Annotated in this window: 47 protein-coding genes (1 of these 47 running past the window's edge); 24 read left to right on the plus strand and 23 right to left on the minus strand. The window is 57.4% G+C overall.

The features are described 5' to 3' along the window. On the minus strand, positions 1-3,664 hold a 3,664-nt coding region (locus tag WNZ14_RS00005), incomplete at its 3' end, for a VCBS domain-containing protein (protein WP_342866567.1). 606 nt (positions 3,665-4,270) lie between these two features. Here WNZ14_RS00005 and WNZ14_RS00010 point away from each other — a divergent pair. From WNZ14_RS00010 to WNZ14_RS00045, 8 genes are all read left to right on the plus strand, one after another. Continuing rightward, entirely contained in the window at positions 4,271-5,146 is an 876-nt protein-coding gene (locus tag WNZ14_RS00010) for a transglutaminase-like cysteine peptidase (protein ID WP_342866568.1), read from the plus strand. 339 nt (positions 5,147-5,485) lie between these two features. Beyond that, on the plus strand, positions 5,486-7,969 hold the full coding sequence (locus tag WNZ14_RS00015; protein WP_342866569.1) for a glycogen/starch/alpha-glucan phosphorylase: 2,484 nt from the start codon (positions 5,486-5,488) through the stop codon (positions 7,967-7,969). After that, positions 7,966-10,173: a 1,4-alpha-glucan branching protein GlgB gene (gene glgB / locus WNZ14_RS00020; protein WP_342866570.1), complete on the plus strand. Its 2,208-nt coding sequence runs from the start codon at positions 7,966-7,968 to the stop codon at positions 10,171-10,173. The genes WNZ14_RS00015 and glgB overlap by 4 nt, the downstream gene beginning before the upstream one ends. Before the next feature lie 34 nt (positions 10,174-10,207). After that, complete coding sequence (glgC, locus tag WNZ14_RS00025; protein WP_342866571.1) at positions 10,208-11,479, plus strand: glucose-1-phosphate adenylyltransferase; 1,272 nt, start codon at positions 10,208-10,210, stop codon at positions 11,477-11,479. Further along, the gene (gene glgA, locus WNZ14_RS00030) at positions 11,476-12,927 is read left to right on the plus strand and encodes a glycogen synthase GlgA (protein ID WP_342866572.1); all 1,452 of its coding nucleotides are present in this window, start codon (positions 11,476-11,478) and stop codon (positions 12,925-12,927) included. Before glgC ends, glgA begins: the two co-directional genes overlap by 4 nt. Next, positions 12,924-14,552 (plus strand): alpha-D-glucose phosphate-specific phosphoglucomutase, encoded by a 1,629-nt coding sequence (locus tag WNZ14_RS00035; protein WP_342866573.1) that lies wholly within the window; start codon positions 12,924-12,926, stop codon positions 14,550-14,552. The genes glgA and WNZ14_RS00035 overlap by 4 nt, the downstream gene beginning before the upstream one ends. Beyond that, positions 14,552-16,531 (plus strand): glycogen debranching protein GlgX, encoded by a 1,980-nt coding sequence (gene glgX, locus WNZ14_RS00040; protein ID WP_342866574.1) that lies wholly within the window; start codon positions 14,552-14,554, stop codon positions 16,529-16,531. The genes WNZ14_RS00035 and glgX overlap by 1 nt, the downstream gene beginning before the upstream one ends. A gap of 113 nt (positions 16,532-16,644) precedes the next feature. Continuing rightward, positions 16,645-17,127, plus strand: coding sequence for a MaoC family dehydratase (locus WNZ14_RS00045; protein WP_342866575.1), 483 nt, complete (start codon positions 16,645-16,647; stop codon positions 17,125-17,127). 62 nt (positions 17,128-17,189) lie between these two features. Here WNZ14_RS00045 and WNZ14_RS00050 read toward each other — a convergent pair whose 3' ends face one another. From WNZ14_RS00050 to WNZ14_RS00070, 5 genes are read right to left on the minus strand one after another with little or no spacing between them, the layout of a single operon-like run. Continuing rightward, the gene (locus tag WNZ14_RS00050; RefSeq protein WP_342866576.1) at positions 17,190-17,744 is read right to left on the minus strand and encodes a sarcosine oxidase subunit gamma; all 555 of its coding nucleotides are present in this window, start codon (positions 17,742-17,744) and stop codon (positions 17,190-17,192) included. Next, a complete protein-coding gene (locus WNZ14_RS00055; protein WP_342866577.1) occupies positions 17,737-20,733 on the minus strand; it encodes a sarcosine oxidase subunit alpha in 2,997 nt (998 codons plus the stop codon). Before WNZ14_RS00055 ends, WNZ14_RS00050 begins: the two co-directional genes overlap by 8 nt. Next, positions 20,730-21,053, minus strand: coding sequence for a sarcosine oxidase subunit delta (locus WNZ14_RS00060; protein WP_342866578.1), 324 nt, complete (start codon positions 21,051-21,053; stop codon positions 20,730-20,732). Before WNZ14_RS00060 ends, WNZ14_RS00055 begins: the two co-directional genes overlap by 4 nt. 14 nt (positions 21,054-21,067) lie before the next feature. Next, complete coding sequence (locus tag WNZ14_RS00065) at positions 21,068-21,424, minus strand: cupin domain-containing protein (RefSeq protein WP_342866579.1); 357 nt, start codon at positions 21,422-21,424, stop codon at positions 21,068-21,070. A gap of 11 nt (positions 21,425-21,435) precedes the next feature. Then, a complete protein-coding gene (locus tag WNZ14_RS00070; RefSeq protein ID WP_342866580.1) occupies positions 21,436-22,689 on the minus strand; it encodes a sarcosine oxidase subunit beta in 1,254 nt (417 codons plus the stop codon). Between the two features lie 283 nt (positions 22,690-22,972). Here WNZ14_RS00070 and rpsU point away from each other — a divergent pair, with 283 nt between their 5' ends. The 3 genes from rpsU (at position 22,973) to WNZ14_RS00085 (ending at position 24,950) form a co-directional block, all read left to right on the plus strand. Beyond that, positions 22,973-23,257, plus strand: a complete 285-nt coding sequence (rpsU, locus tag WNZ14_RS00075) for a 30S ribosomal protein S21 (protein WP_342866581.1) — start codon at positions 22,973-22,975, stop codon at positions 23,255-23,257. A 184-nt stretch (positions 23,258-23,441) separates the two neighbouring features. Continuing rightward, on the plus strand, positions 23,442-24,233 hold the full coding sequence (locus tag WNZ14_RS00080; RefSeq protein WP_342866582.1) for a tetratricopeptide repeat protein: 792 nt from the start codon (positions 23,442-23,444) through the stop codon (positions 24,231-24,233). 216 nt (positions 24,234-24,449) lie between these two features. After that, a complete protein-coding gene (locus WNZ14_RS00085) occupies positions 24,450-24,950 on the plus strand; it encodes a DUF992 domain-containing protein (protein WP_342866583.1) in 501 nt (166 codons plus the stop codon). A gap of 70 nt (positions 24,951-25,020) precedes the next feature. On the opposite strand, the gene WNZ14_RS00090 is transcribed toward WNZ14_RS00085, so the two are convergent. From WNZ14_RS00090 to WNZ14_RS00125, 8 genes are all read right to left on the minus strand, one after another. Continuing rightward, positions 25,021-26,418: an NAD(P)(+) transhydrogenase (Re/Si-specific) subunit beta gene (locus WNZ14_RS00090; protein ID WP_342866584.1), complete on the minus strand. Its 1,398-nt coding sequence runs from the start codon at positions 26,416-26,418 to the stop codon at positions 25,021-25,023. Positions 26,419-26,428: 10 nt separating this feature from the next. Further along, positions 26,429-26,848, minus strand: a complete 420-nt coding sequence (locus WNZ14_RS00095) for an NAD(P) transhydrogenase subunit alpha (RefSeq protein WP_342866585.1) — start codon at positions 26,846-26,848, stop codon at positions 26,429-26,431. Then, entirely contained in the window at positions 26,848-27,999 is a 1,152-nt protein-coding gene (locus tag WNZ14_RS00100; RefSeq protein WP_342866586.1) for a Re/Si-specific NAD(P)(+) transhydrogenase subunit alpha, read from the minus strand. Before WNZ14_RS00100 ends, WNZ14_RS00095 begins: the two co-directional genes overlap by 1 nt. An 81-nt stretch (positions 28,000-28,080) precedes the next feature. After that, positions 28,081-28,305 carry an aa3-type cytochrome c oxidase subunit IV gene (locus tag WNZ14_RS00105; RefSeq protein WP_342866587.1) on the minus strand — a complete coding sequence of 75 codons (225 nt, stop codon included), beginning with the start codon at positions 28,303-28,305 and terminating at the stop codon, positions 28,081-28,083. Between the two features lie 169 nt (positions 28,306-28,474). Further along, positions 28,475-29,212 (minus strand): acetyltransferase, encoded by a 738-nt coding sequence (locus WNZ14_RS00110; RefSeq protein WP_342866588.1) that lies wholly within the window; start codon positions 29,210-29,212, stop codon positions 28,475-28,477. Between the two features lie 244 nt (positions 29,213-29,456). After that, entirely contained in the window at positions 29,457-31,784 is a 2,328-nt protein-coding gene (locus WNZ14_RS00115) for an EAL domain-containing protein (protein ID WP_342866589.1), read from the minus strand. Between the two features lie 155 nt (positions 31,785-31,939). Beyond that, positions 31,940-35,422 (minus strand): indolepyruvate ferredoxin oxidoreductase family protein, encoded by a 3,483-nt coding sequence (locus WNZ14_RS00120; RefSeq protein WP_342866590.1) that lies wholly within the window; start codon positions 35,420-35,422, stop codon positions 31,940-31,942. A gap of 219 nt (positions 35,423-35,641) precedes the next feature. Next, on the minus strand, positions 35,642-36,406 hold the full coding sequence (locus WNZ14_RS00125) for an SDR family oxidoreductase (protein ID WP_342866591.1): 765 nt from the start codon (positions 36,404-36,406) through the stop codon (positions 35,642-35,644). Positions 36,407-36,637: 231 nt separating this feature from the next. On the opposite strand from WNZ14_RS00125, the gene WNZ14_RS00130 reads away from it, so the two are divergent. Next, positions 36,638-37,222, plus strand: a complete 585-nt coding sequence (locus tag WNZ14_RS00130; protein WP_342866592.1) for a TRAP transporter small permease subunit — start codon at positions 36,638-36,640, stop codon at positions 37,220-37,222. Then, a complete protein-coding gene (locus WNZ14_RS00135; protein WP_342866593.1) occupies positions 37,215-39,041 on the plus strand; it encodes a TRAP transporter large permease subunit in 1,827 nt (608 codons plus the stop codon). Before WNZ14_RS00130 ends, WNZ14_RS00135 begins: the two co-directional genes overlap by 8 nt. Before the next feature lie 360 nt (positions 39,042-39,401). Here the strand turns inward: WNZ14_RS00135 and WNZ14_RS00140 are convergent, their stop codons facing one another. Next, on the minus strand, positions 39,402-40,511 hold the full coding sequence (locus WNZ14_RS00140) for a TRAP transporter substrate-binding protein (protein WP_342866594.1): 1,110 nt from the start codon (positions 40,509-40,511) through the stop codon (positions 39,402-39,404). A gap of 297 nt (positions 40,512-40,808) precedes the next feature. Between WNZ14_RS00140 and WNZ14_RS00145 the strand changes: the two genes are divergently transcribed. Next, positions 40,809-41,573, plus strand: coding sequence for a gamma-glutamyl-gamma-aminobutyrate hydrolase family protein (locus WNZ14_RS00145; RefSeq protein WP_342866595.1), 765 nt, complete (start codon positions 40,809-40,811; stop codon positions 41,571-41,573). 110 nt (positions 41,574-41,683) lie between these two features. Here the strand turns inward: WNZ14_RS00145 and WNZ14_RS00150 are convergent, their stop codons facing one another. The 3 genes from WNZ14_RS00150 to WNZ14_RS00160 form a co-directional block, all read right to left on the minus strand. Continuing rightward, on the minus strand, positions 41,684-42,658 hold the full coding sequence (locus tag WNZ14_RS00150) for a 2-hydroxyacid dehydrogenase (protein ID WP_342866596.1): 975 nt from the start codon (positions 42,656-42,658) through the stop codon (positions 41,684-41,686). Further along, complete coding sequence (locus WNZ14_RS00155) at positions 42,655-43,683, minus strand: LacI family DNA-binding transcriptional regulator (protein ID WP_342866597.1); 1,029 nt, start codon at positions 43,681-43,683, stop codon at positions 42,655-42,657. Before WNZ14_RS00155 ends, WNZ14_RS00150 begins: the two co-directional genes overlap by 4 nt. 79 nt (positions 43,684-43,762) lie before the next feature. After that, positions 43,763-44,341, minus strand: a complete 579-nt coding sequence (locus WNZ14_RS00160; protein ID WP_342868467.1) for a MarR family transcriptional regulator — start codon at positions 44,339-44,341, stop codon at positions 43,763-43,765. A gap of 73 nt (positions 44,342-44,414) precedes the next feature. On the opposite strand from WNZ14_RS00160, the gene WNZ14_RS00165 reads away from it, so the two are divergent. The 4 genes from WNZ14_RS00165 to WNZ14_RS00180 all read left to right on the plus strand — a co-directional run bounded on the left by WNZ14_RS00165 (position 44,415) and on the right by WNZ14_RS00180 (position 48,300). Then, entirely contained in the window at positions 44,415-45,158 is a 744-nt protein-coding gene (locus tag WNZ14_RS00165; RefSeq protein WP_342866598.1) for a creatininase family protein, read from the plus strand. Positions 45,159-45,166: 8 nt separating this feature from the next. Continuing rightward, complete coding sequence (locus WNZ14_RS00170) at positions 45,167-46,132, plus strand: FAD-dependent oxidoreductase (protein ID WP_342866599.1); 966 nt, start codon at positions 45,167-45,169, stop codon at positions 46,130-46,132. A gap of 64 nt (positions 46,133-46,196) precedes the next feature. Then, entirely contained in the window at positions 46,197-47,297 is a 1,101-nt protein-coding gene (locus WNZ14_RS00175) for a GTP-binding protein (RefSeq protein WP_342866600.1), read from the plus strand. Positions 47,298-47,310: 13 nt separating this feature from the next. Further along, positions 47,311-48,300 carry a WD40 repeat domain-containing protein gene (locus WNZ14_RS00180; protein ID WP_342866601.1) on the plus strand — a complete coding sequence of 330 codons (990 nt, stop codon included), beginning with the start codon at positions 47,311-47,313 and terminating at the stop codon, positions 48,298-48,300. A 12-nt stretch (positions 48,301-48,312) separates the two neighbouring features. Here WNZ14_RS00180 and WNZ14_RS00185 read toward each other — a convergent pair whose 3' ends face one another. Beyond that, positions 48,313-48,759, minus strand: coding sequence for a glyoxalase superfamily protein (locus WNZ14_RS00185; RefSeq protein WP_342866602.1), 447 nt, complete (start codon positions 48,757-48,759; stop codon positions 48,313-48,315). Positions 48,760-49,043: 284 nt separating this feature from the next. Between WNZ14_RS00185 and WNZ14_RS00190 the strand changes: the two genes are divergently transcribed. Continuing rightward, positions 49,044-49,487, plus strand: coding sequence for a sugar dehydrogenase complex small subunit (locus WNZ14_RS00190; protein WP_342866603.1), 444 nt, complete (start codon positions 49,044-49,046; stop codon positions 49,485-49,487). A gap of 61 nt (positions 49,488-49,548) precedes the next feature. Continuing rightward, positions 49,549-51,165, plus strand: a complete 1,617-nt coding sequence (locus WNZ14_RS00195; protein WP_342866604.1) for a GMC family oxidoreductase — start codon at positions 49,549-49,551, stop codon at positions 51,163-51,165. 10 nt (positions 51,166-51,175) lie between these two features. On the opposite strand, the gene WNZ14_RS00200 is transcribed toward WNZ14_RS00195, so the two are convergent. Beyond that, positions 51,176-51,742 carry an N-acetyltransferase gene (locus tag WNZ14_RS00200; RefSeq protein WP_342868468.1) on the minus strand — a complete coding sequence of 189 codons (567 nt, stop codon included), beginning with the start codon at positions 51,740-51,742 and terminating at the stop codon, positions 51,176-51,178. A gap of 566 nt (positions 51,743-52,308) precedes the next feature. Here WNZ14_RS00200 and WNZ14_RS00205 point away from each other — a divergent pair. From WNZ14_RS00205 to WNZ14_RS00215, 3 genes are all read left to right on the plus strand, one after another. Then, positions 52,309-53,202 (plus strand): LysR family transcriptional regulator, encoded by an 894-nt coding sequence (locus WNZ14_RS00205; protein WP_342866605.1) that lies wholly within the window; start codon positions 52,309-52,311, stop codon positions 53,200-53,202. A 93-nt stretch (positions 53,203-53,295) separates the two neighbouring features. After that, complete coding sequence (locus WNZ14_RS00210; RefSeq protein ID WP_342866606.1) at positions 53,296-53,955, plus strand: DUF1007 family protein; 660 nt, start codon at positions 53,296-53,298, stop codon at positions 53,953-53,955. Continuing rightward, positions 53,952-54,995 carry a nickel/cobalt transporter gene (locus WNZ14_RS00215; RefSeq protein ID WP_342866607.1) on the plus strand — a complete coding sequence of 348 codons (1,044 nt, stop codon included), beginning with the start codon at positions 53,952-53,954 and terminating at the stop codon, positions 54,993-54,995. The genes WNZ14_RS00210 and WNZ14_RS00215 overlap by 4 nt, the downstream gene beginning before the upstream one ends. Positions 54,996-55,000: 5 nt before the next feature. Here the strand turns inward: WNZ14_RS00215 and WNZ14_RS00220 are convergent, their stop codons facing one another. The 3 genes from WNZ14_RS00220 to WNZ14_RS00230 all read right to left on the minus strand — a co-directional run bounded on the left by WNZ14_RS00220 (position 55,001) and on the right by WNZ14_RS00230 (position 56,470). Next, entirely contained in the window at positions 55,001-55,225 is a 225-nt protein-coding gene (locus tag WNZ14_RS00220) for a hypothetical protein (protein WP_342866608.1), read from the minus strand. A 118-nt stretch (positions 55,226-55,343) separates the two neighbouring features. After that, positions 55,344-55,793, minus strand: a complete 450-nt coding sequence (locus tag WNZ14_RS00225; RefSeq protein ID WP_342866609.1) for a GNAT family N-acetyltransferase — start codon at positions 55,791-55,793, stop codon at positions 55,344-55,346. Next, on the minus strand, positions 55,793-56,470 hold the full coding sequence (locus tag WNZ14_RS00230; protein WP_342866610.1) for a GNAT family protein: 678 nt from the start codon (positions 56,468-56,470) through the stop codon (positions 55,793-55,795). Before WNZ14_RS00230 ends, WNZ14_RS00225 begins: the two co-directional genes overlap by 1 nt. A gap of 82 nt (positions 56,471-56,552) precedes the next feature. Between WNZ14_RS00230 and WNZ14_RS00235 the strand changes: the two genes are divergently transcribed. Further along, positions 56,553-57,671 carry the 5' portion of a pyridoxal phosphate-dependent aminotransferase gene (locus tag WNZ14_RS00235; RefSeq protein ID WP_342866611.1) on the plus strand. The gene runs 60 nt beyond the window's last position, so the window shows 1,119 of its 1,179 coding nt (coding positions 1-1,119); its start codon is at positions 56,553-56,555; its stop codon lies off the right edge, out of view.

Consider the following 57,671-nt stretch of genomic DNA (forward strand, 5'->3'; position numbering starts at 1 on the left):
CGGCGGTGCCGTCCGCGCCGAACACCTGCGCCTTGACCGCGGTTTCACTTGTATCCCCAGCGGCGCCGCCGACGCCCTGGCTCCTATCCTGCCACGTCACCACGAAGCCGCCATTCGACAACGCCGTGATCCGCGGGGCGGTCTGATAGTTCTCGGTGGCGGTGTTGACCAGAAGTTCCGTACCGACGGCGGTGCCGTCCGCGCCGAACACCTGCGCCTTGACCGCGGTTTCACTTGTATCCCCAGCGGCGCCGCCGACGCCCGCGCTGTGATCCTGCCACGTCACCACGAAGCCGCCCTTCGACAGCGCCGTGATCTGTTGGTCGAACTGATTGTCCGCGGTGGCAGTGTTGACCAGAAGCTCCATGCCGACGGCGGTGCCGTCCGCGCCGAACATCTGCGCCTTGACCGCGTAGGAGCTGGTATCGCCGGTGGCGCCGCCGATACCCTGGCTGTCATCATGCCACGTCACCACGAAGCCACCATTCGACAGCGCCGTGATCTGAACTTCACTCTGAAAGCTCTCGGTGGCGGTGTTGACGAGGATTTCCGTGCCCGTTGGCGTTCCGTCCGCGCCGAACACCTGCGCCTTTACCGCGGTTCCACTTGTATCCCCAGCGGCGCCGCCGACACCCTCGCTGTAATCCCGCCAGGTCACCACGAAGCCGCCATTCGACAGCGCCGTGATCCGCTGGGAGGACTGAACACTCGCGGTGGCGGTGTTGACCAGAATTTCACCGCCGGCAGGAGCCAGCGCGATGACCGCCTCCGGAGCATCGTTGACCGGCGTGACATCGACATCAATCGTGCCGGTCACCGCCGCCGTCGTTCCGTCGCTGACCGAATAGGCGATCTCCGCCGGGCCTGTATAGTCCGCAGTCGGCGCAAAGCTCATACCCGCCAGTGCCGCGTTGATGTCGGCCACCGAGCCGGTGAAAATCATTGTCGCGTCAGCCGTGCCGTCACCGGCACTGAAGCTCAGCCCGGCAAGGCCGGAAAGGCTGAGTTCACCATGGCCCGCCGTCAGCGTGACGGTGAGCGTGTCGCTGTCCACATCGGCCACGCTGACACCATTGATGATCAGGCTGGTGTCTTCATCGGTCGATGGCACGGCGGCAGGCGTCGAGATTTCAGGCGCGTCGTCGGTGCCGACGACCGTGATCGTGATGTCCTGCTCAACGGTCCCGGGATTGCCGTCGGAAAGGCTCACTGTGTAGGTCAACTCGAGTGTCTGACCATCGCCCAGGTAATCAAATGCATGCGAGTCTGCAGCAAACGTCCAGTTGACCGTGCCGGTGTTGGACAGGCTATTGATCACACTGTCAGAATTGCTCCCAAACATCGCCAGGAGTGCGGCGTTGTCAGGCATGCCCGCAATGGGACCAGTCCCCGATGTTGCAACCGTCACTCCGGTGATTGAAACGATATCGCTGGTGTCCACATCCGACACGTCAAACGAACCTGCCGTGGACAATGCGGCATCGGCTTCATCCAGAGTTTCCGACACATCCGTCACAGCCGAGATGACAGGCTTGTCGTTTGTGCCATAGATGTAGACCCAAATGTCACCCGATTCGGCGGTGCCGCCGTTGCCGTCATCAACCGTAATCCTGAAAGTCATTTGCAGGACGTCATTTTCTCCGAGAAAGTCGATCGCCGCATTGCTGACGTCATAGCTCCAGTCAACCTGACCGGCACCATCGCCGAAGCTTGAATCGGCTACACCGTCAACCAGATCGGTCAGTTTGAAGGCGTCAAGAACCGCTGCTTTCTTCTCAGCCGTCAGCACATAGCCATTGGCCAGCGTCGCAGTGGTCAGCTCACGTGTCGTCACAGAAGCCGTTGGTGCATCCGTCAGGTCCACATCAGTGAACAGCGTCCTGGAGGACAGAACCCCCGGCTCCGCATCAGCGCCAGAGGCGGCATCAAGGGACTCCACCAAAAAACCGAGAACCTTTACCTGATGAACCAACGGTGCGTCATTGGTACCGTTGACGGTGATGGTCACATCCTGCGCGGCGGTTCCGCCATGGCCGTCATCGACAGTCACCGTGAATGTCAGCACCAACTCGTCATTCTCGCCCAGAAAATCGATCGCCGCGTTGGTCGCGTCGTAGGTCCAGGCGATCTCGCCTTTGCCGTCGCCAAAACTCGAATTGGATACGCCATTTGCAGCATCAAGGCTGAAGGCATCGAGAAGTATTGCCTGCTGGGCGGCTGTCAACACGTAGCCATTGGCAAGCGTCGCCGTCGTCACCTCGCTTCCGGTTACCGCCGCCGTCGGCTGGTCCGACAGCTCGACGTCGTCAAACGTGATTGTGCCTTTGACGTCAATCGGATCAGCATCAGCGTCATGGACCAGATCAGGCTGCTCGTTCACGATGCCGTCCTGTGCACCGGAGGTGATCACCGGCTTGTCATTGGTGCCGGTTATGACGACCACCAGCTGACGGATAGCTGAGGATGCGTCAGATAAGGCGCTGTCGTCCTGTACGGTGACATCATATGTAATTGTCAGCGTCTCGCCTGCGGCCAGAAAGTCGACCGCATTATCTGCGATCGTATAGGTCCAGTCGGCGGTATCGGCAGTCTGATTGACCGCACCGATTGCAAGAGTGCCCGGATCAAAGCTCAGGTCAGCGCCACTCGACCATTCAGCCGAGACAAAGGCCTGACTGGTTGTGTGGGTGTCGGTCAGGTCGACATCAGACAGTACAATCTGCCCGGTCGCGGTCAGCGCGGCTCCAGAACCAGTCACGTCGCTCTGCTCGGCAATCGCGTCGGCAAGAACAGAAGCACCCTCGATCACAGGCTGGTCATTGGTACCTGTCACCGTCACTGTGACCGCCTGGGTCACCGCGAAGATGCCGTCATTCAGACGGACATCGAAGGACAGGGTGATGACTTCGCCAGCGGCGAGGAAATCCACCGCAGCATTGCCAACCAGATAGGTCCAGTCGATCGCTCCGCCGGCAGCCGAGGTCGATTCGACCGTGATGCCACCAGGCGTGTTCAGGCTGAATCCGGCCAGCAGCGCATCGAGCTGCGCCGCAGTCAGCGTGCCGCCGTTGTCGAGCACCTTAGACACCACCGTACGGGCCGTCACTTCGGCGTCACGGGTTTCGCCGAAATCCGGATCGAAGAAAGTGATCGAGCCAGTGGCCAAAACCGGATCGGCATCCACGCCGCCAGGATTGTCAACGGATTCGACAATCTCGCCGGCGGACACGCCGCCGCTCACTACCGAGGCGACGTTCCCGGGATCGTTGATCTCAGGAACCGCACCAGCTCCATTTCCAGCGCCTGGATCATCACCAAGAAGCCCCAGCGCTTGAAGTCTGTCACCGGCAATCGAAGCCCCGCTTGAATCCTCGAACTCACCACCCGAGCCTGTCGGCGCCTGTGGCGACACCGAAAGCGTATTGCCCGGACCCGCAGCAACATTGAAGCCATTGGAATCTAGCGCTGCGACCAGAACGTCCTGCGGCACTTCTATATCGCCTATGATGAAGGTCGGAACACTCAGCGCCCCACCGATGATTCGGATTTGCGACCCGTCCGGCTGGATCAGCAAAAGATCGTCACCATCAAGCTGTATCTCTTCGATGCTGGCATCGGCTGCCAATGTCACCCGGTTCTCGGCATTGGGAACAATAACGCTCATGCCCGGCGCCGCCCCTGAGGAAGAGGTATCGGATATCGGGGAAGTCGCAGAGTCTGACCCCGTATCCGCCTGAGCTATCAGAACCGCATCCATGCCGGTGTCAGTGCCTACATTGCCGGTTGTGGTTTCCGAGGAAATAGCATTGCCAATTTTCAACATAAAAGTGTTCCTGCTTAAAATTACCCCCTTTTAAACTGTTAACACTTTATTGACAAATACTTAAAAATACTTAGGCATATCACGGTATGTCAAAGACGCGTATTTATAGAATTGGTTAATTTCACAACATATATAATCATGCCTCTAATGGTTTATGCATCACTAATACACCTTTCGACTGTGTTTTGACGCGCACATCGAAGTTTGGTCAAATCAGCAATTTGAATCAAATTTTATCAAAATATCCATGTATCCGTTAGTTTTGTTTATTTTGAGGATGTTATATTTGATTGAGTAGGCTTCCCGCAGCTAATTGGGGAAGCAAATAAAATGCAAAAAATAGTAATAAAGAAATTTGCTATTTCAAATACTGCCTTGGCGATCTCATTATTATGCGCAAACGCAGCTCGGGCAAACGTCTACGAAAAGCCTGTAACAAAACCCCAAGTGGTAACCGAAGTCCGTGAAGCTGCGCCGCTCAAACGCCGGCAAGCCCAGATCGTGAACCCGACCTGGTTGACCCCGGCACGCGCTTCCACAACCCTGCGCCTGAGCCTGAGCGGCCTGCCTCCGCTTGCCCTCGCGGCCTTGAACAGCACCCCGCAGGGCCTGCAAGATGACCAGCCGGCAGCTCAGGACCGGATCACCACCGCCTCCATCCCCGCAGCTGCTGCTCCCGCCGGCGCCGAGCTCAGCAAGACAATCCGGCAGGATCTGCCGCTCTTCGGCGCCCACAGGATCCGCTTCGGCAAGATCAAGAGCGGCGTGCGCATCTCTGCCCTGATCCGCAAGGCAGCAAGCTCCGGCTCGTCCGCCATCTGCATCAACCAGTGCGCCGACCTCGCCGACAGTCTCAACCTCAAGGGATTGGACATCAGCGCGCAGCTCCGCCATGTCTCGGCGTCCGTCAACAAGATGGTGGCCTACAAGACGGATGAGCAGAACCATGGCCGCCTCGACTACTGGTCAACACCCAACGAAACACTGGGCCGCAGCAGCGGCGATTGCGAAGATTACGCCATCCTGAAAATGGCCCTGCTGTCGCGCCTCGGTGTTCCGATGACAGCCATGGAAATCGTCGTCCTCAAGGACACAAGCCGCCGCCTGTTCCATGCCGTCCTGTCCGTCGCACTCAAGGGCGAAAGCGTGATTCTGGACAACATGACCGACGCCGTTGAAAGCGACACCGCAAAGCGAAGCTACGCCCCGCTGTTCTCGATATCGGGCAAGGCAAACTACATCTTCGGCTACAAGGGTGGAAAATCCAACCTCCTCGCTTCCGCCGGAAGCATCTCCTCAATCGCCCCGGGCGCAGGCTTCTGAAACGGCGGAACAGCCAGTCAATTGGGAAAGGCACGGACGCAATAAGTCGGCATCTCAAAGAATCTGTTCCGGCAAATGCGAAGACTTCAAGCCAGATTCTGGCTGAGTGTGCCTGTTGAGGTCTGGGTACGCCGCGGCCTGCCTGTTTTAACGCCAAAGCGATCCCGGAATAGGCAGTCGCACCAACCCATTTGGCGCGCTTTTCGACGGATAATCGTCGATCTAATGGATTTAAACGCTGGATATTCGATCCGAAATCATCCATTGCTTGAAGAGCCAAGTTTCCTCATGATGCCCTTCCGGGCGGGGAACCGCCCGGCACGCACCGACCCAAGATGAATGGGATATTCGATGATAACCAAGTCCGCGATTGCCGACCTGCCTTCCCCAAAACCACGCAGCGGCGACCCAGCCACGCTGGCGGCCAACATCATCGAACGGTTGACCTATTCAATCGGCAAGGATGCCAAGGTCGCCAAGCCGCATGACTGGATGACAGCCACCATTCTGGTGATCCGCGATCGCGTCATCGACCGCTGGATGGAATCCACCCGCAAGACATATGAAGAGGGCGGCAAGCGTGTTTATTATCTGTCGCTGGAATTTCTCATCGGTCGACTAACCCGTGACGCCGTCTCCAATCTAGGCCTGCTGGAGGAAGTCCAGGAAGCTCTGAAATCCCTCGGCGTGGATTTTGACGCCGTTGCAGCTCTCGAGCCTGATGCAGCTCTCGGCAATGGCGGCCTCGGCCGGCTGGCCGCCTGCTTCATGGAATCGATGGCAACGGTGGACATTCCTGCCTATGGTTATGGAATACGTTATGTCCACGGCCTGTTTCGGCAGCAGATGCGCGACGGCTGGCAGGTCGAATTGCCGGAAACCTGGCTCTCCCGCGGCAACCCTTGGGAGTTTCCACGCCACGAATGCGCTTATGAAATCGGATTTGGTGGATCGGTCGACACCATCGGTAACGGCGTGGACGAAACCCAGCGCTGTGTCTGGAAACCCCAGGAGCGCATGATCGCGGTCGCTTATGACACGCCGGTTGTCGGCTGGCGCGCCAACCGGGTCAACACTCTCAGGCTCTGGACCGCCAAGCCGATCGATCCGATTCTGCTCGACGCCTTCAACGCCGGCGACCACATCGGTGCGCTGCGCGAAAGCAACAAGGCCGAAGCCCTTGCCCGCGTGCTTTATCCTGCCGACCAGACTGAGGCAGGTCAGGAACTGCGCCTGCGTCAGGAATATTTCTTCTCGTCAGCCTCGTTGCAGGACATCCTGCGCCGCCATCTGCAGCAATATGGCGATCTGCGCACATTGCCCGACAAGGTCGCCATTCAGCTTAATGATACTCATCCGGCAGTATCGGTCGCCGAATTGATGCGTTTGTTGATTGACGTTCACCGCATGGATTTCGACCCTGCCTGGGAGATCACCCGCAAGACCTTCAGCTACACCAACCACACGCTTCTGCCCGAAGCGCTGGAAAGCTGGCCGGTCCCGTTGTTCGAACGGCTCCTGCCACGTCACATGCAACTGGTTTATGCCATCAATGCCAAGGTGTTGCGCCATGCCCGCAAGGAGCGCGGTTACGACGAGGAGAAGGTTCGCTCGGTCTCGCTGATTGACGAGGGTGGAGACCGGCGCGTGCGAATGGGCAACCTCGCCTTTATCGGCTCGCACTCCATCAACGGGGTCTCCGCACTGCACACCGAATTGATGAAGCAGACCGTGTTCTCCGATTTGCACGGCCTCTACCCCGAACGCATAAACAACAAGACCAACGGCATCACACCTCGCCGATGGCTGATGCAGTGCAATCCAGGCCTGTTCGGGCTGATCCGGGAAGCAATCGGCGACGATTTCATGGATGATGCGGAAGCTCTTTCAGCTCTCGGCGCCTTCGCTGGCGACGCGGAATTCCGCGCCCGGTTTGCAGCTGTGAAACGAGAAAACAAAATCAGGCTTTCCAATCTGGTCGCCCGTCGCATGGGGATCAAGGTCGACCCCTCCGCCCTGTTCGACATCCAGATCAAGCGGATCCACGAATACAAGCGGCAATTGCTCAACATCGTCGAGGCGGTGGCGCTTTATGACCAGATCCGCTCTCACCCAGAGCTTGACTGGACACCTCGGGTCAAGTTTTTCGCCGGCAAGGCGGCGCCGAGCTATCACAACGCAAAACTGATCATCAAGCTGGCCAATGATGTGGCCCGGGTGATCAACAATGATCCGACAGTTCGGGGTCTGCTGAAAATTGCCTTCATCCCGAACTACAACGTGTCGCTGGCCGAAGTGATGGTGCCGGCAGCTGATCTGTCCGAGCAGATCTCGACAGCCGGCATGGAAGCCTCGGGCACAGGAAACATGAAGTTCGCGCTCAATGGCGCCCTGACCATCGGCACGCTTGATGGAGCCAATGTCGAAATGCAGGAATGCATTGGCGAAGACAACATCATCATCTTCGGAATGACGGCCGCCGAGGTTTCCGACAGCCGGGCAGCTGGCCACAATCCCCGGGCCATCATCGAGGCGTCACGGGAACTGTCGCAGGCGTTGACCGCCATTTCGTCGGGTGTCTTCAGCCCCGACGACCGCACGCGTTTCAGCGACCTTATCGCCGGCCTTTATGATCATGACTGGTTCATGGTCACAGCAGATTTCGATGCTTATGCCAAGGCTCAGCGTCGAGTTGACAGTTTGTGGGTTGACGAAGAGGCCTGGTATAGCCGTACTATCCTCAACACCGCGCGTGTGGGCTGGTTCTCTTCGGACCGCACCATACGCCAGTACGCAAAGGAAATATGGAAAGCCGGCCCATGACCCAAAAGGGATCCGTGCCTGACGCAGACAAAGAGGTGCCTCACCTTTCGGCTGACGAAGCAGAAGCGCTTGCTTCCGGTACGCATGGAAACCCTTTTTCTGTTCTTGGCGTTCAGGAATTCGAGGGTGGATTTCTAGCACGCGCTTTTGTCCCGGACGCAGATGACGTCATGGCGGTCACTCTGGACGGCAAATCAGCGGGTTGGCTCAAACAAGGCGCGGTCGGCGGTCTTTTCGAAGGACACATAGACATCCTGTCGCGCCAGCCGCTGCGTTACGCGGCGATGAACTCATCAGGCGCCTGGGATATTGACGATCCCTATTCCTATGGCCCGGTGCTTGGCCCCATGGATGATTATTTCATCGCCGAAGGCTCTCACTTCCGGCTCTTCGACAAGATGGGGGCCCATCCGATCCATCACGAAGGCATGGACGGCGTGCATTTTGCAGTCTGGGCGCCCAATGCGCGCCGGGTTTCGGTCGTTGGCGACTTCAACGACTGGGATGGGCGCCGCCATGTCATGCGCCTTCGTTCCGATATCGGCGTTTGGGAAATTTTCGCGCCGGGCGCAAGCCCCGGAGCCGCCTATAAATATGAAATACTGGGCCCGGATGGGGAAAGACTGCCTCTCAAGGCAGATCCGTTCGCCCGCCGCGCCGAGCTGCGGCCCGCCACTGCGTCAATCGTTGCCACCGAGATAAACCATGACTGGGCGGACAGCGCCCATCGGGCTCATTGGAGCAAGGTGGATGCCCGCCGCCAGCCCATATCGACCTATGAGGTGCATCCAGGATCCTGGCGGAGGCATGCCGACGGATCGTTCATGTCCTGGGACCAGCTGGCTGACGAACTGATCCCCTACTGCGTCGAAATGGGTTTCACCCACATCGAGTTTCTTCCAGTCTCCGAGCACCCCTATGACCCCTCCTGGGGCTACCAGACCACCGGTCTCTACGCGCCCTCGGCCCGGTTCGGAGATCCGGAAAGCTTTGCCCGTTTTGTCGACGGCGCGCACCAGGTGGGCCTCGGCGTCATTCTGGATTGGGTACCTGCGCATTTCCCGACCGACGCGCATGGTCTTTCACGGTTTGACGGCACCGCACTCTATGAGCATGCAGACCCACGACAGGGCTTCCACCCTGACTGGAACACCGCCATCTACAATTTTGGCCGCCGCGAAGTGTCCTCATTCCTTGTCAACAACGCACTGTTCTGGGCCGAGACCTATCACATCGACGGTCTGCGCGTGGATGCGGTAGCCTCAATGCTCTACCTCGATTATTCGCGCAAGGAAGGCGAATGGATCCCGAACAAGGATGGCGGAAGGGAAAATCTCGACGCGGTCGAATTCCTGAAGGACATGAACAAGGCAGTTTACGGCAGCCACCCTGGCATCGTCACAATCGCCGAGGAATCAACGTCCTGGCCCAAGGTGTCCGCTCCTGTTCACGAGGGTGGACTTGGATTCGGCTTTAAGTGGAACATGGGCTTCATGCACGACACCCTGTCCTACATGCAGCGTGATCCGATATACCGTAAACACCATCACACCGAGCTGACCTTCGGCCTGCTTTACGCGTTTTCCGAAAACTTCGTCTTGCCCATCTCCCACGATGAGGTCGTGCATGGCAAAGGCTCCATGCTGACCAAGATGCCCGGCGACGAGTGGCAGAAATTTGCCAATCTGAGAGCCTATTACGGGTTGATGTGGGGCTACCCCGGCAAGAAGCTGTTGTTCATGGGACAGGAATTTGCCCAGCGTGGCGAATGGAGCGAAGCACGGCAGCTTGACTGGGATCACCTTGATGATCCACGCCACCACGGCATGCAGGATCTGATACGTGATCTCAACAGGCTTTATGCACGAACGCCTGCCTTGCATGCCCGCGATTGCGAGCCGGAAGGCTTCGAATGGCTGATCGCCGATGACACTGAGAATTCGGTGTTCGCCTGGGTGCGTAAGGCGCCGGGCGAGAAACCGGTGGTGGTGGTGTCAAACATGACACCCGCTTTCCACATCGGCTATCGTGTAGAAATGCCTGGGAACGGAACCTGGCTTGAGGTGTTTAACTCTGATGCCACGATCTATGGCGGCTCCGGCAAGGGCAACCTGGGTGAAGTGGTGACACGTTTGGAGGACGGGCGCTCGGTAGCGGAGCTGACGTTGCCGCCTTTGGCGACACTGATGTTCACGCTCGGATAGTTGCGTAAAGAGTAACAACGAAGGGGAGGAAGACATGGAGCAGAAACGGGTTCAGCCGCTGGCGCGAGACGCAATGGCTTATGTTCTGGCAGGTGGCCGTGGCAGCCGCCTGATGGAACTCACCAATCGTCGCGCCAAACCTGCGGTCTATTTTGGCGGGAAAACCCGCATCATTGACTTCGCCCTCTCCAACGCCTTGAACTCCGGCATCAGGCGGATTGGCGTCGCCACACAATACAAGGCTCATTCCCTGATCAGGCATTTGCAGCGCGGCTGGAACTTCTTGCGGCCCGAACGCAATGAAAGCTTTGATATTCTTCCCGCCAGCCAGCGCGTTTCCGAAACACAGTGGTATGACGGAACTGCCGACGCGGTGTTTCAGAACATTGATATCATCGAGGCCTATGAACCCAAATTCATGGTCATTCTGGCTGGCGATCACATTTACAAGATGGACTACGAATTTATGCTGCAGCAGCACGTAAATTCGGGCGCAGATGTCACCGTTGGCTGTCTTGAAGTGCCACGAATGGAAGCGACCGGTTTCGGGGTCATGCATGTCAACGAGAAAGACGAGATCATCGCCTTTGTTGAAAAGCCTGCCGACCCGCCAGCCATGCCAGACAACCCTGAAATGGCCTTGGCTTCGATGGGCATCTATGTCTTCAACACCGATTTTCTCATGGATGAACTGCGGCGTGACGCAGAGACGCCTGGCTCAAGCCGCGACTTCGGCAAGGACATCATTCCCTACATCGTCGAGAACGGCAAAGCTGTGGCACACAGGTTTGCTGAGTCCTGCGTCCGCGAGACACCGGACAAGGAAGCCTACTGGCGTGATGTCGGAACCGTTGACGCCTACTGGCAGGCCAATATCGATTTGACAGACATCCTGCCGGAGCTTGATCTCTATGATCGGTCCTGGCCGATATGGACATATGCCGAGATCCGGCCGCCGGCAAAGTTCGTGCACAATGAAGAGGGCCGGCGCGGTATGGCACTTTCTTCGCTGGTGTCAGGCGATTGCATCATCTCCGGCTCCGAAATCCAGCGTTCGCTACTCTTCTCGGGAGTGTTGTGCCGTTCTTATTCGAACCTCAACGAGGCGGTGGTGCTGCCTGAGTGTGTGATTGGACGACATGCCAACTTGTCCAGGGTGGTAATTGACCGCGGCGTCAAAATTCCCGCGGGACTTGTTGTTGGCGAAGATCCCGAAGTCGACGCAAGCCGTTTTCATCGCACCGCATCCGGGATATGTCTGATCACGCAGGACATGCTTGATCGTGCGGGGCTGTACTACGAATGAAGGTTCTTTCTGTCGCCTCTGAGGTGTATCCGCTGATCAAGACCGGCGGACTCGCCGATGTCGCGGGTGCCCTGCCCGCGGCGCTGTCTACCCATGGCGTGGATATGCAGGTGCTACTACCTGGCTATCAGCAGGTCATGGCAAAGCTCCGCAATCCGGTCCCGTTGGTCAAATTCGACGACCTTCTAGGTGTCAGCGCGACCATTCTGACGAGCACTATAGACGGTGTTGAATATCTCATACTTGACGCACCTGACCTGTTTGATCGCGAAGGTGGCCCCTACACAGACGCCGCCAACGCGGATCATCGCGATAACTGGCTGCGGTTTGCAGCCCTCAGCCGCGCAGCCGCCAACATTGCCGAAGGTGCAATTGAAGACTGGACGCCCGACATCGTCCATGCCCATGACTGGCAGGCAGGCCTCACACCTGTTTACATCAAGCAGGGCAAGGCCTCGGCCACCCCCACTGTGATGACCATTCACAACATTGCGTTTCAGGGACAGTTTGGACCGGACATTTTCCCGAAACTTGGTTTGCCGCAATCGGTATTCTCGGTTGATGGGGTCGAGTATTATGGCGATGTCAGCTTTCTCAAGGGCGGCCTTCAAATGGCAACGGCCATCACAACGGTCAGCCCGACCTACGCGCAGGAAATTCGCACACCTGACTTTGGCATGGGGCTGGACGGTTTGATCAACGCCCGCGCTGCAAGCCTGCATGGCATCGTCAACGGCATTGATCCCGATGTTTGGGATCCATCTACCGATCAAATGATTGCCGCAAATTACAGTCTCGCAAAGCCCAAAAAACGTCATGCGAACCGAAAGGCACTCGCTGAATATTTCAGCTTTCCAGATACCGAGAAGCCGGTTTTCACCGTGGTCAGCCGACTGACCTGGCAAAAGGGGATCGATGTCCTCACTGAACTCGTTGACGACATTGTCGCCATGGGCGGGAGACTTGCTGTGCTCGGCTCTGGCGACAAGGCTCTAGAAACCGCGTTGCTTCAAGCGGCAGAACGACATCCAGGCGATATAGGTCTCGTCATTGGCTACGATGAGCCGCTGTCACACCTTATGCAGGCCGGCGGCGATGTGATCCTGGTCCCGTCACGGTTTGAGCCCTGCGGCCTGACCCAGCTCTATGGGCTGCGATATGGCAACGTCCCGGTCGTTGCCCGCACCGGCGGCCTTGCCGACACGATCATCGACGCCAATGAGGCCGCAAGCGCCGCACAGGTGGCAACCGGGTTTCAGTTTTCACCGGTCACACCTGATGCCTTGCGCGAGGCTCTGCGCCGGGCAGTCAGAGCATTTTCCGAACCCAAGGTATGGGCGCAACTTCAGAGCCAGGGCATGAACGCGGATGTCTCCTGGGATCGCAGCGCCTTGCGCTACGCAAACCTGTATGCTGAACTTCTTACTGCAACGAGTGAAACAACATGAACCGGACCGTATCCGTCACGCCCTTCCCTGACCAGAAACCTGGCACGTCGGGGCTGCGCAAGAAAGTTCCTGTCTTCCAGACGCCGGGCTACACCGAAGCGTTCATTCAGTCGATTTTTGACAGTCTCGAAGGATTTGAGGGCAAGACGCTGGTCGTCGGCGGCGATGGACGATTCTACAATCGCGACGTCATTCAACTAGTTATCAGAATGGCAGCCGCCAACGGGTTCGGTCGCGTTCTGGTTGGCCAGGGCGGTATCCTGTCAACGCCGGCAGCCTCGCATCTGATCCGCAAGAAGAAGGCTTTTGGCGGGCTGATCCTGTCTGCAAGCCACAATCCCGGCGGCCCCACCGAAGATTTCGGCATCAAGTACAATATTTCCAATGGCGGGCCTGCGCCGGAAAAGATCACAGAGGCAATCTTTGCCCGGTCCCAGACCATTGACCGCTACATGATCGCGGATTTCGATACTGTGGATCTGGACCAGATCGGTGTTTTTGAAGCAGGCGGCATGACAATCGAGGTCATCGACCCCGTTGCCGACTATGCCGAACTGATGGAAACGCTGTTCGATTTCGACGCCATTCGTGCGCTCGTTGCCGATGGGTTCAGCGTCGCCTTCGACGCGATGCATGCCGTCACCGGTCCCTATGCACGCGAGATTCTGGAGCGGCGTCTGGGCGTTGATCCTGCTTTGGTCTTCAACGCCACTCCGCTCGAAGACTTTGGCGGCCACCATCCCGACCCGAACCTGGTTCACGCCAAGGCTCTGTATGATCTGATGATGGGACCCACTGCCCCTGATTTCGGCGCAGCCTCCGACGGTGATGGCGACCGCAACCTGATTATTGGACGTGGCATCTTTGTAACGCCATCGGACTCGCTTGCGATGCTGGCGGCCAACGCGCACTTGGCGCCGGGCTACAAGGCCGGGCTCAAGGGCATCGCCCGCTCGATGCCGACCAGCGGCGCTGCCGATCTGGTTGCGGCAAAGCTCGCCGTCGAAATGCATGAAACGCCAACAGGCTGGAAATTTTTCGGCAATCTTCTCGATGCCGGACGCTGCACCATTTGCGGCGAGGAAAGTGCGGGCACCGGCTCAGATCATGTCCGCGAAAAAGATGGGCTTTGGGCCGTTCTATTGTGGCTCAACATACTCGCGGTGCGGCGCCAGAGCATGTTGGAAATTGTACGGGCCCACTGGGCCGAATATGGCCGGACCTACTATTCTAGGCATGACTACGAGGCGATAGAAGCCGACAGCGCCAACCAGTTGATGCGCGCGCTCGAGGATAGTTTCGATCGCCTGCCCGGCCACCAGACCGGATCGCTGACCATCGAAAAGGCCGACAGCTTCACTTATCATGATCCCGTCGACGGATCAGTCAGCCGCAATCAGGGGCTACGCATTTTCTTCGAAGGTGGCGCGCGTCTGGTCTACAGGCTGTCGGGAACGGGCACGTCGGGTGCAACACTGCGGATCTACATGGAGCGCTATGAACCTGACCCGAGCCTTCACGATCAGGATACCCAGGCTGCGCTTGCTCCGCTGATTGATGCAGCTGAGGCGCTGGCCGATATCAGCAAGCTAACAGGGCGCGACGCCCCAACCGTAATCACCTGATGAGCAGATTTGCCGATCTTGGACTTCCCGGAAACCCCGGAGCAGAACTGACTGCCGGAGGGGCACGCTTCACCGTGCGCGCGCCATTGGCTTCATCAGTTACGCTGTGCCTGTTTGACCCGTCGGATCGCGAGATTGCTCGCCATGACCTCGAGGTGAGCAGCGGCGGTCTGTTCTCATCAATTGTGCAAGGCCTTGAAGCTGGCACACGATACGGCCTGCGTGCCGATGGCCCTTGGCAGCCCGCGAACGGGCATCTGTTCGACCCCTCAAAACTGCTTGTTGATCCCTACGCGATCCGGCTGGACCGCCCCTTCGCCTATGATCCTCGTCTCGGAAAGCATGGCGAAGATACTGCGAGTATCGTCCCGAAAGCGATTCTGGAAACGCCGCTTCCTCCGCTCAATCCGGGCCGCCCGATGTGTGAACCGGGCGGGCTTATCTATGAAGTGCCGGTCCGTGCATTCACGATGCTGCATCCCGAAGTGCCCGAGGCGGATCGGGGAACTCTGCGGGCATTGGCACATCCGTCCATCATTGAACACCTGCGCAAGCTGCATGTCAGCGCTGTCGAGTTGATGCCCATCGTTGCCTGGATCGACGAGCGGCATCTGCCGCCTCTCGGCCTGACCAATGCCTGGGGATACAATCCGGTGACCATGCTTGCGCTTGATCCCCGGCTTGCGCCAGGTGGCATCGCCGATCTCAGATACGCGGTCGAGGCGCTGCATGCGGCCGGTATCAGTGTCATTCTGGACGTCGTTTTCAACCATACCGGCGAAAGCGATATCCATGGCCCCACACTGTCGATGCGCGGTCTTGGCAACGCAACCTACTACCGCCACGACCAGCATACTTCGGGTCTGCTCATCAATGACACAGGCTGCGGCAATACGCTGGCCTGCGACCAGCCTGTGGTTCAGGAACTGGTGCTGGCGGCCATGCGTCACTTCGTGACCCAAGCAGGCATTGACGGTTTTCGCTTTGATCTTGCTCCGATCCTCGGTCGTGACGCCAACGGCTTTTCCTCTGAGGCCAGATTGCTACAACTCATCGTCGATGATCCCGTCCTGCATGACAGGCTGCTGATAGCCGAGCCTTGGGACATCGGTCCCGGGGGATATCAGCTCGGCAATTTCGGCCCGCCATGGCTCGAATGGAACGACCATGCGCGTGACGACATCCGTCGCTATTGGCGCGGCGACCCGACCATGACCGGCGCCTTGGCCACCCGGCTCTCTGGCTCTTCCGACATATTTGCCAAGAACGGCGCCAGCAGAACTCGCAGCACCAACTTCGTTGCCGCCCATGACGGCTTTCCACTGGCCGATCTGGTTTGTTTCAACGAAAAGCACAATGAAGCAAATGGTGAGGAAAACCGGGATGGGCATGGCGCCAACTACTCCTGGAACAATGGGGTTGAAGGACCGAGCGATGATCCAGCGATCCTCGCCGCGCGAGAAGCCGATGCACGGGCTCTGATCGCTACACTATTCGCCAGCCGCGGAACTATCCTCCTGACCGCCGGCGACGAATTCGGGCATAGCCAGGGCGGCAACAACAATGCCTATGCTCAGGACAATGCCATCATCTGGCGCAACTGGGATGAGCTCAATCAGGGCCGGCTAGATTTCACCCGTGCCTGGGCGGAATTACGGGCGAAATCACCGCTCCTCAGCCGCTGTGAGTTTCTGAAAGAGAACGACGCGTCAGCCACCCCCGATCAGGTCGCGTGGCTGACCACCGATGGACACCCGATGACACCGTCACACTGGGAAGATCCCGGCCGAAACGGCTTCATGATGGTCCTCGGACCAACGGGCCAAAGGTTGACGGTGGTGTTCAATCGCAGTCACGGGGAAATCAGGTGCGTGCTACCCGGCGCCCAAGGCCTTTGGTACCCCGCAAGCCCCAGCGCCTCGATCGAAAAGGCGATCCCGCCTCGGTCCGTTGTTTGCTGGCAGGAAATGCCCGGCTGACAACACGGCACCTGCGATTCCCACTCATTTTGATTTCATTAAGCTGATGTCTTGATAGATGTACCGTATTGTTCATTGCAGAATGAGTACACGTTTGAAACTGGGAGATTTACGTGCAGCGAGTGATTTCAATAACGGAGATCAAGGATCTCGTCGGAACCGAACTCGGAGTATCCAAATGGATGGAGATGCCACAATCGCGGATTGACGTTTTTGCCGATGCCACCGACGACCACCAGTTCATTCATGTTGATCCCGTGCGCGCGGCAGAAACCCCGTTCGGTGGCACCATCGCGCATGGCTTCCTGACACTTTCCATGCTGTCGGCCATGCATGCCGATGCAGTACCGAGGCTGCGGGAAGACAATTTTGGCATCAATTATGGCTTCAACAAGATCCGCTTCATGGCACCAGTGCCTGTCGATGGCCGCGTCCGCGGGAGATTTGTGCTCAAGGAAGCGCGGCTTCGCGGTCCCGGCAGGATGATGACGACCTTTGATGTGACGATTGAAATTGAAGGCGGGACAAAGCCTGCCATGACAGCCAGCTGGCTGACCATCATTCAGTTCGACCCCAAGGACTGGGTGGACAACTGAGACCTGGCTCCACGGGTGACACTGCACCTGTGGAGCCAATCTTGCAGCTGGATTGCAGCCCCTTACGCCAGGCAATCCCTCGCAGCTTCCGACAGCATGTCAAAAGCATAGTCCGAAAACGAGCGCCAGCATTCGACACGGAATTCTGTTTCACCGGTTCGAATAATCACCACCTCGATTTTGCCCATCACCGTGCGGGTAGCTGAACCGACCGGGAAGACCTTGTCGCTCAGGTTCTGCGGGCAACCGCTTTGCAATGTGGACCGAGCGCCCTTGCCGGTGACCACAATTGCGGTGTTGCGGTGGGAAACATCAGCCGCTGAATGCAATACCTTCACTTTGGCCAGATCCGCCATCGGATTGCCATTCTCGTCAATGACCAGCCATTCGTCAGGTCCGAGCCAGGCTGCCAGCCTGCCCTTGTCATTGCGCGCAGATGTTTTCGGGCTCATCGGCAGTTCAAGACCAAGCGCTTTGGAAAGAGCCTTTGCATCCTTCGGATCCGCCCGCAGCGAAACACGGTTTGCGGGAGCCGCTGGTGCCAAGGCGACGCCGGCTGCACCGCCAACACGCCCGGCCAGAGGTTCGATACGGGTGGCGTGAGCGATATCAGCCATTGAGGCGCACTCCCTCTTTGTCGATGAAAACAGTATCGGTGACTTCGACTTCGATCGTCTTGTCGGGCATTGGAACATAGAGCGTCTTGCCCTTGAGCGCCCGACCGTCAACCACCACACCCATGGCAATAGACCGGCCGCAATTCTCCGACCAGTAGGAGGATGTCACATGCCCGATCATCGTCATCGGCACCGTCTGGTTTGGATCGGCGACAACCTGCGCGCCTTCTTCCAGAACGATGTTCGGATCCTTGGTAGCAAGACCAACAAGTTGCTTCCGACCTCTTCCCACCAGATCGGGGCGCTTCATGCCGCGGATGCCGACAAAATCCGGCTTCTTTCTAGCCACGGCCCAGTTCAATCCGGCATCATCGGGCGTCACCGTACCATCGGTGTCCTGACCGACGATGATGTAGCCCTTTTCGGCGCGAAGCACGTGCATGGCCTCGGTACCGTAAGCACAGGCACCAAGTGGCTGGGCCCGCTCCCAGAGCGCTTGCCAGACAGCTGCGCCATAATCAGCAGGCACATTGACCTCGTAGCCCGCCTCCCCGGTGAACGACATCCGGAACAGCCGTGTCGGCACACCGCAGATCTTGCCCTCGCGGACGCTCATGTGCGGCATCGCCTCATTGGAAAGATCGATGCCCTCCACCAGCGGCGCAATGATCTCGCGTGCCTTCGGCCCCTGGACAGCGATCACCGCCCATTGTTCGGATGTTGATGTGAGCCAGACTTTCAGATGTGGAAACTCGGTCTGCAGATAGTCTTCCATATGATGCATGACCCGCGGCGCGCCGCCGGTGGTCGTGGTCACATGAAACCGGTCTTCAGCCAGCCGTCCGACGACGCCGTCATCATAGATGAAGCCGTCTTCGCGCAGCATGATGCCGTATTTGCAACGGCCCGGTTCCAGCTTGTCCCATCCGTTGGTGTAGAGCAGATTGAGGAACTGTGCCGCATCGGGACCAACTACTTCGATCTTGCCAAGCGTCGAGGCATCGAACATTCCTGCAGCCTCGCGCACCGTTCGGCACTCGCGATTGACGGCCTGATGCATGTCTTCGCCCGCACGCGGATAATACCAGGCTCGCTTCCATTGACCTACATCCTCGAACACCGCGCCGTGGGCTTCTTCCCAGCCGTGCATCGGTGTCCGCCGGGTTGGATCGAACAGTGACCCACGCGAATGATTGACGATCGCGCCAAATGTCACCGGAGTATAGGGCGAGCGGAAAGTGGTAAGGCCCACCTGCGGCAATGGCTTGCCGAGCATCTCGGCAGCGATTGCCAGTCCGTGGATGTTGGACGTCTTGCCCTGATCGGTAGCCATGCCATTGGTGGTGAAACGCTTGACGTGCTCGATCGAGTGCATGCCTTCGCGTACGGCAAGCCGAATATCCTTGGCAGTGACATCGTTCTGAAAATCGACAAAAGCCTTGACTGTCGTGTCAGCTCCAGCGCCACCGGCCGAGCCCATCATGCTTCCGTCCCAGGAGGTCTGTGTGTCAGCCTCCGGCGCAACCCATGCTTTGCTGCCTTTCACGCCGGCAGCCTTCGCCGCCTCGTGGCCAGCCTTCGCAGCACCGGCAATCGCGTCGCTCAGATCATCAATGCCATTGCAGGCACCAACGCTGACGCAATCCTGCACGTTGCGGCCAGGCAGGAAGCGCAGGCTTTCCTCGTCCCAGACCACCTTGCCGCGCGACTGCGAATACAGATGAACCGAAGGAGTCCAGCCCGACGACATGATCAGGGCATCAACAGGGATGTCACGCGTGGACCCACCAGACGCCCTGCCGACTTTCATCGACTTGACGCGCAGCTTGCCTGACGTATCGAGCACCGCCTGCCCGGCCAGAACCTCGATCCCGAGCTCATTGGCTCGCGCCACAAGAGCCGGATTCGGATCAGAGCGCACATCGACGATTGCAGGAACCGAAACACCCGCCTGCTTGAGATCAAAAGCCGCTGACCACGCCGAATCGCAGGCCGTATAGACGCCGACCTTGGCGCCGACCGCGACACCATAATGATTGAGATAGGCACGCGCCGCCGATGCCAGCATGATGCCGGGACGGTCATTGTTGGCAAACACCATATGCCGCTCTATCGCGCCGGTGGCGATGATCACCTGGCCGGCCCGAACCTGCCAGAGCCGTTCGCGTGGCAAGGCAGAATCTGGATTGGCGAGATGCTCAGTCACCCGCTCGACAAGGCCGACATGATTTTGCGCCTGATAGCCGAATGCCGTGGTGCGCGTCAGCACCCGGACATTGTCCATGTTCCGAAGTTCAGCCGTCACCGCCTGCGCCCAGTCCCAGCCCGATTGGCCGCCGACCGTTGCATCGGTTTCGTGGTGAAACGCACCGCCGGTTTCCGGCTGTTCATCGCAAAGGATTACCTCGGCTCCCGCATGCGCCGCGGCCAATGCTGCCGCAAGGCCGGTAGCGCCGCCGCCGATCACCAGAACGTCGCAATGGACGAAATGATTGGCGTAGTGATCAGGATCCGGTTCGCTTGGGGAGACACCAAGGCCCGCCGCAGCACGAATGATCGGCTCATAGACCTTCTTCCAGGCGGCTTTTGGCCACATAAAGGTCTTGTAGTAGAAGCCCGCAGCAAAGTATGGCGAGGCGAGATTGTTGAGCCCGCCAACATCAAATGCCAGCGATGGCCAGCGGTTCTGTGATCTGGCGACAAGGCCGTCAAAGACTTCCTGCACCGTGGCTCTGATATTGGGAGTCCTGCGCGCCGCATCGCGGCCGACATCCATCAGCGCATTGGGCTCTTCCGGACCGGCCGACAGCATGCCGCGCGGACGGTGGTACTTGAAGGAGCGTCCAGTCAGGTGAATGCCGTTGGCAATCAGCGCAGACGCCAGCGTATCGCCTTCAACCGCGGTCAGCACCTTGTCGTCGAAATTGAAACGTACGGTCTTCGCCGGCGTCAGCCTGCCTTTGCCCTTGATCCGGTTCGCGCCGCTCATTGTGCTGCTCCCTTGATCTGCAACAGGCCATCGTCGCCGCGAACCACTTCGACCCGGGGTTCCCCGGCCTTGTAGGTCGTCACGAACCGGTCGCTCACAGTGTCACGCACCGCGTTGAAAAAGCGGGCGCAGCCATGAATGTGCCGCCAGCGCTCGTAGGTAACGCCCTTCGGATTGGTGCGAATGAAGAAGAAGGTCTCGAACTCCTCGTCGCTAATCCCGGCGATATCTTTTGGCCGTTCAATATGCGCCTCGCCCGTGTTGCGAAACTCGAGCTCGGGCCGTTCTTCCTGGCAGTAGGGACAATGGATCAGAAGCATCGCTTGGTCCTTGGTCAGATCTTGGTTTTGACAGCGGCGGTTTCGGGATCGCCGGTATTGGGAGTGCCGGCAGGCTCGATGATGATGAGATGGGTTTCTTCGTCAGCGCGCGGACAATGCTCGACACCCTTTGGCACGACATACATCTCGCCTGGTCCCAGAACGACATCACCATCGCGCATCTGGATGATCAGCCGTCCTGAAAGCACCAGGAACAGATCGTCGGTGTCGGGATGAGAATGCCAGTTGAATTCACCATTCACCTTGACCACCATCACGTCATGGCCATTAAAACCCGCGACGATCTTAGGAGACCAAAGATCGGTGAATTCCGACAGCTTCTGGGCCAGATTGATGGATTGTTCGCTCATTTACTCAAGCCTTAATGCGCCACGGCAGCAGCCGCGGCCTCATCGATCAGCCGCCCGGTCTTGAAGCGGTCAAGGTTGAACGGGGCGTTGATCTTGTGCGGCTCATCACGCGCAATCGTGTGCGCGAACACATTGGCTGACCCCGGCGTTGCCTTGAAGCCGCCCGTTCCCCAGCCGCAGTTGACATAGAGCCCCTTAACCGGCGTCTTCGACAGGATCGGAGACCGGTCCGGCGTGACATCAACGATGCCGCCCCAGGAGCGCAGCATCTTCATTCGTGTGAATATCGGGAACATTTCGCAGATCGCATCGAGCGTATGGCTGAGAATGTGCAGCCCGCCGGTCTGCGAATAGGACGTATACTGGTCCGTCCCCGCACCGATCACCAGTTCGCCCTTGTCCGATTGCGAGATATACGCATGCACTGTGTTTGACATTACCACGCAGGGAAAGATCGGCTTGACCGGCTCGGAGACCAGCGCCTGCAGCGGGTAGCTCTCGAGCGGCATGCGAACGCCCGCCATTTCCATGATCACCGACGTATGACCGGCAGCGACAACGCCGACCTTTTTCGCACCGACGAAACCACGACTTGTATCAACGCCGGAGACCGATCCATCGTCAGCACGACGCACGCCGGTGACTTCGCAGTTCTGGATAATGTGAACTCCCATGTCGGCGGCAGCCCGCGCATAGCCCCAGGCCACAGCATCGTGACGGGCCGTGCCGCCGCGGCGCTGCAATGCTGCACCAACAACCGGATAGCGCGCCGACTGGTGAATGTTGAGCGGCGGGCAGAAGTCCTTCGCCTGCTCGGGCGTCAGCCATTCATTGTCGATGCCATTGAGACGGTTGGCATGGATGTGTCGCTTGAACACCTGCGTGTCATGAACATTGTGCGCCAGCATCATCACGCCACGCGCCGAGTACATCACGTTGTAATTGAGGTCCTGCGACAGCCCATCCCAGAGCTTGAGCGCATGGTCATACAGCCCGGCGCTCTCGTCATAGAGATAGTTGGACCGGATAATGGTGGTGTTGCGGCCTGTGTTACCGCCGCCAAGCCAGCCCTTTTCGATCACCGCGATATTGGTGATGCCATGCTCCTTGGCGAGATAGTAGGCCGTACCAAGACCATGCCCACCGGCGCCAACGATGATCACGTCATAGTTTTTTCGCGGCTCGGGCGAAGTCCATTGCGCGGGCCAGCCCTTGTGGCCACGCATTGCCTCACGGGCAACGGCAAAAGCGGAGTACTTGCGCATGGCGGTCTGGCTCCAAACGGGTTAGGTATGTTTCGTCTCAGCAAGAGCAAATTAGTCGGCTCCGCATCGGCTCTTTTGCGACTCCCGGGCGGCCATGAATGTCGCAGTGCGTTTTGTCGCATCACCTGATCAATTGATGCAATAAAACAGGCAGCCCGTGCCGTGAAGGAAAAATACCTCACAGTACCGATTGTCAAGTTGCCAAGGACTGGACTTCGGGCTGTGAAACTGGTATTTGCCCAATCAATCGTAACGCCCATGGCCGAACGAATGGGATTTTTGTTTGCCAGGGTTGCTTCAGCCAACCGAAAATCGAAGGAACGGGATTAACGTGCAGGTACTTGTCCGCGATAACAATGTCGATCAGGCGCTCCGCGCTCTCAAGAAGAAAATGCAGCGTGAAGGCATTTTCCGTGAAATGAAGATGCGTGATTTTTACGAGAAGCCATCGCAGAAGCGTGCGCGCGAAAAGGCCGAAGCCGTTCGCCGCGTCCGCAAGCTGGCCCGCAAGCGGGCTCAGCGCGAAGGTCTTATCGGTGGCGGCCGCCCTGCGGCACCTGCTCGCTGATTTAGCCGTTTTTTCGCCCTTTTGGGGTTGCATGGATAAGAGGCGGGGACGAAAATTCGTCTCCGCCTTTTTCAGTGTAGTGGGCCGGGTATATCCCGGGCGAGCAAATGGGGCATACGCGATGCGTTTGATTTCAGTCATGGAAACAAAACAAAGGGCTACACCCAAGGCTCGTTTGGCTTTGATGGCTGCGCTGTCCGCCATTACGATTTCAGTCGCAGGCTGCAGCACAACAACGCCTGTCGACACGATTTCCATCGACCGCACCCAGGGCACTGAAGAAAACATTTCCTCGCTCACCGAGGTGATTCAGCGAAACCCCAGCAATCCCGAGGGCTACAATGTACGCGGATCGGCCTATGGACGGTCCGGGCAGTTCCGCAATGCACTTGAGGATTTCAACCGCGCGGTCCAGCTTAACCCGTCATTCTATCAGGCCTACGCCAACCGTGCCCTGATCCACAGATCGATGGGCAATCTGACCGAAGCCGCAAACGACTACAATCGTGCGTTGAAGATCAATCCTCGCTACGATGTGGCCTACATCGGCCGCGGCAACCTCTACCGTCAGGCAGGCAGGACGAATGAGGCGATGACTGATTTCAATCGCGCCATCAGTCTTCAGACAACCGACCCGCGTGCCTACCACAATCGCGGCCTGCTCAAGCAATTGCGCGGTCAGCATCCGCAGGCAATCGAGGATTTCTCGGCCTCCATATCGCTGGCTCCCAATTCGCCAGAGCCTTACAATGGCCGTGGTATTTCCTACGTTGCGCTGAACGATGATGACAACGCCTTTGCGGATTTCAACCGCGCCATTGAACTGGATCAAAAGGTGGCCGAATCCTGGGCCAATCAAGCCCTGATCTATGAGCGCCGCGGCGAAAAGGCACGCGCAGCAAAGTCCTATGCACGCGCAACACAGCTCGACCCCAAGTACCGTCCCGCGGTTGATGGGCTCGCCCGCGTCCGCTGATCCCCTTAAGCCTGCGGGCTCTTCCAAGGTCATCTTTATCTAGGCACTTCGAGATGGCCCGGTTTGCCATCTTTCGAACCCGTCGGGACGAGCCAATTTCAATTGGCCATGGCAGCCCCTGTCCATCAACTGAATCACCGACCTTTTCCAATACGGAACAATTGAAGCGCCAGCACGTTGTCATGGCGAATCAACAACTGGAAAAGTGAGTTCAAAATGATCGGGAAAACAAAAATTTCAGTCGCCGCCGCGCTTATCGCAACGGCATCATTCGGCACAGCGACAGTGCCGTCCCAGGCAGATAGTGTAGAGCTCGGCCTGCTTGAGTGTGTTGTCGAAGGCGGAACCGGCTTCATCTTCGGCTCCTCCAAGGATCTGTCGTGTGAATACACACCGGCCAATGAAAGCGCTGCCAAGGAAGCCTATTTCGGCGTTATCAACAAGTTCGGTATCGACATTGGTGTGACCGGCACGACGCTGATCGAATGGGTCGTCCTTGCACCAACCACCGACTATGAATATCAGCCTGGTTCGCTTTCAGGCGACTACCGCGGCGTCTCTGCCGAAGCGACAGCTGCAGCTGGCGCTGGTGTGAACGTGCTGGTTGGCGGATCTGATCAGACATTCTCGCTGCAGCCAGTCAGTGTTCAGGCTCAGGAAGGCGTCAATGTCGCCGTTGGCGTTGCAGAGCTTCAGTTGCGATCGACTGCAGACTGATTTAGACAAACTAACAAAGGAAAGGCCCGGAAGTTATCCGGGCCTTTTTTCGTAGCAGATTGCGATGCAATCAATCATCCATTGCCTTGACGATGTCGTCAGTCATTTTCTTTGCGTCGCCAAGCAGCATCATCGTGCTGTCCTTGTAGAACAGCGTATTGTCGATACCGGCGTAACCCGATCCCAGCGAGCGCTTGACGAAAAGGCATGTGCGAGCCTTGTCGACATCCAGGATCGGCATGCCATAGATCGGAGACGACTTGTCATCGCGCGCCGATGGGTTGGTCACGTCATTGGCGCCAATTACATAGGCGACATCAGCCTGGGCGAACTCCGAGTTGATGTCCTCGAGCTCGAAGACCTCGTCATAAGGCACATTGGCCTCGGCCAGCAGAACATTCATGTGGCCAGGCATACGGCCGGCCACCGGGTGAATGGCGTACTTGACCTCGACACCCTGTTCCTTGAGCTTGTCGGCCAGTTCCCGCGTGGCGTGCTGCGCCTGGGCAACCGCCATGCCGTAGCCCGGAACGATAATGACCTTGGAGGCATTGGACATCAGGAAGGCCGCGTCATCAGCCGAACCAAGCTTGACGCTGCGGTCGATATCGTCGCTGCCAGCAGCAGCAGTTTCACCGCCAAAGCCGCCCAGAATCACCGAGATGAAGGAGCGGTTCATGCCCTTGCACATGATGTAGGACAGGATGGCGCCAGACGAGCCAACCAGTGCACCAGTGATAATCAGCGCGAGGTTGCCAAGCGTGAAACCGATGCCAGCCGCCGCCCAACCTGAATAGGAATTGAGCATCGACACCACAACAGGCATGTCGGCGCCGCCGATTGGAACGATCAGCAATACGCCGAGCGCCAGCGACAGGACGACAACCAGCCAGAACACCGTGTAGCTTTCTGTAGCCACAAGGACACCGATCAGAACAACGATGCCGATGAGCAGGGCGGCATTGATGAAATGCCGCATGGGCAGCATGATCGGCTTGCCCGACATCCGGCCATCGAGCTTGAGAAATGCGATGATCGATCCGGTGAATGTAATGGCGCCAATTGCGACGCCCAGCGACATTTCTATCAGCGCCTGCGCGTGGATCTCGCCAACTTCGCCAATCCCGAAGGCATGCGGCGAATAAAGTGCAGCTGCCGCCACAAGAACGGCGGCAAGACCGACCAGGCTGTGGAAGCCGGCAACCAGCTGCGGCATCGAGGTCATCGCGATCATGCGCGCGATGTATGCGCCCGCGCCGCCACCAATTGCGAGGCCCGCAACAATCATTGCCAATCCGCTGGCCGAAGGTTTGGCGAGCAGCAAGGTCGTGACAATGGCAATCGCCATGCCGGCCATGCCGTAAGTGTTACCCTGTCGGCTGGTGGTAGGATGCGAAAGACCCCGTAGAGCCATGATGAAAAGAACGCCCGAAACGAGGTAGGCGAATGCGGCAAAATTCTCTGACATCAGCCGGCCCTCACTTCTCTTTTTTCTTGTACATGGCCAGCATTCGCTGGGTGACGAGGAATCCGCCAAAAATATTGACCGATGCCAGTACCAGCGCAACGAAACCAAAACCGGTCGCCCAGCCTGAAAGCGACGCACCGACCGCAAGCAGCGCACCCACAACGATGACCGAAGAAATCGCGTTGGTTACCGCCATCAGCGGCGTGTGCAGAGCCGGCGTCACCGACCAGACCACGTAGTAGCCAACAAAGATTGCAAGTACGAAGATCGCAAGCCGGAAAACGAACGGGTCGATCGCCCCGCCGCTGGCGACATGAACCGCCGCTGCGACGCCGTCACCCGCTGGTCCGGCGTTTTCCGCAGCCGCACGGACTGCACTGACTGCTTGCTCGAGATTTTCAAGAGCGTTATCGAGTACGGACCCTGCCATCACGCTGCTCCCTTGCTTTTTTCGCCGCCAAATGCGGGATGAACAACTGCGCCACCATGGGTCAGCGCTGTCGCCTTGACCAGCTCATCCTCGAGATTGACCGAAACCGTCTTGGTTTCCTTGTCGATCATGGTGTCGAGGAAGGTCAAAAGGTTCTTGGCATAAAGCAGCGAGGCGCTTGCCGCGATCTGACCCGGCATATTGAGAAGACCGATCACGCTCACGCCATCGACGGTGACAGTTTCCCCAGCTTTGGAGCCTTCGACATTGCCTCCGCGCTCAACCGCAAGGTCGACCGCAACTGATCCCAGACGCATGCTTTTGAGCATGTCTTTCGAAATCAGCTTGGGCGCGGGCCGTCCGGGAATAAGCGCTGTGGTGATCACGATATCCTGCTTGGAAATATGATCTGCCACCAGTGCAGCCTGTTTGGCCTGGTATTCCTTCGACATTTCCTTGGCGTAACCGCCAGAAGTCTCGGCTGCCTTGAACTCGTCGTCTTCAACCGCAATGAACTTGGCACCGAGCGAGGCAACCTGCTCCTTGGCCGCCGGGCGCACATCGGTTGCCGAAACTGCAGCACCGAGCCGCCGTGCAGTCGCAATCGCCTGCAAGCCGGCAACACCGGCTCCCATCACGAACACCTTGGCGGCCGGCACAGTGCCTGCTGCGGTCATCATCATCGGCATCGCACGATCAAAAGTGTGCGCGGCTTCGATCACTGCCTGATATCCAGCAAGGTTCGCCTGCGATGACAACACGTCCATTGACTGCGCACGCGTAATACGCGGCATCAGCTCCATAGCGAATGCCGTCACGCCAGCCTTGGCAAGTGCTTCAAGAGCCTTCTCATTGCCATACGGATCCATCTGTGCAAGCACAATGGCGCCCGATTTGAGAGACTTGATTTCTGTCTCCGATGGGCGTCGCACACGAAGCACAACGTCTGCCTTCTTGGCATCAGCGGCGGTACCGGCTTTCGCCCCGGCGGAAACAAAATCCGCATCGGCAATCCGCGATTTCTCTCCGGCGCCCTTCTGGACAATGACGTCAAGACCGAGCGCAGTCATCTTCTTCACAGTCTCCGGCGAAGCGGCGACGCGTGATTCAAGCGAATCGGACTCTTTAGCTATAAAAACGATGGCGCCCACGAGAGCCCCTCCTCTGACAAACAGGATGAGACGAGTCGAGACAGATCAGGAAAGATCCGAAACAAACACGCGGCGAACGTTTCAACGGGCGAGAATGCTGCCGCCGATGCTCAGAATAAGAAACGTCAGGAGCCCGGTAATTGCGCCTGCGCCTGTAAAGAAGTACACCGCCATGGCGATCAGCAGGGATACGACCGCAATCGTTCCATATTTCGCACCGGCAAGAAACATCGAGTAGGTTTTGTCGTGCTCGGAATAGTCCATAGCAGCACCGGTTTCGACAGGACCGTTCATCTGTTCAGCCATACTGTAGCTCCCCAATTTGCAATTCATGAACGGATTACACAAACCCCGGCCAATGTGCAATGGACATCAGGTCACAGGTCGACGACAAAACCGACCGGCAAGATCATGAATCAGCCTTTTAAAGCCCATTTTCCAAAGAGCAGCGCAGGCATTTGAACGGGCATAACCGTCAGCGCGCGCGTTCTACTGCGTATCTCGCGGTGGGAAGAATCGTCAACGGCGTCAGGCCAAGGACTTCACGCGGCGCGAACATCATTCTGCGCTCATGAGGCTGCGAACGAAAGAACGGATAGCGCTCGAACAATGTTCTCTTCAGCTCGTGTGCGTCCGCGCCATGAAGTTCGATATTGCTATCATATCGTTCAAAGTAGCGCGGCTCTGTCAGCTCGATCGAATTGAAAACCCTTTTGTAGAATGCGCGGTGGTTCGGCTTGATCACCGAAAGGCAATAGTCCACGTCGAAATAGACCGTTGCCATCGTCGCCACGCGCAAGGTCAGATACGGCAGAGCCGGATATTCACGCATGATTTTCGGATCGGCGGCAAATCTCACCGGATCTATAAATGTTTTTCCGGCGTCCAGCAGCGGGTTCATGACATCGGCGAAATGCGCAACCGCCACGCTGTCGCGCTGGGCAGCGGTAACATGATGCACCCGGATGGTGGACACAAGTTGCTCATCGAAAAACACGCCCATCACATGGGCATTCGGCTTGAAATCAAGCTCATCAATCAAGAGCGAACCGTTTTGCGGCGCCAAGCCAACCATCGTGAAGGCATTGTAGCGAATACGGGCAACATCCTCGAGATCGTCCGCGTTATCGATACGGCGATACTCAATACTCTCGAGAAAGCGCATCACGCCTGCGCTAAACCCTTTTATTTCGCCTTGATCGGCGTTGGTCATCGATGACAAGTCTCCAGCGTGATGTATGCCGAGAGCTTATCGTTAAAATTTCCTTAATCAATCGAAGGCTGCCGTAAAGGCTGGTTAACTGTCTATTAAGGTTAACGAACTCTTAAATTCGGAAACAAAAACAAAGGCACTATGAGAAAGCGCCCGGGAGAATTCACCGTCAGGTTCGGGAGGCTTGCGGTCCAAAATTCGCACCAAAATCAGCCGCCTGCAAGAATGCGGCAAGCGTTGCCTATCAGTTGCCCGACTGTGTCGTCTGGCTGGCTCGACCGACTACGCTTAGCCTTCTTGGATTGCCGGAAAGCTTGTTTGCCAGCTCTATGAAGGAGCCGTGGGTCATTGGCATTCCAAAGATATATCCCTGGATGATGTCGGCACAATTGTTCTCGCGGATCATGGCAAGCTGGTCTTCAGTCTCGACACCCTCGACAACAACCTCAAGGCCAAGCTCACGCGCCAGATGGACGACACCGCGTAGAAGCTTCATTTTTTTCGGCTCCTTGGTCAGGTCACGGACAAAGGACCGGTCGATCTTGACCTTGTTGAGCGGCAACATGTCGAGATAACTCAAGCTGGAGTAGCCTGTGCCGAAGTCGTCAATGGCAATTGACATGCCCATCGACCTGAGTTCTGTCAGGATCTCCCGGGCCGTCTTGAGATCATTCATGAGACCGCTCTCGGTAATTTCCAATTGCAGTCTGTCAGGTGCCAGATTGGCGCGATCAAGCGCGTCGGCAATCACAGAGATGATTGCCCGGTCATTGAGATCGTGAGCCGAAAGATTGACCGATACCTGCAGGTTTCCAGGCCAATTGACCGAATCCTGAACTGCGCGATCAATAACGCATCGAGTAAGCTCACTGATTATTCCCATTTCCTCGGCCAGAGGAATATAGACAGCCGGTGAGACGGGTCCAAGCTCCGGATGAATCCAGCGCGAAAGAGCTTCAGCGCCGACAATCCGGGTGCCTTGGGGGTTGAACATGGGCTGATAGTACAAGTCCATGGCACCCGTCCGGATTGCCTCGCGAAGCGCCGCCTTCATTCCCTGCCGTTCGGAATACCGCTGATCCATGGACGCCTCAAACAGGGTCCAGCGGTTCTTGTCGCGGCGCTTTGCTTCATACAGGGCAAGATCAGCCTGGATATGCATCTCTTCGACCTGAACTCGGGCAACCGTAGACATCACGACCCCGCCGGACAAACTGATAAACAGTTTGTGGCCATCGATAATGTAGGTGCCCCGCAATGTGTCGATCACATAATCCATGGTTGCGTGCAGGTCATCAATGTCGTCGATAGACGGCAAGAACAGCACAAATTCATCACCGCCAAAGCGTGAAACAATGAATTTCTGCCGCGAAAGTGAACGAAGCCGGTTGGCGATCGCATTCAGCAACTTGTCGCCATTGACGTGGCCCATTGTGTCATTGACGTGTTTGAAGTCATCAATATCGAGAACCGCAAGCGCCAGTTTCTGATCGGGCTTGGCGCTGGCGATCTTCATCCCTAAGACTTCATTGAACCATGAGCGGTTGGGCAGATTGGTCAAATTATCAAAGCGCGCCATATGCAGGATGCGCTTTTCAGACTGGATGCGTTCCGACACATCTTCAAAAATCAATACCACACCCTTTTCACCACGGTAACGGGCGCTGAACTCCAGCCAGGTGTTCTTGTCAAAACGGACCAGTGCGCGGTCATCACAGCCACTGATGAGACTGTCGAGATGCTGACTTATCTGTCCAAAGTTTTCCTTCGCGATGACGCCGTTTCGCGTACCAAGCCTTAGAGCAGCTTTCAGTGCACGCCCAGTGAGGTCGGTCGTCTTCTCGATGCTGAAGAACTCACGTGCCTTCCGGTTGGCGACCTCTATGCGCCCATCTCCATCGAGCATGAATAGCCCATGCGACATGTTGTTGAGGGCAGTGTCAAACCGCTCGGCGAGCTCGGCGGTTTTCCGCTCGGCAGTCACGGAATTGAACAGAAAATCGCGAACACCATTTGCCATTGATCGCGTTGTCAGAAACAGCGGCAGCAAGAGCACCGCCATCAGGCTCATGTACGGATCGCGCGCCATCACCAGCCCGGCCATTATCGGCACGCATGCCGCCAGAATGATCATGTCGACATTCAATCGTGAGCCGAAGTTGCGCCCGACCACAGAGATCATGGTCGCCAAAGTCACTGAAATTGTTACAAGCTCTGCAAACGGATCCTGGGCCACGACAAGTGCGTGTCCGCAGATGGTGCCGAGCAAGAAGGCCGCTACCAGCGAACCAGCTACATAACGCCTTTCCCAGCGCAATGTGTCCTTCAGCTTGAAACTGGACTTATCCAACCGGTCGAACGCCAGCATATCCAGGTTCCGGAAAACCCAGGTCGCAAAAAGGGCAACAGCAGCATAGAGATAAAAAGGATCATCAATGCGCAGATAGATCGCCAGTGTGGTGACGAGATGCGCCACCATGCCAGCGGCAAGCGTACCCCGTTTCTGATAAAGCGAGGCTACGAATGACAGACGGACTTCGTCTGCGAATGTTGTGTTGTCTGCGGACGGCATGAACACGTATCCCTGAATCTGAGACAGCAACGTACCAGACGGAAATTAAGAACACATTTATACTGCACTGTTTCGGTCAACATTTTCAACAAACCGCAGATCCATAATCCAGATCAGCAAACCCGAAATTAGGCTATTCTAATTGATGCACTGCGTTATTCAGCGGCAACGGCGAATTGCCCCGCATCGCCATGAAGTATTTCATACTTAATGATTTCCTTTTCAGGAAAAACAACTTCGTAATTTCTCTTCTTTACATGGCCGTAACCTTTTATCTTCAAAGGATATGAAAGAAATACTGCAGCTTTGCTAGCATTTTCCTCTCGCAGAACGCTGCTCATTTGCTCCAGTTCATCAATGAATCCGGCCAGAATCTGGCGCTCCAAACGTCGCTCTGCACTATAACCAAACAGGTCCAATGGTGTGCCACGCAAGCCCTTGAGAGCTGAGAGCACCGGAAATAGTGCCGCCATTCCGCGACCAAATGACGATTTCCGTGGATGCCCATTGCCATCCTTGCGTCCCAAGACAGGCGGGGCCATGTGATATTCCAGCTTGTCATAGCTCTCGAACTGTTTGCCGAGCTGCCGCTTGAAGCTGCCGTCGCTGTAGAGCCGAGCCACTTCGTATTCATCCTTGATAGCCATCAATTTGAACAATGACCGCGCAGCGGCGGCAGACACCGGACCAGCAGCGCCAGACGCAAGTTCTTCAGCTTCAACAAGCGGCTTCAGTGTTTCCCGGTACCTGGAAGCCCAGCCCTTGTTCTGATAACCCTCCAGGAATTCCGCGCGGCGATCGATGATTTCGGCAACCGTTTCCTCGGCCACTTTGTCGGCTTCCGCCAGCTGAGCCGACACAAGAACCTCGACAGACTTTGGATCGTGGCCTGCTTTCCTGCCCCACCTGAAGGCGGCGATGTTCATGGTCACGGATTGCCCGTTGAGCCGGATAGCTTCCTCGACAGAGTCCGGCGTGAGCGGCAATGCGCCCCTTTGGGATGCCATTCCAAGCATGAACATGTTGGCCGCAATCGCATTGCCGAACAAGCGAGTGGCCGCAAGTGTAGCGTTGAAGAAGCTGGTCTGCTCGGTCCCGGCCGCCTTGACGATTGCCCGCTTGATCCGCTCCGTTGGCAATGAAAAGTCTGCATTGCGGGTGAAATCACCCGGCATGACTTCGCTGGTATTGACCAGGAATGCGGTTTCACCCTCACGCACTGAAGTAAGCACTTTCCTTGAGCCTGAAACCACCAGGTCGCATCCAAGCACGAGGTCAGCCTTGCCGGCTGAAATACGAATTGCATGAATGTCTTCAGGCTTGTGGGCAATGCGCACATGTGAAAACACCGCGCCGCCTTTTTGTGCAAGGCCGGCCATGTCGATCATGCCGCAGCCCTTGCCCTCAAGATGCGCCGCCATTCCCAGAATAGCACCGATCGTGACGACACCGGTTCCACCGACACCGTCAATGATCGACGCCCAGCCCTGATCGAGCGAGGCAATGACCGGGTCCGGCAGACCAACCAAGGGGTCTGGCGCTGACTTGAGCACCGAGCTGTCGGCTTTCCGAATGCGCCCGCCATGAACGGTCACGAACGACGGACAGAAACCTTCTATGCAGGAGAAATCCTTGTTGCAGCCGGATTGATCGATCTTGCGCTTGCGCCCGAATTCGGTTTCGACGGGCTGGATCGAAACGCAATTCGACTTGACGCCACAATCCCCGCAGCCTTCGCACACCAGTTCATTGATGATCACCCGCTTGTCGGGATCAGGGTAGGTGCCACGCTTTCTGCGGCGGCGCTTTTCAGCGGCGCAGGTCTGATCATAGATCAGAACCGTAACACCCGGCACCTCGCGCAATTCACGCTGCACGGCGTCCAGATCCGAACGATGACTGATGCTCATTGATGGTGGCCAGGCTGTGCCTGCCGGATACCGGTCCGGATCATCACTGACCAGCGCAATCCGCTCGACCCCTTCGGCACGAACCTGCCGCGCGATGGCGTCGGCAGTGAGACCGCCTTCGTGCGTTTGCCCGCCTGTCATCGCAACAGCGTCATTATAGAGGATCTTGTAGGTGATGTTCGCACCCGATGCGATGGCAAAGCGCAACGCCAGAACACCTGAATGGTTGTAGGTACCATCACCCAGGTTCTGGAAAATGTGATCGCGCGTTGTAAAGGGCGCCTGCCCCACCCATTGCGCACCCTCGCCCCCCATCTGGGTGAACCCCGTGGTATCGCGGTCCATCCAGAGTGACATGAAATGGCACCCGATACCCGCGGCCGCGACTGAGCCTTCAGGAACCTTGGTCGAAGTATTGTGCGGGCAGCCTGAACAGAAGTAAGGGGTGCGAGAGGCCACATCCGACACACTTGCCAGCATGCTCTGGAACTGACGGATGCGTTTGACCTTTGCGTCGATGTCCTCCGCATATCCAATGACCTTGAGCACACGCTCGCCGACCGCAACGGCAATGTCATTGGGATCAAGCGCACCCTTGACCGGGAAAAGCCAGTCGCCGCGCTCGTCGCGCTTGCCCACCACCATGGGCTGCCGCGCCGCGCCGTAAAGCGCTTCCCGCAACTGGCTTTCCAGCAGCGAGCGCTTTTCCTCGACCACAATCACCATGTCGAGGCCTTCGACAAATTCGACCATGTCAGGCAGATCGAATGGCCATGGGCAGGCAACCTTGAACAACCGGACACCAATCTGGTTGGCGCGCGCCTCATCAATTCCCAGGTCATCAAGAGCCTGACGCACATCCAGGTAGTTCTTGCCAACCGTCAGGATGCCGATCTTGGCGTTGGCGCCACCGGTATAGATGATCCGGTTAAGCCCGTTTGCCCTGATATAGGCGCTCGCGGCATCGCGCTTGAACTCGTGAAGTCGCATTTCCTGACCAAGAAAATCAAGATCATTGGCGCGGATATTGAGCCCACCCGGCGGCATTGCGAATTCAGGCAGGATGATCTTCAGACGATCGATCCCCGCATCAACCGAGGCTGTGGACTCGACATTATCCTTGACGCATTTGAGCGCCGCCCACGTTCCGGCAAACCGGGACATAGCGAACCCATGAAGCCCGTAGTCGATCATCTCCTGCACGCCGGCCGGATTGAGGATAGGGATCATGGTGTCGATGAAATTGAATTCGGTCTGGTGGGCGTTGGTGGAGCTTTCCGCCGTATGATCATCCCCCATCAGCGCAAGCACACCTCCATGCCGAGACGATCCGGCCAGGTTGGCATGGCGAAACACATCTCCCGAACGATCAACGCCGGGTCCCTTGCCGTACCAAAGGGAAAACACCCCATCATACTTGCCGGTGCCGTCCAGACCCGATTGCTGCGTCCCCCAGCATGCTGTCGCAGCCAGTTCCTCGTTCAGGCCAGGCTGAAAGACAATGTTTCGACCTTTAAGGGATCTCTCGGCACGCATGATCTGCTGGTCCAGACCACCAAGCGGAGAACCGCGGTAGCCTGACACGAAGCCCGCTGTGTTGAGGCCGGCAAGACGGTCCCGCTCATGCTGCATCATCAACATGCGAACAACAGCCTGCGATCCGGTGACAAAAATCCGGTCCTTTGTCAGGTCAAATTTGTCATCGAGCGAAACATCATGCACTGTCATTTACAGTCTCCTCAAACCGCACTGGCCCGGATCAAGACTGATCCGGAACCGATCACGGGCATTCTCCCGACCCGTTACCTTTGCAATGATATTTGGCCCAGTCGGCGCAGCGGTCAATCGATTTCATTCAATAACCAGGACTGCGCAATCAGATGGTTGGCAACCCGCATGAGACGAAACTATCTGTCGCCAGCACCCTCTTGCGCGACCGATTCAGCGTCAGATCGAATGCCCCCCATCAACAGTAATCGAACTACCCGTCATGTAGGCACTCGCTTTTGAGGCCAGCAGCAGCACTATGCCGTCAAGATCATGCATGTCGCCAAGCCGTCCCGTAGGGTTTTGACCGGCCATGAATTTGGCCCCGGGTCCCTTCAGAAAGGGCGCCGTCAGACCGGTTTCAAACCAGCCGGGCCGGATTTCATTTACCCTTATTCCGTGCTTCGCCCATTCAAGCGCCAGGCATCTTGTCATCTGGCTTACGGCTGCCTTGGATGCGCCATAGGCCGAAACCTGACGCTGCGCCATTTCAGACAGAACACTCGAGATGTTGATGATCGAGCCGCCACGGTCGTCACGAATCATGCGCCGGGCGGCCTCCTGCGCAACCATGAACGCCCCCTCCACATTGACGGCCATGACATCACGAAGCGTTTCGCGCGTGAGATGGGTCGCTTTGTCGCGGTGAGCAATGCCTGCATTGTTGATGAGGACGCTGACCGGCCCAAGCGCCGCCTCGACCCGGTCAAAAGCATCGCCAATCATATCATCCCTACACACATCCAGCGGCACGGAAATCGCTTCGCCACCGAGCTCAGCAATCGTGTTTACACCTGTCTGCAAGCTTTCAGGATCATTGCCCGCAAGCGCCAGCTTGGCACCATTCATCGCCAGCGCCCGGGCCATGGCAAACCCCATCCCGGTACCGCCACCGGTCACCAGCACAATCTCGCCTGAAACATCAAACAACTCACTTGCTCGCACTGTGAACCTCTTTTTGCTGTACCCGACCAAAGCTATAGCCGCAGTCAGTGGTTGTTGCCACCATCGGCAGTTCGCCTAACTGGTAAAATTAATGCACCACTCGTTGCATTTCCTGTGTTTTTCCTGATATGGGCTGGCGCAGCATTATGCAAATGATATGGATAGTGCGAAATGGGAACCATGGTTGATCACACTCCTTTCAAACGGAGGTGAAATCACCGGGAGGGCAATATGGGTAGTCTTTTGGCATTGAGCCGGTTTATCGACCGGATCAATGAGTTTGTCGGACGCAATGTGTCCTGGCTGGTGCTGGCGGCCGTGTTGATCAGCGCTGGAAACGCAACAATCCGCAAGGTGTTCGACATGTCGTCAAACGCCTGGCTGGAAGTCCAGTGGTACTTGTTTGGCGCGGTTTTCATGCTCGCCGCAGGTTACACGTTGCGCAAGAACGAGCATGTCCGAATTGACGTTATAGCGGGCAATCTTTCCAAGCGCACGCGTGACTGGATCGACCTGTTTGGCCACTTCCTGTTTCTGCTTCCCTTCTGCCTGATGATGACCTACCTCGCGTGGCCATTTTTCTGGCGCTCGTTCCAATCCGGCGAGATGTCCAGCAACGCCGGTGGTCTCATCATCTGGCCGGCCAAGGCGAGCATCCTTCTGGGCTTCATTTTGCTCACAGCTCAGGCTGTGTCCGAGATCATCAAGCGCATTGCCATCATTCGAGGACTCATGGAAGAGGAGATCGGCCACGATCATTCCATGCCGCCACAGGTCGAGGCTGCCTCCGACATGAAGGGCCGCACCGATGCTTGATTTTATTGCCCACAATCTTGCACCGATCATGTTCATCACCGTCATGGCGATGCTGCTGATCGGCTACCCGGTTGCGTTCACGCTTGCCGCTGGTGGCATGTATTTCTTTATTGTCGGCGTCGAACTCAGCCATATTTCACCGGAGATCCGGCTGTTCTGGCCCTTGGCTCAGGCCAATATGAATCGCGTTTTCGACGTCATGCGCAACGACACGCTGCTGGCGATTCCGTTCTTCACTTTTATGGGGCTGATTCTCGAGCGGTCACGCATGGCAGAGGATCTGCTTGATACCATTGGCCAGCTTTTCGGAACGCTCCGTGGCGGCCTGGCATTTGCCGTTATCATCGTCGGCGCACTGCTTGCAGCCACCACTGGTGTTGTAGCGGCGTCCGTGATCGCAATGGGCTTGATCTCGCTGCCGATCATGATGCGGTACAACTACCACCCCGGCCTCGCTGCCGGCACGATCGCCGCATCTGGAACGCTCGCGCAGATCATTCCGCCCTCTCTTGTCCTTATCGTGATGGCCGATCAGCTCGGCCGGTCGGTTGGCGACATGTATGTCGGCGCCTTTTTCCCGGCGATGATTATCGTCGGCATGTATTGCGCCTACATATTTGCAATCACCCTGATCAAGCCGGAATGGGTGCCTGCCCTGCCGCCCGAAGCGCGGCCACTGGGCAGCGGCGGCCGCTCGCTGATCATTATTCTCGCAACCGCGGTAGCCCTGTTCCTGGTATGTGACTTCTACGTGTTCGATCAACTGCGCTATGAGACCCGCGTCGTCTGGTCAGCGCTTGTTGCAACGATCCTTCCCTACGCATTTGCGCTTCTCAACCGAAAGATGAACCTGGGCTATCTGTCCAAAATGGCAGAGCAGGTCGTGATTGTCCTGATCCCGCCACTGGCACTGATTTTCCTGGTTCTCGGCACCATTTTTCTGGGCATCGCAACGCCCACTGAAGGTGGCGCGATGGGAGCAACCGGCGCGCTGATCATGTCGATCATGAAGGGCCGCCTGGACAAGAGAACCCTTCTCCAGGCGCTGGATTCAACCGCAAAACTGGCAACCTTTGTGATGTTCATCCTGATCGGTGCGCGCGTGTTCGCTCTCACCTTTTATGGCATCTCGGGTGACCGTTGGGTTGAAGAACTGCTCTTGGCGCTGCCAGGTGGAGAGATCGGCTTTCTGATCACCGTCTCAATCGTTATCTTCATTCTGGGCTGCTTTCTCGATTTCTTCGAGATCGCCTTCATCATGGTTCCATTGCTGGCCCCGGTTGCCGAAAAGCTTGGCATCGACCTGATCTGGTTTGGCGTCCTGCTGGGATTCAACCTTCAAGCCAGCTTCCTCACGCCACCATTCGGGTTTGCGCTGTTCTACTTGCGTTCGGTTGCACCGATGAAAGCCTGGCATGATGAAACCACGGATCGGATGATTGAGCCGATTTCGACCAAGGCGATTTACACCGGAACATTGCCGTTCATCATCATACAGGTCGTTATGCTGGGAATTTTGATCGCCTTCCCAGGGCTTGTAACACACTACAAGACGGAACCATTGATGATGGATCAAAGCGACATCAATCAGGAGATCAACAACATCGGCGGTGGCGGATTTGGTTTGCCAGGTTCCGGCCTGAGTCTCGACGGCGGCTTTGGCTTGCCCGGCACGCCGAGTATGGGCGAATCGGACAACGGCATGCCTGCAATGCCGAGCTTTGGCGAACCATCGGCACCAGCAAACGATGGGGCACTGCCTGCGCCTGGAGGCCTTCCGGCTCCTGGCGGTGCGTCAGGGTTACCGAAGTTCGATTGATCCAAGCCAATAAAACCTAGGCATTATTGAGCCATGATCTGAAGAAAAGTCGGCGGTATATCTGCCGGCTTTTTTGCATCTGCAATTGCACGAGAAAGACTCCCGAAACTCACTTCCTGGCGGCAACTGTCGAGGCATTCTGGCTTATTCACTAAGCCAATATGGAGGCGTGACCCTCCTGCAAACTGCTTTGATGCGCCCGGTCAACACCTTGGCAAGGTAAAGCCGATGCCGACTTGAGCCTATTTGCATGGCTTGACCACGAACGCTCCAGCCAAAGACAAACCAATCCGCATACAGAGAAGCCCCGGAACTTTTCAGCTCCGGGGCCTTGAAGGCTCAGTTTGACGTGGGACTAGCTTAGAGCTTGCCGCCGCGCTGCTGGATCATCATGAACGTGTCCATGTTGTATTCAGACAGCTGGAACCAGAGGTAGCCGTCGCCGCGATAGCCCATGTAGCTGTCATGGATTTTCTTGAAGGTCGGGTTCTCGGCGCCGATTTCAGCATAGACCTTGTTGGCTGCAGCAAAGCAGGATTCCAGGATCTCGAGGCTGAACGGACGGAGCTTGGTGCCCTCCGATACGAGCTTCTTGAGCGCTGGCGGGTTCAAGGTGTCGTAACGAGCCATCATCACGCTGTTGGCAAGCGCAGAAGCCGACTTCACGATACCCTTGTAGTTGCTCGGCAGCTCGTTCCACTTGTCGATGTTGATGAGGTTCATCAGCGTCACGCCGCCTTCCCACCAACCAGGATAGTAGTAGTAAGGAGCAACCTTGTTAAAGCCAAGCTTGGAGTCATCATATGGACCGACAAACTCGGCCGCATCGATGGTACCCTTTTCAAGCGCAGCATAGATGTCGCCGCCAGGAATGTTCTGCGGAACAACGCCAACTTCCTGAATGATACGACCACCGAAACCGCCGATGCGGAATTTCAGGCCCTGAAGGTCAGCCACGGTGTTGATTTCCTTGCGGAACCAACCGCCCATCTGGGCGCCGGTGTTACCAGCAGGGAAAGCAATCATGCCGTTGTTGGCGTAGAAATCATTGTTCAGAAGATCAAGACCGCCGCCCTCGTAGAGCCAGCCATTGGTCATGCGCTGGTTGAGACCGAAAGGAACGCCGGTGCCGAATGCCCAGGTAGGGTCCTTGCCGAAGAAGTAGTACGAAGCAGTATGCGCCATTTCGATGGTGCCATCGCGAACCGCGTCTGCGCCTTCCAGCGCGCCAACGATTTCGCCAGCGCCATAGACCTGGATTTCGAAATTACCATCAGTGGATTCATTAACGGCCTGCGCAAAAACTTCGGCAGCACCATAGATTGTGTCGAGTGCTTTCGGGAAACCCGAAGAACAACGCCACGTGATTTTCGGCATTGTCTGCGCAATGGCCGGAGCGGCCAGAGTGGTCGCGGCTGCAGCACCTGCACCGGCTACCCCAGCCTTTTTGATAAAGGAACGACGATCCATAAAAACCTCCCAGTTGAACTAACGCCGCGAGGCAAGGGTTTTGTCCACCAAATACACCCCAACGACATGGGTTTGACCTAACCATGTTGCGTCAGCCCTTTCAAGCTCAAGACGGCAATTTCAGCGGCAATGGTCAATTTTTCTTGCCAGTTGTAAGCCCATCAAATTCAAGTAAAAATATTCATCATTTTCTTGGACTGCGCGACCGCTGCCGGAATTGACAAAGATCTCATGAAACGCAAAAACCAATGAAGAGCGTCGCTGGAAAGCGGCCGGTCAAATCAAGGAAATTGGGCGATGCATAGCGGACTAGTCGCAATACCGGCAGATATCCGGGAATTTGATGGATATACATGGCACGCAGCTCCCGATCAGTACATCATGGCTGCCGTCAGGGGATCGAATGTTCTGCCGCTGATAGTGCCTGCCCTGAGTGAAGGAACCGATGTCGACATGGTGCTGGACCGCGTCGACGGCGTTCTGATCAGCGGGTCTCGTACCAATGTTCATCCAAGCAATTATGGAGAAGACGAAACGGAACATCACGGTCCGTTTGATCCCGCTCGCGACCAGCTCACTCTGCCGCTCATTCGCCGGGCTATCGAACGCGGCATTCCAATGCTGGCCATTTGTCGCGGAATTCAGGAGCTCAATGTTGCACTAGGTGGTTCGCTCGCGACCGAGATCCAGGAACTTCCCGGACGAATGGATCATCGCAAGCCTGAAACCGAAGACAGGGATGCGGCATTTGCCATCCGGCATTCGATCAAGGTCAAGGAAGGCAGCTGCCTCGCATCCATTTTGGGAGACGGGGACGTGAGAGTGAATTCGCTGCACCGGCAGGCGATCTCCAAGCTTGCGCCGCGGCTGGCGGTCGAGGCTGTTGCAGACGACGGTACAGTAGAGGCTGTCAGCGTTATCGGAGCGCCCGGCTTTGCCATCGGCGTACAATGGCACCCTGAATACTGGGTCGGCAGCGACACGATTTCAGACAAGATATTTGCCGCCTTCGGTGATGCTGTCCGTGCACACCACGCTCGTCCGGCCGCAGCAGCCGAGTAGAGACCCATGAGCCGAGACGTTTCACCAGAGGCGGCAATTTTAACGCAATCACCGCTGGACCTGGGTCACAACAGGATCAGCTCATTCGTGGGCTGACGCCGCCATCCTTGTTATGTGCCTGAGCGATCGAAACCTGTACACTCGGGAACCGGCGTCAGCGCCGGGCGACCTGCAAGCCACGCGCCAAGATTGTCCACCACCAGATCAGCCATCCCGTTACGGGTCGACACCGATGCCGAAGCAACATGGGGCAACAGACAGACATTTGGCAAATCCATCAGCGCTTGCGGCACATTCGGCTCGTGCGCAAAGACATCAAGGCCCGCAGCGGCAATTGTCCGATCTGCAAGTGCTGCAATGAGCGCCGGTTCGTCGATCGTCGAGCCCCGTCCGACACTGATCAGAACGCCTTGCGGACCAAGCGCGCCCAGAATATCGGAATTCACGGCCTTTTCTGTCGCAGCCCCGCCCGGAACAATAACGATCAATGTATCGACCACTGATGCCAGTTCGATCAGGCTCGCGTGCCACGGATAAGCGACATCCGATCGCTCGGTTCTTGTGTGGTAATGAATTGGAAGGCCGAATGCTTCCAGACGTCTTGCTATTGCCAGACCGATCCGCCCAAGCCCGAAAATGCCGATAGTCCGACCCCGCAGTGTCAAGGACGTCAGCGGGTAAGCACCTTCGGCTGCCCAGCGTCCTGCACGGAGATAGGCCTCGGCTTTCGGTAGTTCGCGCAATGTGTTCAGCAACAGGCCTACGGTCGTGTCCGCAACTTCATCAGACAGCACGTCCGGCGTGTTCGTGACCATCACTTTGCGTGTCGCTGCATGCGCTGCGTCTACGGAGTCATAGCCGACACCAAAATTGGCAATCACTTCGAGGTTAGGCAAAGAATCGATGAAATCCGCCGATATGGCAGTCGCAGCGGCAATACCTCTGATACGTGAGCGTGTTTCGTCATTCAAAAGCCCGGCATCGGCAGCATCGATAGAAATGGCATCAAACTCGACTTCGGCGCGCTCCCTGACCCGCGGATGAACCCGCCCGGCAAGAAGAACTACGGGACGCAGCGCACTCATCGGCCAGCTCCCGGATTGAGTGGCGTAGTCGATTGCCGGATTCGCATTTCCGGTTTGATCAGATGCAGACCATTGGCTTCGCTCGATCCATTGAGTTTGTCGAGCAGTGCCCGGGCCGCATAACGACCGACTTCAGATTGTCCGTTCCAGACAGTGGTCAGCGCCGGCGTTGCAATGGCCGCCTCTTCAAGATCATCATAACCAGTCACCGAGATATCCTTTCCAGGCACGAGGCCCGCCCGTGCGATGCCACTCATCAAGCCGATGGCCACCAGATCGTTCCAACACACCGCGGCCGTCGGTTTGAGCGGGTTGGCGAGAAAATTCACAGCCGCTTCAAATCCGCTCTGCTTGGTCCGCGGGCCCGGGATCCTGAGTGCCGGATCAACTTCAATGCCGGCCTTTTTCAGTGCATTGGCGTAGCCCGCATATCGATCCCGTCCCGTCGACGTGTGGTCGGTCCCACCAATCATGGCGATACGGGTATGCCCGAGGCTGATCAGATGGTTGGTGGCAAGAGCTGTTCCGTAAGTGTCATCGCCGCGGAAGGTTGGCACATCGATCTCGGGCACGGAACGTGCGATCAGGATTGCCGGCATACCGTTGTCCTCGGCAAGCCGGATGTCGGATGCCGGCGTTCCGATCGCCGGCGACATGATCACACCATCGCCGCCGAGTTGAAGCAGCGTTTCAATGAAATTGCGCTGCTTGTCGACCGAATCGTAGTGATTGGACAGGATGAAGGTCTGCCGGCTGCGATCGAGCTCAGTTTCGATCGCCTTGAGGATCTCGGCATAAAACGGGTTCATGATATCATGCACGACCACGCCAATGATGCCCGACCGTGAGGTTCTCAGCGACGCTGCACGCCGATTGTAGATATAGCCAAGCTCGATGGCCTTTTCCTTGATGCGATCCCGCGTCACATCCGCCACGAGCGGACTGTCACGCAATGCGAGAGAAACCGTTGCCGTTGAAAGGCCCAGGGCCTCCGCAATCGTTGATAGTTTGATCTTCTGCGCCAAATCCCAATTCCCCCAGCGGAGCACCTCGCCCCGATTCAAACAATTAAACAAATCTAAAAGGTTTAAATCGGGCTGGCAATCAATCAGCGTCCTCTGGCACACCATCAACAACCGAAGAGTTTTCCTTTTGCGGCTCCATTGCATCTGTCACGGCACTCTTTTCAGCCATCGGAACAGGGTCGGACCGCAGACTCGCTGATATGTTGGCGTCCACCGTTGAAAGCAGTTCGAGGAGCTGAGCCACCTGCTTTTTCTTCAACCCTGCGAACGCGGTTTTTTCCGTCTTGCGTTGAGATTTTCGGATCGACTTGATCTGGTCCCGCCCCTCATCAGTCAAGAACACCAACATCATCCGCCCATCATCGGGCGAGCCTTCACGTCGCAAAAATCCTTGCACAGCAAGACGACCGATGGTCTTTGTGACAGTGGGTGCCTTTACCCCGAGGGCCGCTGCAATTGCACCCGGCGTCTGACCGTCTTTCACGTCCAGCGCCAGCATGACGCCATCCTGACCGGCATAGAGGCCAAGATCCAGCAGATGGCGCGACAAGGCGGTCCTTGTGTTGCGCGCAACCTGATTGATCATCGAAAGCGCCTCTGCATGATCGCCCTTCTTCGTCGTCTTGCTCTTGTTTTTCTTTTTGGCGGACATGGACAGCTCCTTCTTGCGGCCTTTGTTCCATCACCCTAGGGTTCAAACTCTAATAAGGCCTGAGCGGAATAACCACCCTATGCCCACACAACCCATATCCATCGCCATACTCCCGCTGGGCGCCCATGAGCAGCATGGACCACACTTGCCATTTGAGACCGACACACTGATCGCTCAGGAAGTGGCTCGGCGGCTTTGTGCTGCTGCTCCAGCCAACGTTGACGCCGTACCGCTGCCTGTCGAATCAATCGGCTATTCTATCGAACACATGGATGTGTCAGGCACGCGAACCCTTGGCTTCGATGAGGCCGTGAACCGCTGGATTGATATTGCCGCGCGCTGTGCCGAGCATGGAACCCGCCGTCTGATGCTGCTGAACGCTCATGGTGGCAACTCGCCGCTCCTGACGATTGTCGCCACCGAAGCCCGGGTCAGGTTCAACATGCTCGTGGTTGCCACAAGCTGGACCCGGTTTGGCATGCCGGCCGAAATCATTCCACCCGAAGACAAGGCCCTCGACATCCATGCCGGCGACATCGAAACCTCGGTGATGCTCGCCATCCACCCGGAGCTGGTCCGCCTGGAGGCGCTTGAGGATTTCCCTTCCCGCCAGGCTGAATATGCCCTGAAGTTCAAGCATCTTCGTGCCTATGGTCCGCATGCTTTCGGCTGGAAAATGTCTGATCTCAACTCACAAGGCGCCGCTGGCAAGGCAAGTCAGGCATCGGCCAGCAAAGGCGAAGCTCTGCTGGCACACGCGGTAAACGGCTTGACCGAATTGCTCACTGACATGGCGAACTTCGACGTAAGCGAGCTGGATTAGGTATTGCGATGAATGAAGTCGATACTCTGATCATAGGCGCCGGACTGGCTGGCCTGACGCTGGCGCGGGAACTCTCTGGGCATCCGGGCAAGGTGATGATCCTCGAGAAATCGAAATCTCCTGGCGGAAGGCTTTCGACCCGCCTCAGCGATTTCGGCAGTTTCGATCACGGCGCGCAATATCTGACCAGCCGCACCCCCGCGTTCACCGCACTGCTGAACCAACTCTCCGAAACTGGCAAACTGGCGCCTTGGAGCCCTGCCGGAAAGGGCAGTTCCCGTCCATGGTGGGTTGGGCAGCCAGGCATGTCGACCCTTGGCAAAGCGCTTGCTCGGGGCCTCGACATCAGCTTCGAAACGCGGGTGACAGAGATTGCATGTGAGGATGGCGGCTTCGTTGTCCACACCCAAGATCCCGCTGGAGAGAAGGCGATCTACGCAGCATCAAGGATTGTTGCAGCTATTCCCGCGCCACAGGCTATGGATCTGCTCGTTCCGCTTGATCCCGTTTTTCTCAAGTTGCAAGAGGTCAGCATGGCTCCCTGTTGGTCTGCGATGCTGGCGTTCGAGAGCCGTTTGAATGACTTGCTGGACCTGACGCGCGGTAAAGAGGGTGATGTGCTTTCGCTGATTGCGCGCAACGGCTCCAAACCCGGCAGAGACGGCGAGACCTTTGTGATCCATGCGACGCCAGAGTGGAGCCGCGCGCACATCGAGAATGATCCAGATACCGTCAAATCAGCGATGGTGAGCGCACTGCGGCAACAGACCGGACTTGGCGACCATTTGCCCGCGCCCGTGCATTGTAAGGTTCATCGCTGGCTCTATGCGCTGGCGGAAACTCCGCTGGATCAACCCTTCTTCGGCAATTCGGGGAATACGCTGTTTGCCTGCGGCGACTGGTGTATAGGCGGTCGTGCCGAAGCGGCACATCAATCCGGCCTGGCTCTGGCGCAGCACATCATTTCCTTGTGAGTGGCATAAGCCACGCGAAACGCCTATATGGGGTTCAAACACACCTTCCTGACTGAGAGATCCGATGAGCGAAGCGCCAGTTCCCACACCCGTGGCCCCCATCCCCGTGACAGTCCTGACCGGCTATCTGGGTGCCGGCAAGACAACCCTCCTGAACCGAATTCTCTCCGAACCGCACGGCAAGCGTTACGCGGTGATCGTCAACGAATTCGGCGAAATCGGGATCGACAACGACCTGATCGTGGAATCCGACGAGGAAATCTACGAGATGAACAATGGTTGCGTCTGCTGCACAGTGCGCGGCGACCTGATCCGCGTTGTCGAAGGCCTGATGCGTCGCCCTGGCCGGTTTGACGCCATCATCGTCGAGACCACGGGCCTTGCCGATCCAGTACCGGTAGCCCAGACTTTCTTCATGGACGAGGACGTTCGCGCAAAGACGAGACTCGACGCAGTCGTCGCACTCGTCGACGCAAGGCATTTGCCTGCCCGGCTCAAGGACAGCCGCGAAGCGGAGGATCAGATCGCCTTTGCCGACGTTGTGATTTTGAACAAGACCGATCTGGTGACACCGGAAGAGCTAGAATCGGTCGAACGCACCGTGCGCGCCATCAACCCATCAGCGCGAATTCATCGCACCGAACGGGCCGCAGTGGCCCTTGATGCCGTGCTCGACCGGGGTGCTTTTGATCTCAGCCGCGCGCTTGAGAATGATCCGCATTTCCTTGATCACGATCACCCCGACCATGCCTGCGGCCCGGATTGCGATCATGATCATGACCATGATCACGGCCATCATCACCACGGCCATGACCACGATCATCACGGTCACAGCCATCACGATCACGCCGAACCGTCGGCCATTCACGATCTCACGATCCAGTCGGTTTCGTTGCGCGCTGGCCCGGTCAACCCGAAGAAATTCTTCCCGTGGATCGAAAAGATCACACAGCTTGAAGGTCCCAATATCCTGCGCCTCAAGGGTATCATCGCATTTGAAGGTGACGCCGATCGCTACGTGATCCAGGGTGTGCACATGATTGTCGAGGGCGACCATCAGCGGGCATGGAAAGAGGGCGAAAAGCGCGAAAGCCGGATCGTCTTCATCGGCCGTGAACTTGACCGCGAGAAGCTCGAGCGAACCTTCCTCGCCTGCCAAGCCTGAGGGACGCCGTATCATGCCAACAGTCGCGCCCATCGATCTCGATGACCATTGCCTTGCAACCGGATTTCTGGACGACGTTCCGTATTTCGCACTCGTTTCCGGACAGGTTGTTCGCCTTGACCACGGAACCCACCACCACGAGATGCATGATGGCTTGCTTGCCACTGCCGTCAGTTGGGACGGCAAGAGCCTGATCACCGGCGGCGAAGACGGCAAGGTGATGCGGCTTGATGCCGATGGAACCGAGACAATTGCGCGCGGACCTACACGCAAATGGGTCAGTGCCATTGCCGCAGGGCCGCAGGGCGCCATCGCTTTCGCCGATGGGCGTCAGGCCACGGTGCTGCTCACCGACGGAACCGAACGGACCTTCGAGGAGGCCCGCACGATCGAGGGCCTCGCCTTCGCGCCGAAAGGCCTGCGGCTGGCAATGGCGCGCTACAATGGCGTATCGCTCACCTTCGTCCACGGCAGCGCTCCAGCAGTCGATTTCGAATGGAAAGGCGCCCACAATCAGGTGATGTTCAGCCCTGATGGACGGTTTCTGGTCACTGCCATGCAGGAAAATGCGCTGCATGGCTGGAAGCTCGATGGCAAACCGGGCAGCGAACAGCGCCACATGCGCATGACCGGCTATCCGGCCAAGGTCAAATCCCTGTCGTGGTCCAACAAGGGCAAATGGCTCGCCTCTTCTGGTGCGCCATCAGCGATCGTCTGGCCGTTCTCGGCCAAGGATGGCCCGATGGGCAAGGCCCCGCTTGAGCTCGGCCAGCGCGCAGACACGCTTGTCACATGCGTTGCATGCCATCCAGTCGAGGATCTTGTCGCCATCGGTTTCGGCGACGGCATGGTTCTCGCCGTCCGCATTGCCGACAGCAAGGAAGCCCTGCTGCGGCGGCCTGGCAAAGGACCTATCACTGCAATAGCTTGGAACAAGCCAGGTCGCCTGCTCGCGTTTGGATCGCAAGCAGGCGACTGTGGTGTTGTCGACATCGCCGGATAACAGCCACCCCGGTTACGACCAGGACAACTCCAGCTGCGGCCGGCCGTTTGACGTCCGTTCGCGGCTAGACCCATCCCTGCCAATGGTCCCGTTGATCCGCTTGCGGAAGGCGGAAAAGCTGTCGAAGGTAACAACGTCGACAGCTTCGTCGAGATCCACAGCGACCCGGTAATGCCCCGGAGCCGAAGTCAGAGCCTGGATACCCACAATCCGGCCTGCGAAGGGCTGGCCGAGATAAGCGCCGTTTACGCGTGAACCAGGCCCCAGACTTTCCGGCCCGGGCCGGTTGCCCAGCGCGGCATGCAGTGTGTTCCAGTCATTAAATCCGTATTGAGCGGCAATCAGCTCCAGCGCCTTGGAATGGCCTATGGTGTTGCCATTGGCTTCAAGCCGGGTTCTCAGACGGCGCGCCTGATCTTTCAAGGTGCTCAAATTTGGCAGTGGCGTGTGATCACGCATGGCAGTTCTCCTGTCATGACATGCTGTTTAGAAGGGGTGCCCGCATTCCACTGTCTGGCATGTCATCATGGAGGTGACTGCTTGAAAGCTGGAGACTTCACCATGGCACAAGGCCTGCGGACGGCCGGGACTCCAGACCCGAAGACGCTCAAATAGGTACGCATGAGCTGCTTGTCAATCGGCAGCACGGGCAGCATCGGCATAAGGGCTGTTGGGGATAAACCAAAAAATCGGAACCATTCGGGAGGACGTTCGTTGGGGAGTAGATTTGCAAGGAACCGATAATGACCCAAGCGAAACCCACCAGCGGCTTTTCTCCCAACAGACGCAGCATGCTCATCGGCGGCTCGGCACTGGCGCTGGCAGCGTTCGCGGGGTGGCCCGGCAAGGTTTCAGCCGCCACAATCGATACCGACGCTTTCCTTGAGCTCTCCAAAAAACTGACCAACAAGCCGGATCTATCCCCCGACCTGGCCGAGAAGATGCTGAAGGCGTTCGAGGCAGTCGGCAAGAGTGACGGTATCGCGGCGCTTGCTGACGGGTCCGAAGACAAGGAAATGGGAAATGCCATTGTCGCAGCCTGGTACAGCGGCGTCTCGCCCGACCCGGAAAGCGGCGAGGTGATCACCTACACCGACGCCCTGATGTGGCAGGCGATGAGCTTCACCAAGCCTATGGGCTATTGCGGTGGAGAGACAGGGTACTGGGCCGAACCTCCAGCCGGCTAAGCCCCTGTCTCTCCACCCCAAGTCTTTTGACCAAAAAATTCGTTTTCCGGGAGCCAGCACCATGGCCAATGACATCTCTGCAGACATTCTCATCATCGGAACCGGCGTGGCCGGTGCAATTGCCGGCGCAAAGCTGGCGGCGAAAGGATTGAAAGTCGCCTTTCTCGAATCCGGCAAGCGGATAGAAAGATACGCCGCGGTTGAGAAGTTCTGGAACGCCAAGATCAAGGTGCCGGAATCGGCTTACCCCAACGACCCAACCGCGTCCCATCCCCTGACCCATCGCATTGAGGACTTCTATCAGCAGCAAGGCCCCGAGCTGTTCAAGTCCACCTACATCAAGGTTGTCGGCGGAACCACCTGGCACTGGCTCGGAACAACGCTGCGCAATCTTCCCTCCGATTTCAAATTGAAGACGCTCTACGGGCACGGTGTCGACTGGCCTATTGGCTATGACGATCTGGAGCCATTTTATCTAGCGGCTGAAAACGAGATCGGTGTGGCCGGCAACTCTGCCGAAGATCTCGGCTCGCCACGTTCCGGAGAATATCCGATGCCGGAAATTCCCATGACCTACCTCGACAAGCATTTTGCCTCGGCACTGGACGATACTCGCTATCACGTCCGATCAACTCCACAGGGCAGAAACTCGGTTTACCGTGAGGATCGCCCGGAATGCTGCGGCAACAATTCCTGCATCCCGATCTGCCCGATCCAGGCCAAATATGACGCTACCGTCCATGTCGCTTTGGCCGAGAAATCGGGGGCTACCGTGCATTCCGAGACCACAGCCACAAAACTCAATGTTGGGGACGACGGACGGATCACGTCTGTCGATTTCCGCCGTGCCGACGGAACCACAGGAACGGCCTCCGGCAAGGTCGTGATCGTTGCGGCTCATGCTCTTGAAACACCTCGCCTGCTGCTGAATTCGGCGCAGGAAAAGGCGCAAAACGGTGTGGCCAACAGCTCCGACCAGGTCGGACGCAATCTGATGGATCATCCCTCGCGTCTGAGTTGGGCAGAAGCTGCAGAACCTGTCTGGCCCTATCGCGGCCCGCTTGCAACCTCTGGCATTGAAAACCTTCGTGACGGCGATTTCCGCAAGGATCGTGGTGCTTTCCGTATCGAGATCGGCAATGATGGCCACAGCTGGCCGACAGGCGCGCCGACGTCAACCGCCTCCGCTCTTGCCTCTCAAGGTCTGCGCGGAGAAGAGCTCGACGCGGCAATCAAGGATGCGACATCACGCCAGATCAGGCTTGCTTCACTGGTTGAACAGTCACCTGACGCCGAAAACCGCGTGACGCTTGATCCCGAAAAGCGCGACGCCAACGGTGTTCCGCTGCCGCGCATCCGCTATGATTTCGACGACTACACCCGCGAAGGCCTGAAGGCTGCGGAAAAAGCGCATGAAGAGGTGTTTCAGGCGCTGGGCGCGAAGAATATTCAGCACTCGCCGGACGTTCAGGGTGCTGGGCACATTATCGGCACGGTACGGATGGGCGCTGATGCATCAAGCGCCGTCGTCGACGCCGACCTGCGCAGCTTCGACCATCCCAATCTGTTCCTTCTCGGATCCGGAACCTTCCCGACATCGGCAACGGCCAATCCGACATTGACCATTGCGGCCCTGTCGCTGCGATCAGTCGACGCTATTGCGGCGTCCGTCAAATAACCGGATCCGCTCAGGCGACCTGAGCCATCCTGCGCGCAGCGCGGAGCAATCCGCCCTTCATTGCCTGGCGGCCTGAGGCGACCAGCAAGCCTGACGCATCTTCGAGATGGTTTTCAACCAGCTCCAGGCCCAGCAGACGATGGCGCTCGACAGGTCCAGGCATCATCAGGCCACAGGTCTTTTCAGCTGAAAAGCCGAACCGCTCGTAGTAGGGCGCATCACCCACCAAAATGATCGCCCCATGACCGGAATCCTTGGCCTGAGCGATGGCATGCTGCATCAGCGCGGAGCCGATGCCTCGGCCTTCAGCGGTAGCGTTGACCGCAAGCGGGCCAAGCAAAAGCAGCGCCTTGTCCCCCGCCGCGGCATCCCACAGCCGCACGCTGCCGATAACCTGAGCTGCACCATTGCGTGCAACAAAGGCCAGTCCCGGTGACGGCAACCTGCCGCGGCGAAGCTTTTCAGAACTCTTGCGCCGGCGATCCACCCCCATTGCGCGGTCCAGCAGTGCTTCACGTGCAGGCACATCAAACTCTGCTTCGTTATCGATGACGAAGCAGGTTTCATTGGAAATCATGACATCGGATGTCATCGGTTGCTCCGTTCCCGGCCCGGTATCAGGGCCAAATCAAGACAGAGCATCGTACGGCCACTTCCAGACCCGGCCTTTGGAGGAACCGGAGAACAGAATGAACGCTTGATGCGTTGATGGACCACGCCTTGCCAGGCATTGATCCGCTCATGTCTGCCTTGGATTGGAGGGAGAACCCGACCGCACTTCCAGCAATGAAGGTGTGCCTCTTCAGTAACCCCGGCTGTTGGAAAGCCGGCAGACACCAGAAAGGCCCGCACCGTCGTTGCTTCAAGATGTCCTCGCTCAACCGGTTGGCCGGAGAAACGACTGGAGGGGTTAGTTCCAGGTACCTTACCGATTCCTCACCATTCGAGGGTCGGCGGACACCCACAGGCACGTGCGACTTTGGGCAGACGCGATTTAGGATTTTCGCTTGTCGCAATCAAGTGTTTTCTCAATCCCCTCTTGAAAAAACATATCTCTGAACGAATATCCGGTAACTGTTCGATATATCACTACGATACCGGCGCCTGAATCGGTCAGACGCGGATACGAAGGACCAGCCTTTCATGGATACACTGACCAGGATTCGCGCTTTCATCGATGTGGTTGAAGCCGAAGGGTTTTCCGCCGCCGCACGCAAGGTCGGTCGTTCCAAGGCGCTTCTGTCAAAATATGTCCGCGAGCTTGAAGACGATCTTGGTGCCTTGCTGCTCAATCGCACCACTCGGCAGTTTTCACTCACCGAGGCTGGTCACACCTACTATCGCACCGCCTCCGACATCCTCAAGGAAATAGACAACCTCGCGGATCTCGTGCGCGAAGGCTCAACCGACCTCAAGGGCCGGATCCGTGTTTCTGCCCCGCGCACGTTCGCAGACGCTGCCATTGGCCGATCGCTAATCGATTTTGCCGCCGCCCATCCGGATATCATACTCGAAATCATCTCGGATGACCGATTTGTCGACCTCGTCGAGGAAGGCTATGATGTGGCGATCCGCATCACCAAGCTCGAGGATTCAGGCCTGATCGCACGCAAGCTATCGGCTTTTTCGCTGATGCCCTGCGCATCTCCTGAATTTCTGGAAAAACACGGTCCGATCACCCACCCGTCCCAACTTTCCGACATTCCCTGCATTATCGACACCAATGGCAGGTTTCTCAACAACTGGCGTTTTGATGGTCCAGATAGCTCTGCGATCAGCGTAACCGTTCATGGTCGACTTGAGGTCAACAGCCCACTCACCGCCATGCGCGCGGCCGAGGCTGGCCTTGGCGTTGCCATACTGCCTGACTTCATTTTCAAGGAACGTCAACCGAACGGCACGCTCGTGCCTATTCTCGAGGAATTCACCACGAACGACCGGGGAATCTATGCAATCTACCCGCATCGTCGCTACCTGCCGGCCAAGGTTCGCGCGTTTGTCGATTACCTGACCCAGTGGTTCAAGACAGCGCACTGATTCCAATTGTCGCGCCATCTGGTGCGCGCCGAAATTTGGTCCATATTCGGTGCCACGGGAACGCATCGAACGATAAAAACGGATCGGCAAACCATGAGCACACCTATGATGTGGCGACTACCTGTCATGGCTGCAGTTGCGGGCATGCTGTTGCCAACCGCAGCATCAGCCCATCCCCATGTGTTTGCGGAAGCGCGTCTCGAGATTGATACCTCGGCTGACGGGCGAGTAACCGAACTGCGCAACGTCTGGCGGTTCGACGAGGTCTTCTCTTCGAGCGTCATCCTGGATTTTGACGAGAACGCCGATCTCAAGCTCGATGCAACTGAACTCGCAAACATCAGCGACATGGTCACCCAGTCGCTGGCTGAGTTCGATTACTACATCAACATCACCGTCAATGGTGAGGATGCGGAAATTTCATTAACTGAACCCATCAAGGTCGATTACCAGGACGGACAGTTGCTGATGTTCTTCGCGGTGGTCCCGAAAAAGGAAATTCCTCTGAACGGGAAGATTGCCGTCGGTGTGTTTGACCCAACCATGTATGCAGCACTCGATTTCATCAACGATGAAGACATGATGGTGACAGGCAGCTCAGCCACGCATTGCGCGCGCAATGTGGTGCGACCGGACCCTGATGAGGTCATCGCCCAGAACCAGGCGTCCCTGACCGAAGCGTTCTTTGAAACGACGGAAAGCAGTGACCTTTCAAAACTGTTCGCCACACGGCTGGAGCTCGATTGCAAATGAATACCGTCTCCAAGCGCTTGATCCTGGCCGCATCCATTTCATGTGTCCTGATTGCTGGCGTGGCCCATGCACAATCATCCCTCGGCATCGGCGCAGCCGAGCCGACCATCACTCCAACCGGGTTTGGCGGGTCGTTCCTGTTATGGGTCAATCAGCAGCAACAGGCATTCTACCGGTCCCTGACGGGCGCCCTGAAAGCCATGCGCTCCGACCCTTGGCAAATGTGGGGACTGGTTAGCCTGTCTTTTCTCTATGGCGTGTTTCATGCGGCAGGGCCCGGCCACGGCAAGGCCGTGATTTCCTCTTACATGATCGCCAATGAAGTGGCGCTGAAACGTGGCGTGGTTCTCGCACTGATATCGTCGATGCTGCAGGCACTGACTGCGGTGACTGTGGTTGGCGTCGCCTATTATCTGCTGCGCGGCCTTTCGATTTCCATGACTGAGGCCACACATTTCATGGAAATCGCCAGCTATGCGCTGATCGCCGCTTTTGGGCTCTGGCTACTCAGCCGGAAATTGCTCTCGTTGCGAACCAGCCCGGCACTGAACGTTGCTCATGGGCATGTCCACGCCCATCACGAACATCAGCACGCCGCCAGCCACGCTCATAATGATCATGATCATGGACATGGGCATGGGCATCACGCTCACAACCACGCAGAAGTCTGCGCGACATGCGGTCACGCTCATCTGCCTGATCCCAAGCTGATCTCGGGTCGTGATTTCAGTGTGCGTGAAGCCTGGAGTGCTGTCATCGCAGTTGGCCTGAGGCCCTGCTCCGGCGCTCTTATCGTGCTCACGTTCTCTATGTTGAACGGGCTCTGGATAGCTGGAATTGTCTCAGCCTTCGCGATGGCGCTCGGCACCGCGATCACGGTGTCTGCCCTGGCAACCCTGGCGGTTATGGCAAAAGGCGCTGCAGTGCGCCTGGCTGGCGCCTCGATGGGCGGCATGGTCGGCACTGCAATTGAAATTCTGGGCGCAGCGACGGTTTTCGCACTCGGATTGCTATTGCTAGCTGCGTCCTTGCAAGCCTGAAGCCTCTACTCGGGTATGTCTTTATTTTTGCGCTGACTTCTGCCGCGCAACCAGAAGACAGCAAAAAATGCCAGGACGAAGAAAATCGCAACCGCATAGGACAGCCAGGGTGATATCTCCGACAGGGACATCATCATGGATGGCATGTAGTAGAAAACCAGCCCGGTTCCGCCGAGAATCAACGCCGCGGCGATCGCGGACGAGCGGTTTGATGTGGTCGGTTCGCTCATGGGTCTGTTCCTTTGCAATCGGCGATCATGCACCAGATAAGCCTTTTCACAGTCACTGCAACACCTGTGGCTACGCTAAGGGTTCCCCGCCACCTTCAATTTGCTGCGGCCGGATCTTTCAAGCTTCCGGAACAGGCATCGACATGTGGATGACACTGCGCCCTGGACGGACGTCTTCCTGGTCCACCATAAAACCTATCCGCTTGTACCATGAGAGCGCCGGATTGAGGCTATTGGTTATCAATCCGACCCGGTTCAATCCGAGTTCCCGCGCCCGCTCGAATGTCGCCTCAAGCAGCAAGCGCCCCGTTCCCGAACCAGCGGTTTCCGGTGCTGTGGCGATCGATTCAAGGAACAGAACCTCCCTAAGGACGCGCAGGATGAGAACGCCTTTGAGTGAACCGCCGCTTTCATCAAACCAGACTTCGCACTCTTCCAGGATCTTGCCATAGTCCCATTCAAGCGGGATCGCCCGTGCGCCGACAATGGCTTCAGTCCGTGCGTAGGCAGCCCGCTGGAACGCCTCGACACGCGCCCGGTCACTTATTGCAGCTCTGCGAAGATCCATCACTCCTGCGCTGCCCTTATATCCTCAAGACGTCTTTTCTGCCGTCCGTCGAGATCGAAATTGGACGGCTCAAGCCAAGCTTCAAAAGCCTGTTTGAGCGCGGGCCATTCGCTGTCGATCATCGAAAACCAGGCCGTATCCCGATTGCCGCCCTTGGAAACGATATGCTGCCGGAAAACGCCTTCGAACTGAAAGCCTAGCCTTATGGCCGTAATCTTCGAAGGGCCATTCTCATTGTGACACTTCCACTCGTAGCGCCTGTAATCGAGATCCTCAAACACATGCCGCGCCAATAGATAATGCGCTTCAGTTGACATCGGCGACCGCGCCATTGCCGCGCCATGGGCGACCGAGCCAACCTCGACCACACCGTTTGCCGGATCGGGCCGCATCAGGGACGCCATGCCGACGATATCGCCCGTTTTGCGGCTGCGGACTATATTTACGACCATCCCTGTCTTCGCATTGACTGACAACCAATCACCGAGCTGGCTGGGCTTTTCATAAGGCCCATTGGGAAAATACTGGATCAGTTCGCTAATGCCGGGGCCGCCGAGGGCCTCCCATAGAGCCGCTTCGTGAATTTCACGATCGAACGTTTCAATCATGACATACCGCCCCGTCGAGGAGAAACCCTCCGGCGCGGGCCGCGCCGTCCACTTCGTCAAATCACGCATTGATGCCACCTGAATTGAAATTCGCGCCGGGATAGGACATGAGTTCATCAGACAAAACAACCACCGTCGCCAGGAAAATATGATGATCCATCCAGTTGCAGCCTTTGACCGTCTCGGTGAAGAGAATGCCTTCGCCGTTCTCGCGCGCGCCACCGATCTTGCCAACCAGGGTCGGGACATAATCAACCTCGGCATCGGGCAACCGGATTTCAAAACCCCAGTCCATATCGTCGATGCAGCGGTCAAGGCTCTGCGTGACGGGCACCACGGTTACACCCCGGCAAATGGTCTGCTGCAGACCCGAGAGGCAGTGTGCCGGAGAACACATTCCATGACCGGCGTTGAAATATCGCCTGACAGCGTGATGATCATGCCCGGTGGCAAACCAACCATGTACGCCGCGATCCGTCTGCTTGGTGAACCGGGTGTCGATATCCTCTATCCGGATCCCGGCTTTCCGATCTACCGCTCAATGATCGAGCACGTCGGAGCAAGACCTGTTCCTGTCCCGATGCGCGAAGAGAACGCCTTTGCCTTCTCCGCGGAAGAAACGCTGGCGTTGATCACGCCTCAGACGAGGTTGCTCATTCTCAATTCGCCGGCCAACCCAACCGGCGGCGTCACACCGAAGTCCGAGATCGACAAGCTTGTCGCCGGCCTTGCAGCCCACCCTCAGGTCGCTATTCTGTCCGATGAAATCTATGACGTGATGACTTACGATGACGAACAGCACACCTCACTGCTGACCTATCCCGAAATCCGCGACCGGCTGATCGTTCTCAATGGCTGGTCCAAGACCTGGGCCATGACCGGATGGCGCATGGGCTGGTCAATCTGGCCAGATAGCCTGATCGGCTATGTCCGCAAACTGGCAGTCAACTGTTGGTCGTGTGTCAACGCGCCCTCGCAGTTTGCCGGCATTGCCGCCATTGATGGGCCGCAGGATGCCGTGACCGAAATGCTGACTGCCTTCGACCGCAGACGCCGGCTGGTGACGGACCTGCTAAATGACTTGCCCGGCGTCTCCTGCATCCTGCCCAAGGGCGCATTCTATGCCTTCCCCAACATCTCGGCTACCGGCTGGAAAGCCAAGAAGCTCGCAAGTGCTCTGCTCGAAGAGGCAGGAGTGGCACTGATCGGCGGCCCCGACTTCGGCATTCTTGGCGAGGGCTACATCCGGGTGTCGTGCGCCAATTCGGAC

The sequence above is a fragment of the Hoeflea sp. AS60 genome (assembly GCF_038900115.1).
Lineage (GTDB): Bacteria > Pseudomonadota > Alphaproteobacteria > Rhizobiales > Rhizobiaceae > Hoeflea.

Excerpts from the sequence above, each read along its gene's own strand:
- WNZ14_RS00195 (WP_342866604.1), top strand. The coding sequence starts at position 49,549 with ATGGCCAATGACATCTCTGCAGACATTCTCATCATCGGAACCGGCGTG.
- WNZ14_RS00170 (WP_342866599.1), top strand. The coding sequence starts at position 45,167 with ATGAATGAAGTCGATACTCTGATCATAGGCGCCGGACTGGCTGGCCTG.
- WNZ14_RS00065 (WP_342866579.1), bottom strand. The coding sequence starts at position 21,424 with ATGAGCGAACAATCCATCAATCTGGCCCAGAAGCTGTCGGAATTCACC.
- WNZ14_RS00050 (WP_342866576.1), bottom strand. The coding sequence starts at position 17,744 with ATGGCTGATATCGCTCACGCCACCCGTATCGAACCTCTGGCCGGGCGT.
- WNZ14_RS00035 (WP_342866573.1), top strand. The coding sequence starts at position 12,924 with ATGAACCGGACCGTATCCGTCACGCCCTTCCCTGACCAGAAACCTGGC.
- glgX (WP_342866574.1), top strand. The coding sequence starts at position 14,552 with ATGAGCAGATTTGCCGATCTTGGACTTCCCGGAAACCCCGGAGCAGAA.
- WNZ14_RS00110 (WP_342866588.1), bottom strand. The coding sequence starts at position 29,212 with ATGACCAACGCCGATCAAGGCGAAATAAAAGGGTTTAGCGCAGGCGTG.
- WNZ14_RS00130 (WP_342866592.1), top strand. The coding sequence starts at position 36,638 with ATGGGTAGTCTTTTGGCATTGAGCCGGTTTATCGACCGGATCAATGAG.
- WNZ14_RS00225 (WP_342866609.1), bottom strand. The coding sequence starts at position 55,793 with ATGGATCTTCGCAGAGCTGCAATAAGTGACCGGGCGCGTGTCGAGGCG.
- WNZ14_RS00015 (WP_342866569.1), top strand. The coding sequence starts at position 5,486 with ATGGGATATTCGATGATAACCAAGTCCGCGATTGCCGACCTGCCTTCC.
- WNZ14_RS00165 (WP_342866598.1), top strand. The coding sequence starts at position 44,415 with ATGCCCACACAACCCATATCCATCGCCATACTCCCGCTGGGCGCCCAT.
- WNZ14_RS00070 (WP_342866580.1), bottom strand. The coding sequence starts at position 22,689 with ATGCGCAAGTACTCCGCTTTTGCCGTTGCCCGTGAGGCAATGCGTGGC.
- WNZ14_RS00055 (WP_342866577.1), bottom strand. The coding sequence starts at position 20,733 with ATGAGCGGCGCGAACCGGATCAAGGGCAAAGGCAGGCTGACGCCGGCG.
- WNZ14_RS00085 (WP_342866583.1), top strand. The coding sequence starts at position 24,450 with ATGATCGGGAAAACAAAAATTTCAGTCGCCGCCGCGCTTATCGCAACG.
- WNZ14_RS00185 (WP_342866602.1), bottom strand. The coding sequence starts at position 48,759 with ATGCGTGATCACACGCCACTGCCAAATTTGAGCACCTTGAAAGATCAG.
- WNZ14_RS00145 (WP_342866595.1), top strand. The coding sequence starts at position 40,809 with ATGCATAGCGGACTAGTCGCAATACCGGCAGATATCCGGGAATTTGAT.
- WNZ14_RS00090 (WP_342866584.1), bottom strand. The coding sequence starts at position 26,418 with ATGTCAGAGAATTTTGCCGCATTCGCCTACCTCGTTTCGGGCGTTCTT.
- WNZ14_RS00230 (WP_342866610.1), bottom strand. The coding sequence starts at position 56,470 with ATGCGTGATTTGACGAAGTGGACGGCGCGGCCCGCGCCGGAGGGTTTC.
- WNZ14_RS00190 (WP_342866603.1), top strand. The coding sequence starts at position 49,044 with ATGACCCAAGCGAAACCCACCAGCGGCTTTTCTCCCAACAGACGCAGC.
- glgC (WP_342866571.1), top strand. The coding sequence starts at position 10,208 with ATGGAGCAGAAACGGGTTCAGCCGCTGGCGCGAGACGCAATGGCTTAT.
- WNZ14_RS00205 (WP_342866605.1), top strand. The coding sequence starts at position 52,309 with ATGGATACACTGACCAGGATTCGCGCTTTCATCGATGTGGTTGAAGCC.
- glgB (WP_342866570.1), top strand. The coding sequence starts at position 7,966 with ATGACCCAAAAGGGATCCGTGCCTGACGCAGACAAAGAGGTGCCTCAC.
- WNZ14_RS00180 (WP_342866601.1), top strand. The coding sequence starts at position 47,311 with ATGCCAACAGTCGCGCCCATCGATCTCGATGACCATTGCCTTGCAACC.
- WNZ14_RS00175 (WP_342866600.1), top strand. The coding sequence starts at position 46,197 with ATGAGCGAAGCGCCAGTTCCCACACCCGTGGCCCCCATCCCCGTGACA.
- WNZ14_RS00135 (WP_342866593.1), top strand. The coding sequence starts at position 37,215 with ATGCTTGATTTTATTGCCCACAATCTTGCACCGATCATGTTCATCACC.
- WNZ14_RS00140 (WP_342866594.1), bottom strand. The coding sequence starts at position 40,511 with ATGGATCGTCGTTCCTTTATCAAAAAGGCTGGGGTAGCCGGTGCAGGT.
- WNZ14_RS00105 (WP_342866587.1), bottom strand. The coding sequence starts at position 28,305 with ATGGCTGAACAGATGAACGGTCCTGTCGAAACCGGTGCTGCTATGGAC.
- WNZ14_RS00115 (WP_342866589.1), bottom strand. The coding sequence starts at position 31,784 with ATGCCGTCCGCAGACAACACAACATTCGCAGACGAAGTCCGTCTGTCA.
- WNZ14_RS00060 (WP_342866578.1), bottom strand. The coding sequence starts at position 21,053 with ATGCTTCTGATCCATTGTCCCTACTGCCAGGAAGAACGGCCCGAGCTC.
- WNZ14_RS00080 (WP_342866582.1), top strand. The coding sequence starts at position 23,442 with ATGGCTGCGCTGTCCGCCATTACGATTTCAGTCGCAGGCTGCAGCACA.
- WNZ14_RS00210 (WP_342866606.1), top strand. The coding sequence starts at position 53,296 with ATGAGCACACCTATGATGTGGCGACTACCTGTCATGGCTGCAGTTGCG.
- WNZ14_RS00120 (WP_342866590.1), bottom strand. The coding sequence starts at position 35,422 with ATGACAGTGCATGATGTTTCGCTCGATGACAAATTTGACCTGACAAAG.
- glgA (WP_342866572.1), top strand. The coding sequence starts at position 11,476 with ATGAAGGTTCTTTCTGTCGCCTCTGAGGTGTATCCGCTGATCAAGACC.
- WNZ14_RS00215 (WP_342866607.1), top strand. The coding sequence starts at position 53,952 with ATGAATACCGTCTCCAAGCGCTTGATCCTGGCCGCATCCATTTCATGT.
- WNZ14_RS00220 (WP_342866608.1), bottom strand. The coding sequence starts at position 55,225 with ATGAGCGAACCGACCACATCAAACCGCTCGTCCGCGATCGCCGCGGCG.
- WNZ14_RS00150 (WP_342866596.1), bottom strand. The coding sequence starts at position 42,658 with ATGAGTGCGCTGCGTCCCGTAGTTCTTCTTGCCGGGCGGGTTCATCCG.
- WNZ14_RS00095 (WP_342866585.1), bottom strand. The coding sequence starts at position 26,848 with ATGGCAGGGTCCGTACTCGATAACGCTCTTGAAAATCTCGAGCAAGCA.
- WNZ14_RS00200 (WP_342868468.1), bottom strand. The coding sequence starts at position 51,742 with ATGATTTCCAATGAAACCTGCTTCGTCATCGATAACGAAGCAGAGTTT.